This window comes from Usitatibacter rugosus, from assembly GCF_013003965.1.
GTDB classification, from domain to species: Bacteria; Pseudomonadota; Gammaproteobacteria; order Burkholderiales; family Usitatibacteraceae; genus Usitatibacter; species Usitatibacter rugosus.
In genome coordinates this window covers 1,733,222-1,789,608 of record NZ_CP053069.1, presented here as the reverse complement: position 1 = coordinate 1,789,608, position 56,387 = coordinate 1,733,222, and the positions used below count along the sequence as shown (strand labels likewise).

The window sequence follows — 56,387 nt, the reverse complement described above, 5'->3', positions numbered from 1 at the left end:
TCGGCGCGGCGTCGATGCAGCCCGCGGACGTCGACATGGGCGAGATGGTGGCCGAGGTCTTCGAGGTGCAGCGCGCTCCCTATGCCGGAGTGGAGGTCGACTTCCACGCCGGATCGCTGCCGCACGCCTGGGGCGACGCGGTGCTGCTGCGTCAGGTGTGGACGAACCTGTTGTCGAACGCGATCAAGTTTTCCTCGAAGGGTTCCGGCCCGGTCGTGGAGGTGGGCGCGCTCACGAGTGCCACCGAGCAGATCTACTTCGTGCGCGACAACGGCGTGGGCTTCGACTCGGCCGCGCAACCCAAGCTCTTCGGCGTGTTCCAGCGGCTGCACGGCGCGGACTTCCCCGGCAGCGGCATCGGGCTTGCGCTCGCGGCGCGCATCGTCGAGCGGCACGGAGGACGCGTCTGGGCGGATTCGAAGCCGGGCGAAGGGGCCACCTTCCACTTCACCCTGCCGCGCGTTTCCGCGGGCGCGAAGGCGTGAAGCGCTAGGAGCGCAGCGACGTGCGCCCCGAAGCGATATGCGCCACCGCGCCGGCGCGGTCGTGCACGTCGAGCTTCTGGAACAGCTGCTTGATGTGGTACGCCACGGTGTTGCCCGACACGCCGAGGCTGTCGGCGATGTCCTGGTTGCTCGCTCCGCGCGCGAGCAGCAGGGCGATCTCGCGCTGCTGCGGCGAGAGCGGCAGGCGCGCCATCGCGCGCACGAACCGCAGGATCATCGGCTCCTGGCGCTGGATGCGCACGCCGACCAGCGCGTGAGCCGAGCGGTCGTCGTCGAGCCAGTAGGCCCGCAGCACGTAGCGGCCCCATTTCGACTCGAGCACCAGCGTGGGCGCGCTGGTCTCGTCGCCGCGCTCGATGGCCGCGAGCCGTTCGCACGCGGTCTTCAGCGCCGCGCCCGCGCGATCGTTGACGGCGGAACCGAGCGTGGATGGGTTGATCTCCGAAGTGGTCGCGAGGAGCACGAGCCTGCGCGCCTTCTCGGTGGCGTGGCGGACGACGCCCTCGCGGTCCACGACCAGCATCGCCTCGTCCTCGGTGTCCTCGAAGGCGAAGGCCGTACCGGGCTCGGGCGCTCCGGCGCTGCTCGCCGCGATCCCGTGGGCGACGTAGCGCATCACGCTCGCGAGGTCCGCGCGCTCCCGTGGCGTGAACGCGGGGGCGTCGGCCGGCCGGTAGAGCGAGATCTGCCCCAGCGGCGTCGAACGTTCGCGCACGACCCCATAGAGGACATGGTGCGCGTCGAGCCGGCGCAGGATTTCCTGGTAGTACTCGCCCTTGCAGGTCTCCGCGTCGGGCGTGGTCGACACGACACCGTCGGGCGCCTGCGCACGCTCGGAGAAGGCACGGCGGAAGGACGCCTCGCGACCCTCGTAGTAGCGCTCGAAATAGAGCGACATCACCTCCGGGGGCAGGAGGCGCTCCGCGTAGAGGTTCGTCATTCCCCCGTGCTCGTCGACCCAGAAGAATCCGGCCGAATCGCTCGGCACGAGCTCGCGCAGTGCCGGCAGGAGCGAGGCCATCAGGAGCTCCCCCGGCAGGCCCAGGCAGCACAGTTGCCGGATGCGCGCGCGCACCGCGGTCTGCTTCACCGCTTCTCGTCTCGGTAGTCGAGGAGCTTGAAGGCGTGCGCCGGGCGCGCGAGCCCGAGCACGGGCACCTCGCCCAGGTCCTCGGAGAAGACGAGGGCCTCCACCTCCGCATGCACGCGCTGCGCCGCGAGGATGTCGCCCGGCCCGGCGAGGTCGCACAGGCGATTGGCGAGGTTGGTCACGGTCCCGATCGCGCCGTAGTCGATGCGGCCCTCGAAGCCGATCGCGCCCACGGTCGCGTAGCCCTGGGCGATGCCGATGCCCAGGCCCAGCACGTAGCCGCGCTTCTTCCACTGGGCCGAGAGCTTGAGCGCGTCGCCCTGCATCGCGAACGCCATCTCCACGGCGCGGCGCGCGGGCTCGTTGATCGGCAGCGGATCGTTGAAGAACACCATCATGCCGTCGCCGGTGAACCGCTCCAGCGTCGCCTGGTACTCGAGGATGCGCGAGCCCATCGCGCTGTGGAACTCGCGCAGGGCCCGCATCACCTCTTCCGGCTCCGCGGCCTCGGCGAACGTGCTGAAGCCGCGCAAGTCGAGGAACACGACGGTGATCTCGCGGCGGTGGCTTTGCAGCGGATCGTCGGCGCCTCCCGCGAGGATCAGCTCCGTGAGCTGCGGCGAGAAGAAGCGCTTCAGGCGCGACAGGCGCTCCACGTGCGCGACCTGCTCGGCCACGCGCGCCTCCAGGGTGCGGTTCCACGACGCGAGCTGCTCGGCCTGCCGCTGGACCGTCTCGTAGAGGCGGCGGATGCGCAGCAGCGACCTCACGCGCGCGAGGAGCTCCGGCGGATTCACGGGCTTGGAGAGGAAGTCGTCGGCGCCGGCCTCGAGCCCCTCGACCCGCTCGTCGCGGCTGTCGAGCGCGGTCACCATGACGACGGGCAGCAGCGCATGGCGCGCGTCGGCTCGGATGCGCCGGCAGACCTCGAAGCCGCTGATGCCGGGCAACATCACATCGAGCAACAGGACATCGGGCGACATCGAATGCAGGTGCTCGAGCGCGGATTCGCCGTCGACCGCCACCTCGACGTCGAAGCCGTGGTAGACGAGCAGGTCCTCGAGGATCTTCACGTTGCCCGGCGTGTCGTCGACGATCAGCACGCGGCCGGGATTCGCCTCGTCGTCGTTAACGGCCTCGATGCTATCCGCGATCATGGGGTCCGCTTTCAGGAAGCAAGCGCTGGAGCAACTCGGTGAGCTCCCGAATGTTAACGGGTTTCGGAACGTAGGCGTCGAATCCGGCCTCGAGGATGCGCGCGCGCTCCTCGTGCATCACCGATGCGGTGACGGCCAGGATCGGCAACCGGTCGGTCCCCTGCATCGAGCGCAGCGCCGCCAGCACTTCGAAGCCGCTGATGCCGGGCAGCTGGATGTCGAGCAGCGCCGCGTCCGGCAGGGATCGGCGCGCCACCTCGATCGCTTCCTCGCCGCTTCCCACGGACACGACCTCGAATCCGTAGTAGCCGAGGACGTCGACGAGCAGTCGGCGGCTCCGCTCGTCGTCCTCGACGAGCAGCAGCCGCCTACCCACGGTTGGCCGCCGCGCGCCGCGGCAGGCGCACCGTGAAGGTCGCGCCGCGCCCGGCGTCGCTGTCCACCGCGATGTCGCCGCCGTGCAGCTCCACCAGCCGGCGCGCGAGCGCGAGGCCCAGCCCCGAGCCTTCGTCCTTCTCGCCGCCCGCGCGCAGCTGGCGGAATTCCTCGAAGATCGCCGCCTGGTCGGCCTTCGCGATCCCCGGGCCCGTGTCGCTCACGCGCACCTCGAGCCAGTCCCCGCCGTTGGAAGCCTCGACGCGGACCGTTCCGCCCGCGGGGGTGAACTTCACCGCGTTGGACAGCAGGTTCAGCATGATCTGCTTGAACTTGCGCTCGTCCGCCCTCCACGGCCCCAGTGCGGGCGGCAGGCGGAACTCGAGGGTGAGGCGCTGGTTGTGCGCGCGCTCGCGAATCAGCGCCCGGCAATTCTCGAGCGCCGTGGCGACGTCGAACGTCCTCACCTCCAGCTCCATGCGACCCGCCTCGATCTTCGCGAGATCGAGGATGTCATTGATGAGCGAGAGCAGGTGCTGCCCCGACGCGTGGATGTCGCGCACGTATTCCATCTGCTTCGCGTTCAGGTTGCCGAACATCTCCTCGCGCAGCGCATCCGAGAAGCCGATCACGGCGTTCAGGGGCGTGCGCAGCTCGTGCGACATGTTGGCGAGGAACTCGCTCTTGTGGCGGTTGGCGAGCTCGACCTCCGCGGTCTTCGCCGCGACCTTCTGCTGGAGCCCGGACGTGTACTCCTGGAGCTGGTCGGCCATGAAGTTGAACTCGCGCGCGAGCGCCTCCACCTCGTCGCCGGTGCGCACGTCGATGCGCGCCGAGAGGTCGCCGTGCGCGATGCGCTCGGCTCCCTTGCGCACGGCCAGGATCGGGCTCGCGAGGCGCTGCGCGAGGATGGCGCTGGCCGCGATCGCCAGCAGCAGGCCCGCCAGCGTGAGCAGCGCCGTGCGAACGAGGCGGCTATAGAGAGGAGAGAGGACCTCCGATCGGGGCTGCTCCGCGACCAGGACCCACGGCGCAGTCGAGAGCGGTCCGGCCGACACCATCGCCTCGCGCCCGTCGAGGTCCAGCGATTCGAACATGGAGACGGCGGTTCCGGGCTCGCTGTCGAGCCGGTTCGAGATGAAGCGGAACGCCGGAGCGTCGCGCAGGCTCGTCTGGCGAAGCACGAGGCTCTGGCTGGGATGCGCGACCAGTCGGCTCGCGCTGTCGACCACGTACACGCGGCCGGCGTGCCCGATGCGGATGCGCGAGACGACGTCGCCGATGAACTTGAGATTGATCGCGACGAGCGTCACGCCCTGGCCATCGCGGTCGCGCGACGCGAACGTCGTGTACGGCTCGGATCCCTCCGCGAAGTAAACCTCCGAAACATAGGATCCCGTCCTTCGCGCCTCGCGCAGCTCCGTCGCCGACTCGCTGCGCTGTCGGCCGTCGATCACGTCGCGCTCCGTGCGCGAGGCCCGGATTCGCTCGACGCCGAGCGCGTCGACGTAGCGGATCTCCGCGATCGCCGGCACCAGCTTCATGAGGCGCTGGTACTCCTGGCGCCGGTCTTCCGCTCCGAGCAGTCCGCTGCTCCACGGCAGCGCGCTCACCTCGCGAACCTGGCGCTCGATACCGAGCATGTGCTGGTCGATCGTGTCGACGGCCGAGCGGACCTCCAGCGCCTGCGCGGCCGTCGAGGACTCCTGGATCTCCGTGTAGTCGAACGACACGCCGATCAGCTGGGATACGACGAGCGTGCCGCCCACCAGCAGCAGCAGGACCGCGGCGTACTTGCGGAAGAGTCCCCGCGAGGCCGCAGGCGGGTGTGAGGACTCGGGCTCAGTAGAAATGGGTGGCCCTCAGCAGGACGGATTTCGGGATGGCGATCCCCTGCGCGCGCGCGGTGCCCACGTTCACGCTGAGCTCGAAGACGCGCGGGCGCTCGACCGGGATCTCCCCGGGCGAGAATCCGTCGAGGACGAGCGCGATCATCTGCGCCCAGCTCTCGAAGGGATCCTCGAACACGCTCTGGTAGGAAACCAGCCCGCCCTGCTGGGCGAGCAGGCTGAGCGCGTAGAGGGCGGGCTTGCCCGTCGCCGAAAGCGACCGCGCGACCTGCGCCGGATGGTCGAAGGCGATCCGGATCGGCGGCACATACCAGGCATCCATCAGCCGCGCCTTCGGCGTTCGCAGGACCGCTTCGACTTCCGCGGGCGAATCGGCACGGAAGTACTCCATCCGGAAGCCGAACTGCGGCCCCGCGATGCGATCGAGCACCTCGACCGAGGGATGGCGATCCGAGGGTCCCCGGTCCCACCATTCGTCGACCAGCACGCCGAGCCGCGTCGCACGCGGCGCGACCTCGCGCAGCAGCTCGAGCTGCTTGCCCTCGTCGGCGCGGTAGAGCGTGAGGCCCGTCATCGTGCCGCCCGGCTTGCGGAAGGAAGCGGCGAGCCCGAGCGTGATCGGATCCTGGTGCATGCCGAACACGAGGGGCGTGGTGATTCCTTCCTCGCGCGCGAGCTGGGCGATCTCCGCGGTGGCCGCGACGATGGCCGCCGGATGCCGGGCCTGCGCGGCGCGCAGCGAACGGCGGATGCCGGGGAGGTCCGCGTAGTCGACGGCGACATGCTCGACGCGAACTTCGTGCCTCGCCGCCACGCCCTGCTTCAGCATCGCCGCGCGCAGCCGCGACAACGCGACCTGCACGCGTTCGTTGTCTTCGTTGAAGTAGAGCACCAGGCGCTCCGCCGCGCCCGCCGTGCACGCGCCCGCGAGCGCGAGTCCCGCCGCCAGCAGCGCGATGGCTCTCGTCGCGCCGGCACGCGGCAACATCATCGGTCGAAGCATCGCTCCTTGTCCCCCCCCAAGTGGGCGGGGAAGTTTTCCGCCCGCGCTCCTACGCTATCCCCGCTGCCCGCAACAATCCCGTCTGCTTCTACTGCCACCCAAATCAGGAGATACCCATGAATTCGCAAATGATGACCTATTTCTGCGTCGCGTATGGCCCCTCGTCCGTCACGCTGGACTCGCGTGGCGCTTCCACGGCGAGTACGTTTCGGCGCGCGAACCCGCTTGGCGCGGGCGCCGCCGCGGGCCCCGTTGCCGGCATCGTCATGATCCATCGCGACATCGACGCTCCGGTTGCGATCGGCATTTCCCAGCCGCTGGAGAAGTCCGACGCCGCCCGCCGCTCCGAGCTGCAGAAGGGCGATCCGGAAGGCCGCGTGCGCATCGGCCGCTTCCACGCCACCGCCGACCAGGCGATCCAAGAGATGAAGGACAAGTGGGCCGCGCTGCAGGCCGCGGGCATGGTGTATGCGGAGGTCTGCTGCGTGGAGGTTTCCGCCGCGCTCGGAGCGCCCGCGCGATGAGCGCGCGCGAGCTGCCGTTCCTCTGGGCTCCGCCTCCCGGGTCGTCCAGCGGCATCGCCTTCATCGACCCCACGGGCGAAGGCTTCACCGCGCCCGGCGGCGAGCGCCTGCGGCCGAATCCCCATCTCCAGGACGTGCAGTTGCTGGAGGGTGTGTTCGATGCCGCGGAATGCGAGCGCATCATCGAGCTCGGCCGCTCGCGCCCGCGCTGGGACGGGCGCTGCACTTCGGAAGATCCCTCCTACCGCGTCTGCGTCACGTCGTGGATGGAGCAGGAAGCGGGCAACCGCTGGATCTTCGATCGCGTCGCGCGCGCGGTGCATGAAGCCAACGGCATCCTCGCGTTCGACCTCTCCGGATTCGGTGAGCCGCTGCATTGCGTCGAGTACGGCGCCGGAGGTGGCTTCGAGTGGCATTCGGATCTCACCGCGGGCCGCGCGTCCAACCGCAAGCTGAGCGTCTCCATCCAGCTCTCCGATCCCGCGGACTATCGCGGCGGCGAGCTGGAGCTCTGCCCGCACGGCGTGATGAAAGGATTCCGGGCGCGAGGCAGCGTGCTCGTGTTTCCCGCCTACATCCCGCATCGGGTGCTGCGAATCGAGAGCGGCGTTCGCCATGCCATGGTCGCGTGGATCCACGGCCCGGCGTTCCGGTAAATCGTTCACGGTGCACGAGCCGAAGCCCCACCCGCCCGGGTGGGGCATTTTTCCGCGCGCAGTTCTAACCTTCGAACATCGGTTCTTCGGATGACACGCCCGCAATCGATGAACGCCCCGGCCTTCCTGCCTGCATCGTCCTTCAGCCTGAATTGCGTTGCCGCGGCGGATGACTGGGACGCCGTGCGGGCAGTCCGCTATGTGTCCCTGCTGGAGCGGGGCGACATCGCGGACGACTCACCTCCGCGCTTCGGCGACGCGCACGACGACAGGCCTTATGCGATGACGCTGCTGCTTCGCCGCAACGGCCGGCCCGCGGCGACCGCGCGCGTGATGGAAAGCACCCCGCCCAGGCACTCGCCGCTTCCGGCCGCGGGCGCGTTCGCCCACGAGATCGAAGCCGCGCTCGGCATCGATGCCTCGTTCGTCGAAATGGACATGACGCACGTCGGTCCCGGCTGCGGGGACGAAGCGCGCACCGCACGCTTCCACCTCTTCAAGGGCGTGCTCGCGCAGGCCTCGTTGCGGCGCTCGAAATGGGTGCTGACCGCCGTGTGCGAAGACCAGATCGGTTTCCACGGCCGTCTCTTCGGCATGCAGATCCTCTCCGGGCCCGAAGCCGTCGCCGGCCTGGCGTTGCCGCGCGTCCTGATGGGGCTCGATCTCCAGGAGCAACGGCCGATCCTCGAACGCCGCATCCCCGGATTGGCGACCCATCGCGCCGCGCTCGAGGCGTTCGTGGCCACGGGCCACTTGAGCCTCGACGATCCCATGGGCATGCCCCTCACCGCGCGCCACCTCCAGCCCGGCTAGGCCGACAGGTAGCGGTCGAGCTTCCCCTTGGCGAGCAGCTGCGAGAAGTAGTGCGCGTACCCCTCCGCGGACGGATGGATCAGGTCCTCGCTGAAGTAGCGCTGGGGCTCCCGGAGGAAGGGGTCTTCGTGGCGGTCATATATAAGGTCAACGAACTCGACCCCCGTCTGCTCGGCCAGGCGCGAGAGCATTGAGCGGATCCGAATCGCCCGGTAGGTGAGCAGCGGCTGGGCCGGCCACATGAAGAAGGGAGCCAGGCAGAAGTTGTTGCCCGGCATCAGGAACACCCGGGCGCCCAGGCCGTGGGCCGTCCCGATCACGCCGCGGAGCTGGGCCTCGATCGTGTCGATGCGATGCAGGCCGCAGACATCGTTGGCGCACACCTGGAGCAGGACCACGTCGGCCTTGCCGTCCGGATAGCGGGCGAGCTGGGCCGCCACGTCGCGCGCCCGGGCCCCCGCCTTTGAATAGTTGAAGACGCGGACGTGCGGGAAAGCGGCCGCCACCCGGCCGGCCACGGACTCCTCGGCACGCGCCCCCACCCCCACGGCGAGGCTGTCGCCCACCACCACCAGCGTCCGGCGGGCGTCCTCGGGCACGGACTGCGCGCAAACCGAGCGGGCGACCAGCGATTCGGAGAAGCGGATGCGCCGCAGGTACATCACCGCCTGGGAGGCGATGAACAGGAGCGGAAGGGTCAGCAGCAGGGCGAGCGCGATCAACATGCGCCCAGCTTCGCGCCCCCGGTCGGGCTGCCGCTATCGGCCAAAATGAGACGTCCTTGTAGGACAGGCCCGGTTTTCTTACAGCGGTAGGCGATTTGGGCGTCTAATCGCTACCAGCGTAAGCAAACACCCCTTTTCGATCACAAACCCAATTTTTCTCCAGTCAAATCTGTGCGTTACGCCACTCAATTTTCCAAAGTGCGTAGGCAGAATGGCACCTGTTCGAGAGCAAACGTGCAGGAAGAAACGGGGCTCCGATGAAACCTAACCCACTTTGACTAGGAGTGACACAAATGAAGACGAAACAGATCCAGGTAGCGCTCGCCGCGGTTTTCTGCGCGGCTTCCTTCTCCTCGATGGCCGCGACCACCAGCACCAACGTGGGCGTGACCACCACCGTGATCGCGAACTGCACGGTCACCTCGACGCCGATCGCGTTCGGCAACTACGACTCGCTCTCCGCCACGGCCTCGACGGCCACCGGCTCGGTCGCCCTCACCTGCTCGCAGGGCACGGCGCCCTCCGTCGCGCTGGGTAACGGTGCCAACTTCAGCACGACGCGTCGCATGACGGACGGCACGAGCTTCCTGCCGTACAGCATCTACCGTCCGACCTCGACCGCCGCCGCCGCCAGCTGCACGGGCGCGACGACCGACTACCCGAACACCACCCCGGGCCTCGCCCTGCCGGCCGCGCCGAGCACCGCCGCGCGCACGTTCAACCTCTGCGGCTCGATCGCCGCGGGCGTGAGCGTCCCGGTCGGCGCGTACACGGACACCGTGGTCGCGACCATCACGTTCTAACGAATCCCCAACCTCACGAACGCTCCAGGAGCCAACATGAAAAAGATCCTCATCGCCGCCGCCCTCATCGCCTCGTCCTCGGCCGCCATGGCCGCGACGACCACGGGCAACGTCGCCGTCACCGCCACCGTCGGCGCCAACTGCATCCTCACGACCGTGCCGATCACCTTCGGCGTGTACGACCCCCTGTCCGCGACGGCCAAGGCCGGCACGGGCCAGGTCCAGCTCGTCTGCACCGTCGGCGCCACGCCCGCGGTCGCCATCGACAACGGCCTGAACGTCTCCGGCGCCCAGCGCCGCATGATCAGCGGCGGCGTGAACTTCCTGAACTACGACGTGTTCCAGCCGACGTCGAACGCCGCCGGTGCCGCCTGCGCCTACGTGACCGCGTTCCCGGTCGCCGTGCCGGGCTTCGCCCTCACCGCCGCCCCGACGACCGCCTCGCGCAGCTACAACGTGTGCGGCCAGGTCCCGGCCGGCCAGAGCGCCCCGAACGGCAGCTACACGGACACCGTGACGGCGACGATCACGTTCTAACGACTGCGTTTCAACAACAGGCTAGTCCAGGTCACGGAAGGCCCCCTTCCGTGGCTTGTTTCCAGCGCCCGATTGCCCTCCCGGCCTTCGGGCGCTTTCTCTTGGTAGGCTCACGGTTCCGACGTTCCTCGCCGAGACTCCCCCATGCGATTCAAGCTGCTCCTGCCCCTCGCCGCACTGACCGGGCTGCTCACCGCCGCCGGATCGGCCCTTGCCGGGTCGTTCCAGGTGAGCCCCGTCCGGATTGAGCTTTCTCCGTCCGCGCCGACGGCTCCGGTCAACGTTCGCAACGAATCCACCACCGACAGCGTGGTGGTCCAGCTGCGCGCGGTGAACTGGAAGCAGGAGAACGGCGAGGACGCGTACACCCCGAGCACCGACCTCATCGCCACGCCGCCGATCTTCACGTTGCAGCCCGGCGGCAGCCAGACCGTGCGCGTGGGCCTGCGCCGAGCCGAGCCCAGCGACACGCAGCAGACCTTCCGCCTCTTCATCACCGAGGTGCCCGGGCCGCCGAAGCCGGGATTCCAGGGCCTGCAGGTGGCACTCAACATCGGCATCCCCGTGTTCATCGCGCCGAAGGTGAAGCAGACGCTGGCGCCGGTCTGGAAGGCGCAGGTCGCCGACGGCAAGGTGACGCTCGTGGCGACCAATCCCGCGAACTCGCACATCCAGCTGCTGGACATCGCCGTGCAGGACGAGCAGGACAAGGTCGCGATCGCCTCGTCGCAGCAACCGCGCTACATCCTGGCCCGGCAGACGATCACGTGGCAGCTGCCGCTCTCGCGCGCGCCCAAGGGGAAGCTTCGCGTCGTCGCGCACACCGACTCGGGCGACGTGGACGCCGAAGTTCCGGTGGAGGCCGCGCCCGGGAAGCAATGACGGTTCGCCAGTTCCTCGCGGCGCTGCTGCTCGCGGCCGCAGGGCTCGCCGATGCCTGGGCGCAGGACACGCTGGTCAATCCGTATCCGGCGTTCGTCGCGCTGCGCCTGAACGGAGAAGCGGTCTCCGACGGCGCGCTGATCCTGCGCGCGGGCGCGGAAGGCAAGCAGTTCTTCCTTGGGGCCGCCGAGGCCAGGCGCCTGCGCCTCGATCTCGCCGCGCGCGTATCGGCGGTTCACGTCGACAAGGATGACTTCTATCCGCTGGATGGCATCGAGGGTCTGCGTTACGCGTTCGACGAGCTGACCCAGTCGCTCGCGATCGATGCGGTGCCCGCGATCTTCAACGCGCAGCAGATCACGCTGCCGCCGCCCGCGCTGGTCGATGCCACGCGTCCCGGCACGGGCGCCTTCCTCACCTACGACCTCATCTCGCAGCAGACCGACGCCGCGGGCCAGGCGAAGAATCTCACCAGCGGCCAGGCGGAGCTGGGGATCTTCACGCCGTACGGGGTCTTCACGCAGTCCACGTTCGGCAACGCGAACGGGCCGGACCGCGGGCTGCTGCGGCTGGACACGCTGTTCACGATCGACCAGCCCTCGGCGCTTGCGAGCTGGCGCATCGGCGACACCATCACGCGCGCTCCGGCGTGGGCGCCGCTTACGCGCTTCGGCGGCATCCAGTACGGCACCAACTTCGCGACGCAGCCGACGCTCATCACCTATCCGCTCACGGCGATGACGGGCGCCACGCCGCTGCCCTCCACCGTCGACGTCTATGTGAACAACGTGCTCTCGAGCACGCTCAACGTGCCCGCGGGGCCGTTCACGCTGAACGACCTCCCCACCGTGAGCGGCCAGGGACAGCTTCGCCTCGTGGTGCGCGACCTCCTGGGGCGCGAGCAGGTCTACATGCAATCGCTCTACGGCAGCACGACGCTGCTCCGCCCCGGCCTCGACGACTGGACGATCCAGGCCGGGGCCTTGCGCGAGGACTACGGGATTGCGAGCAACGAGTACGGCGCGGGCTTCGCCTCCGGCGTGTGGCGGCGCGGCATCAACGACGACCTCACGATCGAGGGCGCGGCCGAGGGCGCGCGCCAGCACATGGCGGTGGGCGGCGGCGCGACGTGGGTGCTCGGCGCCATCGGGCAATTCTTCGCGGCGGGCGCGTGGTCGCAGGACAAGCCCGACGGCGAACGCGACCGGCGCGAAGGCCACCTGTGGGTGTACGGCTGGGAGCGGCGCTCGACGACCTTCAACTTCGGCGCCCAGGCGAAGCTCGCCTCGGAGAGCTTTCGCACGGTCGCCAACGGCGACATCCCGCCCTCAAGGCGCGAGATCTCGGCGTTCGCGAGCTACGGCCTCGGCGCATCGTCGATCGGCGCGGGCTATGCGCTCATCGAGCGAGTACGCGACGAACCGATCGAGTTCGCGCAGCTCACGCTCACGCACAGCTTCAAGGACTGGGGCTTCGTCACGCTCTCCGCGGTGAAGTCGCTCTCGGGCGTGAGGAACAACCAGGTCTTCCTGAGCTACGCGCTGCCGATCGACTTCGTGACGACGGCGAGCGTCACCAGCACGGTGACGGAGGCCGACCGCACGCGGCGCACCGAGAATCGCGTGGGCCTGCAGCGCAACCTTCCCACGGGCGACGGATACGGCTACCGCATCGACATCTCCGACCAGGAGCGCGCCATCGCCGACATCCGCTACCAGAACCGCGCCGGCCTCTACAGCCTCGAGGTGGCGCGCCAGGCCAACAGCACGTCGGCGCGCATCGGCGCCTCGGGCTCGCTGATCTACATGGCCGACGAGCTGATCGCGGGCCGCCGCGTGGAGGACGCCTTCGGCCTGGTGCAGATCCCCGGGTTCCCGAACGTGCGCGTGTACCTCGACAACCAGGAGATCGGGCGCACGAACGCGGGCGGCAACCTGTTCATCTCGAGGCTGCGTCCCTACCAGCAGAACCGGCTCTCCATCGAGCAGCTCGACATCCCCATGAGCGCGGAGGTGCTGACGCTCAAGCTCGACGCCACGCCCTACATCAAGAGCGGCGTGGTCGTGCGCTTCCCGGTGAAGCAGTCGCTGGGCGGCATCGCCCACTTCGTCGACGAGACGGGCAAGGACCTGCCCTCGGGCAGCATCGCGACGCTCGTGGACACGGGAGATCAGTTCCCGGTCGCCGAGCGCGGGCAGTCGTACCTCACCGGGCTGCAGGCGAGCAACCGGGTACGCGTAAGCTGGGGTGGGCGAAACTGCGCGGTCACCATCCCGTTCAAGCCCGGCGACGATCCACAACCCCTCCTGGGGACCTACACTTGCAGGCTGAGATGATGAGACTGAAGACCCTCGCCGGAACCCCGTTCGCCGCGCTCGCGCTCCTGGCGTTCGCGCCCTCCGCGCTGGCCGCGGCCGATTGCTCGATCTTCTCGTCGACGCTGAACTTCGGGAACTACGACGTCCTCGATGCCACGCCGACCGACTCGACGACCAATATCCTCATCATCTGCACCCGCGACCCGCCGCCGAATACCGAGACGGTGTCCTACACGCTGACGCTTTCGGTCGGCGGCGGCACCTACGCGAACCGCACGATGAACAACGGCGCCAATACCATCCGCTACAACCTCTACACGTCCCCGGCGATGACCCCGGCCACGATCTGGGGGAACGGAACCGGGGGCACCTCGGTCGTGGCGACCTCGCTCCAGCCGCTCAATGCGCAGAACACCGTCCGGCTCGCGTTCCACACCATCTACGGGCGGATTCCCGCGCGGCAGGACGTACGGGTGGGGACCTACACCGGGAGCGTCGTCCTCACGATGAATTACTAGCCGTTTTGTAGGATTTTTCGGCCTCGGAATCAGGTTTTTCCCGATGCCCCGGGGATGAGGTAGCGCCCAAGCTGGGCCTGTGAATTCCTCGCCCCGCCCGACACAATTGTTGTCAGTTGCGCTTCGCGCCGCCGATCACCATGGGCGCATGCGTTTCCTCCTGCCCCTGGTGATCCTCCTCGCGACAGCCGCGCTCCCGGCGCAGGCCGGCCAGCGGACGGCATCGATCGGCGTGAGCGCCACGGTGATCGCCTCCTGCCGGGTCGAGATCGCCTCGCAGGTCGAGTCGCAGGGCGCGGTTCTGGCGGCGGCCCGGCTCACCTGCCCCACCACTTCGAAGCCCGCCCTGCGTGCGGTGCACGAGCGCGGCGTGCCCGGGAGGCCCGTGATGACGAAGGCACAGATGCTCGCCTCGAACGAATCCCAGGAAGCGGGCGGCTCGGAAATTCGCTGGATCCGCTACGACGTGGAGTACTAGGGCGTTCGGCGCAGGGCCGGGAAGGCCACGAGGAATTCGTCGGCCACGCACTTCGGATAGTCGTCCCTCATCACCCACACCTTCTTCTGCTTCCCCTTGGGCACGAGGCAGCGCTTCTCGGGCGGTACGGGGTGGCGCAACGACAGCGTGATGTCCGTCGAGATCCAGTCGTTCGCGTACCAGTAGCCGTGGCCCTTCATGCCGCCCATCTCGTGGGCGCCCCGCACGTCGGAGATGTCGATGAACTGCAGGCCCTTCTCCCCGGCCAGGCGCTCGATCTCCTCCGTGGACAGGTCGTTGATGTCGGGCCGTCCGAGACGCGAGGCGCCGGCGATGAGCGTCGAGAACCCGAGCGCGCGGTCGTTGCGCGACGCGTAGATGATGAGCTGCTGGGAGAGATCGGACGCCGGCGGCACGTATTCGCTCGCGAAGGTCTTCAGGTCCACGTCCGAGGCCGCGAAGATGACGTTGCCGATGCGATAGCGTTTCTGCAGCTGGTCGCGATTTTCCCCGGGGTGGCGAGCCCGCAGCTTCGCGAGCGCGGCGGCCATCAGCGGCGAGCCGCAGCTGTACGCGAGGAGGTTGATCTTGGTGGCCTTCGTGTGGGCGAGCAGCGCGATCGTGCGCTCGATGTCCGGGATGTAGCGCTCGGCTCGCGGGCAGTCGGTCACGTAGTTCCAGAACATCATGCCGGTGGGCCACTGGAACGTGACCATCGCGCTGTGGCCGAGGAAGTGCGCGAACGAGCCCATCTGCACCGCGACCTCGTCGAACTCGACGCGGTAGCCGTGCAGGTACATCACGACTTCCTTGTTGTTGGAGCGGGCGATCTGCGCGTCGATGGCGGCGATGAAGCGGCGTTCGCCCTCGTCCGGCTCCGCGCCGCCCTTCAAGGTCGCGATCTCCTGCACGCTTTCCACCGCGCCGATGCGGATCTTGTCGACGCTGCTGGAGATGTCCGAGGCGATGAGGTCGTCCCACGTCCAGCCGGGTTCGCCGAGGCGCACGTTCGCCACGCCGAGGGTCGTGCCCTCGCCCGGCGAGTTCACGTAGTGGCCTTCCGTGCCCGGACGGGCCGCGGCGCGCGTGGTGGCGTAGAAGACGGGAAGGCGCGTGGAGCGCAGGGCCGGGGAATCCGCCTTGGTGAAGTCCAGGCGGGGATCCTTGAACATGGCCGGCGTGGGCATCACGTGCGGCGGAGTTGTCGCGCAGCCGGCGACGAGAAGGGACGCGAGGAGGGTAAGGAGTTTTCGCATGAAGGGAGCTTACACCGTGGCTACTCGCGCTTCACGCGCCTCGCGGCGCACTTGGGACCCCTTGAACCACGGAGGCACGGAGACACGGAGGGCCACGGAGAAAGGCTTGTAGGGACGCAATATCCAGCGATTGCGATCCATCGCCGGTCATGTCACTCGCGACCGAACAAGTATTCCTCCGTGGCCCTCCGTGTCTCCGTGCCTCCGTGGTTCAAGGGGCCCCAAGTGCGCAGCGAACGCCGGGCGACCGCCCGGCGACTACGCGAAGGTGACACCTCCATCCTCGAGCGGCAGCGCACGGATGCGCTTCCCGGTGAGGTTGAACACCGCATTGGCCACGCACGGCGCCACGAGCGGCACGCCCACTTCGCCCAGGCCGCCCGGCTTGTCGCGATTGCCGACGAAGGCCACTTGAATCGGCGGCACGTCGGTCATGCGCGGAAGCTGGAAGTCGTGGAAGTTGCTCTGCTCCACGCGGCCGTCCTTGAGCGTGATCTTGCTGCGCAGCGTCGAGATGAGGCCGGTCACGATGCCGCCTTCGAGCTGGGCCACCGCCTGGTCCGGGTGGACGATGAGGCCCGCGTCGGCGACGACGGTGATCTTCTCCAGCTTCACCTTGCCGCCCTGGTCGGAGACCTCCGCGATCATCGCGCAGTGCGTGTCGTAGCACTCCATCGACGCGACGCCGAAGGCCCGGCCCTTGGCGGGCGTGGCCGTGTAGCCCGAGAGCTCCGCGGCCTTCTGCAGCGCGGCCTTCTGCGCCGGCATGCCGTTCAGCATCGCGAGGCGGAAGGCGAGTGGATCCTGCTTCGCCGATTGCGCCAGTTCGTCCATGAAGCCCTCGGTGGCGAAGGCGTTCAGCGCGTTGCTGACCGAGCGCCAGTAGCCGACGCGGACACCCACCTCCTCGATTACCGAGCGCAGCTCCACGTTCGGGATGTCGTAGGTGAAGTTGACCAGGCCCTCCGTCATGAAGGGATCGTTGCCGTCCTTCACGACGGACGGGAACGCCCGCGCCGTGACCGAGGGCGAGATCATCTTGGAAGCGAAGGCGACGACCTTGCCGTCCTTCACCGCGGCCTTCATCACGTGCAGGCTGGGCGGACGGTAGAAGTCGTGGCTCATGTCCTCGGGGCGCGTCCACGTGAGCTTCACCGGCACGCCGGGCATCGCCTTCGCGATCAACACCGCCTGCGCGATGAAGTCGTTCTCGAGCTTGCGCCCGAAGCCGCCGCCGATGAACTGGGGATGAATGCGGATCTGCTCGGCCTTCATGCCCGAGACCGCCGCGGCCGTGCCTTCCGCGCCCTGCGGAAACTGCGTCGGCGCCCAGACATCGATGCCGTCCTTGGTCACGCGCGCGGTGCAGTTCTGCGGCTCGAGCGTGGCGTGCGACAGCATCTGGCAGGAGTACGTCGCCTCGATCGCGCCGCTGGCCAACGGGCCCGTCACGTCACCCTTCTTGCCGGCGACGAAACCAGGCCGGTCCTTGGCCTTCTCGAGCGTCGCCCATACGGAAGCGGTGCTCACCTTGGCGCTCGGGCCGTCGTCCCACGTGACTTTCAACGCGTCGGCGGCCTGGCGTGCGCTCCAGTAATGGTCGGCGATCACGGCCACGCCGTCGCCGATGTTCACGACCTTCTTCACGCCCTTCATCTTCTCGGCGGCGGCGCTGTCCACGGAGACGGCCTTGCCGCCGATCACGGGCGAGTGCTGCATCGCGGCATAGAGCATGCCGGGCTGCTTCACGTCGATGCCGAAGACCGTCTTGCCGCGCGCCTTGTCCGCGCCGTCGAGGCGGGGGACGTTGGTGCCGATCACGGTCATCTGCGACTTCGAATGCATGGCGACGCTACCCGGCACCGGCTGCTTGGCGGCCGCGGTGGCGAGCTTGCCGTACGAAATCTTCTTCGTGCCGTGCACGACCATGCCGTTCTCGGTCTTGACCTCGGTCACGGGCACCTTCCACTCCGTGGCCGCGGCGCCGACCAGCATCGTGCGCGCGCTGGCACCGGCCATGCGCACCGGTTCCCACGCATCGCGGATGCTCGTGCTGCCGCCGGTGATCTGGCCGCCCAGCAGCTTGTTGATGTAGAGCTTCGGGTTCGAGCCGGCCTGCACGATCGTGACCTTGCGCGGATCGACGCCCAGCTCGTCGGCCAGCATCATCGCGAGCGAGGTGTGCACGTCCTGGCCCATCTCGTTGCGGTGGCAGATGAAGGTGATCTTGTCGTCGGGCGTGATCTTGATCCACGCGTTCTCGAATCCGGCGGCAGTGGCGGCGGCTTCGGCGGTGGAACTCGCGCCGAGGTTGATGCCGATCATCAGCCCACCGCCGGCGACGGCAGAGACCTTCAGGAATTCACGACGGGTAACGGGGAGCGCGCTCATGCTTTTCCTCCCAGTGATTTCGAGGCGTCCTTGATGGCGGTGCGAACGCGGCCATACGTGCCGCAGCGACAGATGTTGCCGCTCATCGCCTCGTCGATCTGCGCGTCGGTGGGGTTCGGCGTCTTGGTGAGGAGCGCCGTGGCGGCCATCACCTGGCCGGACTGGCAGTAGCCGCACTGCGGAACCTGCACCTTGTCCCACGCGGCCTGCACGGCGGTCGCCACCTTGCCGCTGACGCCCTCGATGGTTGTTACCTTTTTCCCGGCCACTGCGGACATTGGCGTCACGCACGAGCGGGCGGGAACGCCGTCGACGTGCACGGTGCAAGCGCCGCACAGCGACGCGCCGCAGCCGAACTTGGTACCGGTCATTCCGAGATGGTCCCGAAGGACCCAGAGCATGGGCGTGTCCGGCGAAGCGTCCACCGAAACCGCTTTGCCGTTCAGATTTATTGTCGTGGGCATGTGGGTTACCTCCTCAGGTAGCGGATGGCTGCCTGCCCACACTGCGACTTGCGCAGGGCCGCTGTCAAATCTGTAGCGGTCGCTATGCTCTTGCGGATATAGCGCGCCTTCGGCGCCTTTGGGACCCCTTGAACCACGGAGGCACGGAGACACGGAGGGCCACGGAGAAATTGCAAGGCGGAAGGCTACGAAGGACGGATGTCAGCGAAATGCCCGGGTCGGCGTTGGAAGGTCATGGAGACCACACTTCGCGCCAAGCCCCTCGTACACAAGGAAATGACCGAGACGATCCTCGCGGGTGCGATCGAGGTGCACCGATTCCTCGGTCCCGGATTGCTGGAAAGCGCTTATCGGGCTTGCCTCGTTCGAGAGCTGGAGTTGCGGGGATTGGAGGTCCAGCAGGAGGTCGCCGTGCCCATCTGTTTCAAGGGCATACAACTCGAATGCTCGTATCGGGCGGATCTCGTCGTCGCGAATGCCGTTGTCCTCGAGCTCAAGGCCGTTGACCATCTCCTGCCCATCCACGAGGCCCAGCTCCTGACCCATCTAAAGCTACTCGACTATCGCGTCGGACTCCTGCTCAACTTCAACGCTGCGTACCTTCGCCAAGGCATCAAAAAACTCGTCAACTGACCCTGTTCCTCCGTGGCCCTCCGTGACTCCGTGCCTCCGTGGTTCAAGGGTTGCATTCAAGCCCGTGAGGGGTCCCACCCGCCCCCGAGGGCGACCATGAGGTCCACCGTGAAGGAAAGGAGCGCCTGCCGATTGCGGATCAACTGGATCTGCGAATCGTTCAACGTGCGCTGCGCATCAAGCACCTCCAGATACGCCGAGTACCCGCTCTCGTAGCGCTGCCGCGAGAGGGTGAGCGTCTGGCGAGCCTGCTCCACCAGGTGCTGCAGCTCGACTTCCGTCTCCTGCGCGAGCTGCACGTTGCTGAGCGCATCGGCCACGTCCCGGAACGCTTCCTGCACCGATTTGCGATACGACGCCTCGGCCTGGCGCGCCTGGGCCGTGGCTTGATCGGTGCGCGCGGCGTAGCGGCCGCCGTCGATGATCGGGCCGACGAGGCCCGCGCCCACGGACCAGAAGCGCGAGCCCGTGGTGAAGAGATCGGAGATCTGCGGGTTCGCGATGCCGAAGGCGGCGGTGAGGTCGAGCGTGGGAAATTGCGAGGCTCGGGCGACACCGATCAGCTCCGTGGCGGAGACCAGGCGCTGCTCCGCTTCGCGCACGTCGGGCCGGCGCTCGAGGAGCTGCGAGGGAAGGCCCGCGGGTGCTTGCGGCGGGATCGGCAGCGAGACCAGGCGTCCCGTGGGGACCTTCACGTCGAGGCGGCCCGTGAGCACGCCCAACTGGTGCTCGAGCGCGGCGCGCAGGCGCGCAACTTCCTTCAGCTGCGCCGACGCGGTGGAACGAAGTGAACCGGCCTGGTAGATGTCGAGCGCGGGAACGAGGCCTGCGTCGGCCCGCTTGGTGGCGAGGTCGAGCGATTCGGTGGCGGCGTCCAGGATCTCTTGCGAGGCACGTTGCTGTGCATCGAGCGCCCGCACGCCGAAGTAGGTTCGCGCGACCGTGGCCGCAAGCGTGATCTGCACCGTGTCGCGGCCGTAGCGGCTCGCGAGCAGGTTCGCCTGCGCCGCACGTTCTCCGCGGCGAAGCCGTCCCCACACGTCGATCTCGTACGACGCCGAGACGCCGACGGTGAAGGCGTTGCCCACGGGCGGCGTGTTGCCGAGCACGCGGCCGCGCGCGGCACCGAGTTGCCCGTTCACGAGCGGCACGAGGGCCGAATGCGCCTCGCGGAGCACCGCATCCGCTTCTTCCACGCGGGCCGTGGCGCCCTGGAGGTCGGCGTTGTTCGCGAAAGACTCGACGATGAGCTCGTTCAGCATCTCGTCGCCGTACACCTTCCACCAGTCCGCGGCGACCGCCGTCGGGCTCGCCGTTGCGGCTTGCGCCTCGAACTGCGTGGGCAGCGGCGTGCCGGGACGTTCGTAGTCGGGGCCAACCATGGCGCAGCCCGACACCGCGAGGGCCACCGCGATCACGAGGAAGCGCTTCATTCCGCGGCTCCCGGCTCGGCGCGCGCGGCCGCGGCGGCATCCGCCTCGGCCACCGCCTTGTGGTGGAAAGCCTCGCTCATGCTGCGGCGGCTCGCGAACCACGTGAAGAAGAGCGGCACGAAGATCGTGGCGACGAACGTGGCGATGAGCATGCCGCCCACGACGCCGGTGCCCATGGAGCGGCGGGCGGCGGAGCCCGCGCCCGAGGAGATGGCGAGCGGCATCACGCCGAAGACGAACGCGAGGGAGGTCATGACGATCGGCCGGAAGCGCAGGCGTGCGGCGTCCACGGCGGCGTCCTTGGCGCTCATGCCGCGCAGCAACCCCTGCTGCGCGAATTCCACGATCAGGATCGCGTTCTTCGCGGCCAGGCCGATCAGCACCACGAGGCCGATCTGGAAGTAGATGTCGTTCTCCATGCCGCGTGCCCACACGAGGGCGAGCGCACCGGTCACCGCGAACGGCACCGCGAGCACCACGGCCGTCGGGAGCCGCCAGCGTTCGTAGAGTGCTGCGAGGATCAGGAAGACCATCACGATGGCGAGGCCGAAGGCGAACGTGGACGCGCTGCCGGTTCGCTTCTCCTGGAAGGCCTGCCCGCTCCACGCGAGCGTGTAGCCGGGCGGAACCGCTTTCGACAGCACCTCTTCCACCGCCTGGATCGCCTGGCCCGAGCTGATGCCCGGCTTGCCGGACCCGAGGACCTTGGCGGCGAGGAAGCCGTTGAAGCGCTCCACCTGCTCGGGACCCGCGGTCTCGCGCACGCGAAGCAGCGCGCGCAGCGGGACCATCTCGCCCGTGGTGGTCGAGCGCACGTAGACGGCGCCCAGTTGCTCGGGGCTCGAGCGCTGCGACGGTTCCGCCTGGACCTGCACGCGCAATGTGCGGCCGCTCAGGTTGAAGTCGTTCACGTACAGCGTGCCGAACGTGGACTGCAGCGTCGAGAAGACTTCCTCGGGAGCCACGCCCATGGAGATGGCCTTCTCGCGGTCCACTTCCGCGAAGAGCTGCGGCGCGGTGGGGCGATAGAAAGTGGCCATGCCCTGCAGGCGCGGATCGGCGGCGAGCGCATCGACGACCGCGCGCGTGGCCGCGCCGAGGCGCTGGACGTCGTTGTCGGTGCGCGACTGGAGATAGAACTCGAAGCCGCCGGCGGTGCCGAGGCCGCGGATCGACGGCGGGTTGAACACGGTCGCCTGGCCGTCCGTGAAGCCCTGGCCTTTCTTCGTGAGCTCGATCGCGAGCTGCGGCGCGGTCTTGGTGCGGTCGTCCCAGTCCTTGAGCAGGATGAACATGGTGCCGGCGTTGGTCTTGTTGGAGCCGCCGATCAGGTCGCGCCCCGGTACGACGAAGGCGTGGTCCACGATCGGCTCGTCGGCGATGATCTTCTGCATCTTCTCGGCGGTGACCTTCGTGCGCTGGATCGAGGCGCCGTCGGGAAGCTGCAGCGTGCCGAGGAGGTAGCCCTGGTCCTCGGGCGGCAGGAAGCTCGAGGGAACGCGCCAGAAGAGCAGCGCCAGGACCGCGAGCATGCCGAGGAAGAAGAGCCCTGCGCCCAGGCGCCGGGCGAGTGCGAGGTTCACGCCCGAGAGGAAGCGCTGCGTAAGGGCGTGGAACGCCCGGTTGAAGGGCTTGAAGAGCCTGGGCTCCTCGTCGTGGACCTCGAGCAACAGCGCGCACAGCGCCGGCGTGAGGGTCAGCGCCGTGAAGCCGGAGATCACCACGGCGACCGCCACCGTGACCGCGAACTGCTTGTAGAGCTGGCCCGCGAGCCCGCCCAAGAATGCCACCGGGATGAACACCGCGCAGAGGACGAGCACGATCGCGATGACCGCGCCGGCCACCTCCTGCATCGCCTCAATGGACGCCTCGCGCGCGGAGAGCTTCTGCTCGCGCATCAGGCGCTCGACGTTCTCCAGCACGACGATCGCATCATCCACCACGATGCCGATGGCGAGCACCATCGCGAAGAGGGTGAGCGTGTTGATCGAGAAGCCGAGGATGTAGAGGCCGGCGAAGGTGCCGATGATCGAGACCGGCACGGCCAGCATCGGGATGATGGTCGCGCGCCACGTCTGCAGGAAGAGGAACACCACCCCGAGCACCAGGAGCGCCGCTTCGAAGATGGTGACCTTCACCTCATGGATCGAGCTTTTCACCACGAGCGTGGTGTCGAACGGGATCAGGTATTCGACGCCGGTCGGGAAGTTGCCCTTCATTTCCTCCAGGCGCTTGTTCACGCCGTTGGCGACCTCGAGCGCGTTGGCGCCCGTCTGGAGGAACACGGCCATGCCGATCGCGGTCTTGCCGTCGACGGTGGGGAACGTGTCGTAGTTGAGGGCGCCCAGCTCGACCGTGGCGACATCCTTCATGCGCAAGACGCCGTTGGGACCGTTGGCGCGCACGATGAGGTTTTCGAAGTCCTCCACCCGGGACAGGCGGCCGCGCGCGTTCACGGTGAAGGTGAGCGACTGGCCGGGGGGCGCGGGCTCGGCACCGACCTTGCCGGCCGCGAACTGCGTGTTCTGGCCACGGATCACGGTGGCCACGTCCGTGGGCGTGATGCCCAGGCGCGCCATCTTGTCCGGCTGCAGCCAGACGCGCATGGACGAGATCGAACCGAAGAGCGTGACGTCGCCGACGCCCGGGATCCTCTTGAGATCGTCCAGCATGTTGGTGTTGGCGTAGTCCGCGAGGTACGTGGACGAGCGCGACCCGTCAGTCGAGCGCAACGCGATCACCACGAGGATGTCGTTCGACTTCTTCTGCACCAGCACGCCGTTGCGGCGGACTTCCTCCGGCAGGCGCGGGAGTGCCACCTGCACGCGGTTGTTGAGCTGGAACACGGCCTTGTCGACGTCCGTGCCGACCTCGAAGGTGGCCGTGATCGTCATCGTGCTGTCGGAGCCCGAGTTCGAGTTGAAGTAGATCATCCCCTCCGCGCCGGAGAGCTGCTCCTCGATCGGGGCGGCGACGGTGGCGGCGATGGTCTCGGCGCTGGCGCCCGGGTACGTCGTGCTGATGGTGACGGTGGGCGGGGAGATGTCGGGGTACTGCGCGACCGGCAGCGCGAACGCGGCGATGGCGCCGGCGAGCGTGATCAGCACCGCGATCACCATCGCGAAGACCGGACGGTCGATGAAGAACCGCGAGAGGTTGCCCATGGCGCGCTAGCGCTTCGCGGTGGTCGTGGGGGCGGGGGCCGCAGCCGCGGGTGCCGGAGCCTCGCTCGCCACGGCGGTCGGCTGGACCGCGGTGCCGGGACGGACCTTCACGAGGTTGTCCACGATCACCTGGTCGCCCTCTTTCAGGCCGCCGGTGATCACCATGTCGGATCCGATCCAGCTGCTGGTCTGCACCGGGCGCGGGGTGGCCTTGCCTTCGATGACGACCATCACGATGCGCGATTGCTCGTTCTGCTGGACGGCCGCCTGGGGGACGCGCATGGCCGTTTGCTCACCGGCGAGGACGCGCACCTTCACGAACTGGCCCGGGAGCCAGCGAAGGTCCGGGTTCGGGAATTCCGCGCGCAGCTCGACGGCGCCTGTCTTGTTGTCGATGGTGCTCGCCGCGAAGTTGAGGCGGCCCTTGTCCGAGACGATGTTGCCGTCGCTCGCGATCAGCTGCACCGACGCCTGCTTGTGCGTGTTGCGGATGCGGTCGAAGTCCGGCTCCGCGAGGGAGAAGCGAACCCACACCGGATCGACTCGCGTCACCGTGGTGAGCAGGGCCGAGTCGGTATTGGCGGTGACGAGGCTTCCCTCGGAACGCAGCGACCGCCCGGTGACGCCGCCGATGGGGGCCACCACGCGGGTGTACGAGAGATTCAGCTCCGCTTCCTTGACGCGTGCTTCCGCGACGGCGATGGCCGCGGCGGACGTGCGCACGTTCGATTGCGCGGTGTCGGCCTCGCGTTGGCTCACGGCTCGCGTCTGGACCAGCGGGGCCAGGCGAGCGGATTCCTGCTCGGCGAGCTCCTTGCGGGCCTTCTCCTGCTGCAGCGTGGCGCGGGCCTGCTGGACTTCCAGCTCGTAGGGCGCCGGATCGATCTGGAACAGCGTGGCGCCGCCCGACGTGGCGGTGCCCTCCTCGTACAGGCGCTTCTCCAGGATGCCGGTGACGCGGGCGCGGATCTCCACCTCGCGCGAGCCTTCGGCGCGGCCCACGGCATCGATGGACAGGGGCACCTTCTCGAAGGCCATCTTCTTCACGGCGACGGGGACGGCGTTCGATGCGGGGGCAGGTGCGGCGTTGGCGCCGTCCTTGCCGCAGCCGGCGAGCCACGGGGCGATTCCCAGGAAAGCAGCGAGGACAACGGCACGAGGGAACGGGGCGGGGGTATCGCGCATCGGAATGCTTTCGGCGGAACGGCGGGGATTCGAGGTATTATACATACGTTCCGGAACGTATGTTACAGAATAGGACCATGCGCAAGACCAAAGCCGAAGCGGCACGCACCCGCCAGTCCCTCCTCGACGGGGCGCTGCGGTGCTTCGACAAGCAGGGCATCGCCGGCTCCACGCTCGACGACATCGCGCGAGCCGCGCGCGTGACCAAGGGAGCGCTCTACTGGCACTTCACGGGCAAGGGCGCGATCCTGCGCGCCGTCCGCGACGCGGTGACGCTGCCCATCCTGGACCGCGCCGACGTCACCCTCCTCCACGAGCGCTGCGAGGACCCGCTGGAGCGCATCGAGGCCTTCCTGGCCGCCATGCTGCATTCCCTGGAGAAGGACCGCGCCGTGCGCACCGCGCTCTCGGTGATGCAGTTCAAGTGCGAATTCGCCGGCGAGCTCGAGGCCGAGCTGGACGGCGCCCGCGTCAACACGCGCCGCCTCGTGGAAGGCTTCTTCCGGGCATACACCATGGCCCGCAGGAAGGGCCTGCTCGCCGCCGGCCTCACTCCGAGAGTCGCCGCGGCCGAGACGATGATGTTCATGTCGGGCCTCATGCGCATGTGGCTGCTCGATCCCACGTCCAAGGGCTTGCGCCGCGATGCGCGCGCGGCCATCCGGGCGCATGTCGCCTCCAAGCGCGCCCTCAACGGCGTGCGCGCCGCCGCGGCCTAGAGGCACTCGGGCGGCAGCCTGCGGCGCAGCGCCCGGTAGCCGTAGTCGCCCGGCAAGCGCGATTCATTGACGGTGAACTGGGTGATGATCGGCACCGCGAAGCTCGGGCGGTCGGGGGCGAGCTCGAGGGTATAGGTCCCCGGGGGCACGCGCCCCAGGTTCACGAGCATCGGGCAGGTATTCGGGACCGAGCAGATGACGCGGCTGCCGTCGTCGAAGAGCACGCGGATCACGCCATCCTCCCGGAACGTCACGCCCCCGGGCACGAGGCTCGCGCATCCCCAGGGCGTGCGGGCCTCGACGACGAGCTCATCCTGGTTCGTGGGAATGCGCGGCCACACGTAGAGCTGGGCGCCGGCGCCCGACGCAATGAGCATGCCCGCGAGCAGGGTGCCAGCGCGAACCGGGAACGATGGAGTCTTCCGATGCATGGTTCCATCGTAGACACGCGGGAAGGCGATCCGGTTTCACGAGCAGACACAGTTGTAAGCAATGGTGTCGATTCCAGCGTGCGATCCGCAAACCTCACCCACGCAAGTAGGGTTCGCACCCGATGCGGCGTGCTAAAAGTCGAGCATGGGAGCCCACGCGTCCATTTCCTCCCTGACCGCGGGGGAGCGGCAGCGGCGCCTTGCAATCCTGGCCACCGCGCTGACGGTCATCGTCTTCTTCGCGCTGCTGCCCTTCGCCAAGGTGCAGCTCGCGGTCGTGCCCGCGTTCATCCCCGGTTACCAGTCGGCCCTGGTCGTGAGCGACCTCATCACCTCGGTCCTGCTCTACAGCCAGGCGCTGTTCATGCGCTCGCGTGCCCTCATCGTGCTGGCCAGCGGCTACTCGTTCACCGCCGCGATCACGCTGGTCCACGCCCTCACCTATCCGGACGTCTTTTCACAGACCGGGTTGCTGGGCGCCGGCCCGCAGACGACGGCCTGGCTCTACATGTTCTGGCATGGCGGCTTCCCCGCCTTCGTCCTCCTCTACGTCCACCTCGAGCTGAAGGGCCGCGGGTCGGCGCGGGCGGCCGGATCCTTCCGGCCGGTGGTGGCTTCGAGCCTCGCGGTGACCGCGGCACTCGTGGCGGTGTGCGCGTTCGTCGCGACCGCCGCCCACGATTCACTCGTCCCGCTCATCTCCGGGCGTCGCTATACCCCCGCGATGCTGGGCGTCGTCACCCTCGTGTGGAGCCTCAGCTTCGCCGCGCTCGCGGCGCTGTGGCGCGCCCGGCCGCACTCCGTGCTCGATGTGTGGCTGATGGTCGTGATGGTCGCCTGGATCTTCGACATCGGCCTCTCGGCGGTGCTGAACGGCGGGCGCTACGACCTGGGCTTCTATGCGGGCCGGCTCTACGGGCTGGTCGCGGCCACCGTGGTGCTGGTCGCGCTGCTGGTGGAAGGCGCGAAGCTGCACGGCAAGCTGGTCCGCGCGCACGGCGTGGCGGTGGCGGCCGACGCGGCGAAGAGCACGTTCGTGGCCACGATGAGCCACGAGATCCGCACGCCCCTGAACGGCGTGCTGGGAATGCTGGAGCTGCTGGCCCTCACGCCCCTCGACAAGGAGCAGCGCACCACGGTGGGCGTGGTGCGCGAATCCGGACGAACGCTGCTGCGCATCATCGACGACATCCTGGACTTCTCGAAGATCGAGGCCGGCAAGCTCGAGCTGCGTCCCGAGCCCGCATCGGTGCGTGATTTGGTCGAACGCGTGTTCAACATCTTCTCGGGAAACGCGAGCAGCAAGGGGCTGATCCTCCGCCGCGCCGTCGACCCGCGCATTTCGCCGTCCGTGTGGGTGGATCCGGTGCGCCTGCAGCAAACGCTGAACAACCTGGTGAGCAACGCGATCAAGTTCACCCACAGCGGCTCGGTGGAGATCCGCGCCGACCTCGTCGAGCGCCGCGATGCCGAGGACATCGTGCGGTTCATGGTGATCGACACGGGCGAAGGCATTCCGGAGGCCGAGCTCGGGCGCCTGTTCAAGCCCTTCAGCCAGGTCTCCATCGAGGGCGCGCCTCGCGTGGGCGGCACCGGCCTCGGTCTCGTGATCTGCCGGCGCCTCACCCACCTCCTCAAGGGGACGATCGACCTGAAGAGCGAGGTCGGCGTCGGGACCGAAGTATCGGTTACGCTTCCCCTGCCGATTTCCGCCACCCCCGCCCCGGCGGCCTCGGAATCGGGCTTCATCGCGCCACCCGCCGCGCGGCCCGCGCCGACCCTCGAGCAGGCCGAGAAGGAAGGCACCCTGCTCCTCATCGTCGACGACCACCCGATCAACCGTGTCGTGCTGGTGAAGCAGGCCAACGCGCTCGGCTACGCCGCGGAAACCGCCGAGGACGGGCTGGAGGGGCTCGACCAGTGGAGCACCGGCCGCTTCGCCGCGGTCATCACGGATTGCCACATGCCCGAGCTCTCGGGCTACGAGTTCGCGCGCGCGATCCGCGATTGCGAGAAGCGCCACGGCCACCCGCGGACTCCCGTCATCGCATGCACGGCGAACGCGCTCGCAGGCGAAGCGGAGAAGTGCCTGGCCGTCGGCATGGACGACTATCTGTCGAAGCCGGTCGCGCTCGGGGAGCTCGCGAAGAAGCTCAAGGCCTGGGTTCCGCTGCCGCCGGCCGCCGCGGCGGAAGAGCCCGTCGCCAAGGCAAGCCCCGGGGTGGCATCCGCGGCCAACGCGCCGGACAGCGAAGCGCCCGCGATCGACCCGCTGCTCCTCGACGAGATCGCATCGGGAGACAGTGGCCTCGCCCGCGAGGTCCTGTCGCGCTTCGGCACCTACAACGCTCAGGACGTCGCGACCCTCCGGGAAGCGGTCGCGCAGGAGGATGCCCGGCAAGTCCGCCTCGTCCTCCATCGGATCAAGGGATCGAGCCGCACGGTGGGCGCCACGAGCCTCGCGCGACTCTGCGAGACTCTTGAGCGCGCGGATCCCGACCAATTCTGGAACGTCGTCCGGAATGCGATGCCGGAGTTCGACCGCGAGGTCCGGCGACTCGACCAACACATCGAACGAATGCAACAACACGCCTGATGACCGCCACCCCTTCCCCCCTTCCCATCGCGCCGCTCAACTTCCTCGTGGTCGAGGACCAGGGCTTCCAGCGCTGGGCGATCGCGCAGATGCTCAATACGCTGGGCGCCGTTCACGTCAAGTCCGCGAGCGACGGATTCGAAGCCCTCGAGGCCTTTCGCGACGCCGACCCGCCGATGGACGTCGTCATCACCGACCTCAACATGCCCGGCATGGACGGCTTGGAGTTCATCCGCCACATCGCCGAGGGATCGCGGGGCGTGTCGCTGATCGTCGTGAGCGCGCAGGAAGGACCGATCGTCGCGGCGGCCGCGCGCATGGCGGACGCCTACGGCCTCACCCTGCTCGCGGCGATCCCTAAGCCCGTGACCGTGCCGAAGCTGCAGGCCGCGCTCGAGTCCTATCGCACGCTCGAGCCCTATGCCGCGCGCCCGGCGGTCCACGTCTATACGCTGGACGAGATCGAGGCGGGCATCGAGCGGGCCCAGTTCGAGCCTTATTTCCAGCCCAAGATCCGCATCGCGACCGGCGAGGTGGAAGGCGCCGAGGCGCTCGCGCGCTGGATCCATCCGCGCGACGGCGTCGTGCCTCCTGCCGCTTTCATCGACATCCTCGAAACCAGCGGGCGCATCGATTCGCTCACCATGCGGCTGCTCGACCGGGCCGCGGACGAATGCCTGAAATGGCGGGCGCGCGGCATGCGCACGACGTTCGCGGTGAACATCTCGCTGGCACTCCTGAACGACGTGACGCTCGCCGAACGCCTCGCGGCGCTGGTGGCGCGCAAGGGCCTCGAGCCGCGGGACGTCGTGTTCGAGGTGACCGAGACCGCCGCGGCCACGCACGTGGGGCGCACGCTGGAAAACCTGTCGCGACTGCGCATGGTCGGGTTCGGCCTGTCGATCGACGACTTCGGCACGGGCTACTCGTCGATGGAGCAGCTCATGCGCGTGCCATTCACCGAGCTGAAGATCGACCAGACGTTCGTGCGCAATGCCGCGACTTTGCCGCGCAGCCGCACGGTGCTCGCGACGAGCATCGAGGTCGCGCACCGCCTGGGCATGGTCGCCGTGTCCGAAGGCGTCGAGACCAATGCCCAGCTCCAGGTGCTGAAGGACCTGGGCTGCGACTTCGCCCAGGGCTACCTGCTGGGCCGCCCGATGGCCTCGGGCGAGTTCCTCGCATGGATGGCGCGTGCGCATCCTGCACCTTGATGACGATCCGCTGCAGCTCGACATCGCGCGCATCTGGCTCGAGGGGGCCGGGCACGTCGTGACCAGCTGCGAGAGTGGCGCCGCCGCGATGCAGGCGTTCGAGGAAGGCGTCTTCGACGTCGTGGTCCTCGATTCGATGCTCCCGGACATCCCCGGAGAGGAGGTGCTGCGCTGGATGCGGCGCACCGGCAATCGCGTGCCCACCCTGTTCGCGACCGCGAGCGATACCGAAGAGGATCTCGCGAGGATCCGGGCCCTGGGCGCCGATGGCTTGCTGGTGAAACCGCTGCGCCGCGAGACCTTCCTCGCCCGCGTCGAGAGCGTCTCGCGCTTGTAAGGATTTCCGGCGCGCGGGGCGTTCGCAAGCACTCGGGATCGGCTTCCCGTAGAATCTCGTCCCTCGACGCGGTTCTTTCCGAGCGTCCCCGCCATGAAATACGACGAACAATCCATCAAGGTCCTGAAAGGCCTCGAGCCCGTGCGTGCGCGCCCGGGCATGTACACGCGCACCGACAGCCCCCTGCACATCGTGCAGGAGATGATCGACAACGCGGCCGACGAGGCGCTCGCGGGCTACGCGAAGCACATCATCGTCACGATGCATTCGGACGGATCGATCAGCGTCTCCGATGACGGCCGGGGCATCCCCGTGGGTCCTCATCCGGTCGAGAAGGCGCCCACCGTCGAGGTCGTCTATACGCGCCTCCACGCCGGCGGCAAGTTCGACAAGAAAGGCGGCGGCGCCTACGCCTTCTCCGGCGGCCTGCACGGCGTGGGCGTCTCGGTCACCAACGCGCTGTCCAAGCGCCTCGAGGTGCAGGTCACGCGCGAGGGCGCCGTCCATTCGATCGCGTTCGAAGGCGGAGAGACGGTCGAGAAGCTGAAGAAGGTCGGCAAGGCGGGTCCGAAGGAGAGCGGCACGGTGGTGCGCGCCTGGCCCGATCCGAAATATTTCGATACGGGCAAGGTCGCGCGCCGCGACCTGGAGCTCCTGCTCCGCGCCAAGGCCGTCCTGCTCCCGGGCCTCAAGGTCACGCTGCAGGAAGACAACGGCAAGAACAAGAACGAGTGGCTCTACACCGGCGGCCTCGCGACCTACATGCAGGAGCGCATCGAGGGCACCGACGGCTACGTGAGCCCGATCTTCCACGGCTCGTCGTACGCGTCGGAAGAAGACGCCACCTTCGCGCACGGCGAAGGCGCCGAGTGGGCGATCGCCTGGGCGGAAGGCGGCGGCGAGGGCGAGTCGTTCGTGAACCTCATCCCGACGGCGCTGGGCGGCACGCACGAGGCGGGCCTGCGCAACGCCATCTTCGAAGCGATCAAGGAATTCTGCGAGCACCACGAGCTGCTGACCCGCGGCGTGTCGCTCCAGTCCGAGGACGCGTGGAAGCCGCTGCGCTTCGTGCTCTCGGCGCGCATCCTCGACCCGCAGTTCCAGGGCCAGACGAAGGAGCGCCTGTCCTCGCGCGAGGCCGTGAAGCTGATCGCCACCCGCGTGAAGGATCCCCTCGACGCCTGGCTCAACGCCAACGTCGAGGATGCGAAGAAGATCGCGCAGCTCGCGATCAGCGCCGCCACCGCGCGCCAACGCGCGGGCAAGGCCGTCGAGAAGCGCAAGGGCTCGGGTGTGGCGGTGCTCCCCGGCAAGCTCACCGATTGCGAATCGCAAGACACCGACCGCAACGAGGTCTTCCTGGTCGAGGGCGATTCCGCCGGCGGCTCGGCCAAGCAGGGCCGCGACCGCAATTACCAGGCGATCCTGCCGCTGAAGGGCAAGGTCCTGAACACGTTCGAGGTCGCCGCGACCGAGCTCTACGCCAACACCGAGGTGCACGACATCGCGGTGGCGCTGGGCATCGATCCCCACGCACCCGACGCACCCGACTCGGTGCTCGCGAACCTGCGCTACGGCAAGTGCATCATCATGGCGGACGCCGACGTCGACGGATCGCACATCCAGACGCTGCTGCTCACGCTGTTCTACACGCACTTCCCCAAGCTCATCGACAGCGGCCACGTGTTCATCGCGCAGGCGCCGCTCTACGTGATCCGCATCGCGCCGCACGGCAAGGTGAAGAACGAGAAGCGCCTCTACGCGCTGGACGAGAGCGAGCGCGACCAGATCCTCGAAAAGCTCGAGGACGAAGGCGTGCGGGGCACCGCCATCCAGGTGGGGCGCTTCAAGGGCCTGGGCGAGATGAACGCCGACCAGTTGAAGGAAACGACGATGAATCCGGACACGCGCCGGCTGATCGAGATGCGCCTCGGCAGCGACGAGCGCGCGACCGTCTCGGGTGTGTTCAAGCTGCTGATGGGCAAGACCGAAGCCTCGGGCCGCCGTGCCTGGATGGAAGAGAAGGGCCACCTCATCGAGGCGGATATCTGATTCCCGAAATAGACGGGGCGAGAATAGAGGCGCTTTTTTTGGAAGGAAGGAGGGGAAGGAAAAGCGAAGGAAGGGAAGGAAAGCTCTGAAAGTGAAATGGTTGCGCCGCGTGAATTCGAGCTGCCGTCACTTCAAGTCACATTCAACGATTTCCTTCCCTCCCTTCGCTTTTCCTTCCCATCCTTCCCTTTCAAATCGGCGCCCGTCCTACAACGACGCACACTAGACTCACCACATGAGCAAGAAGAAATCCTCCGACGACCTTTCCGGCGACCTCTTCTCCGGAAGCACGGCCACGGCCGCTCCTCCGCCGGCACCGCCGAAGGGCGGCGGCAACTCCGCCCCACCCGTCGATCCCTCGCAGCCGTCCCTCGCCGAGTTCGCGTCGCGCGCCTATCTCGCTTATGCGATGAGCGTCGTGAAGGGCCGAGCGCTGCCGTCCGTCGAGGACGGGCAGAAGCCGGTCCAGCGCCGGATCATGTTCACCATGCGCGAGATGGGCAATCGCGCCGACGCTCCGCACAAGAAGAGCGCGCGAATCGTCGGCGACGTGCTCGGCCGTTACCACCCGCACGGCGACGTCGCCACCTACGACGCGATGGTGCGCATGGCGCAGGAGTTCACGCTGCGCTACCCGCTGATCGACGGCCAGGGCAACTTCGGCTCGCGCGACGGCGATTCGCCGGCGGCCTACCGCTACACCGAGGTGCGCCTCACGCCGTTCGCCGAGCATGTGCTGCTCTCGGAGCTCGATCGCGGCACCGTCGACTTCATCCCCAACTACAACGGCGAGTTCCAGGAACCGAAGCTGCTGCCGGCGCGCCTGCCGGTGATGCTGCTGAACGGCGCCTCGGGCATCGCGGTCGGCATGGCCACCGAGATCCCGCCGCACAACCTGAGGGAAGTGGCCGAGGCCTGCGCGTTGACGCTCGAGGCCGGCGAAGACGCGAAGCCGGTCATTCGCACGATCAAGGGGCCGGACTTCCCCGGCGGCGGGCAGATCATCTCGTCGCGCGAGGAGATCAAGAAAGGCTACGAGACCGGCCGCGGCGGCGTGCGCGTGCGCGCCCGCTGGACCGTGGAGAAGCTCGCGCGCGGCCAGTACCGCATCGCCGTGACCGAGCTGCCGCCCAACACCAACGCCGCCAAGGTGCTGGGCGAGATCGACGACCTCATCAACCCGAAGTCCAAGGCCGGCAAGAAGTCGCTCACGCCCGAACAGCAGAACCTGAAGGCCGCGACCCTCGCGTTGCTGGAGACGCAGCGCGACGACTCCGACGGCGAGCATCCGGTGCGCATCCTCTTCGAGCCGCGCACCAGCAAGGTGGAGCCGCAGGAGCTGATGGACTTCCTGCTCGCGCACACGTCGATGGAATCGAACGTGTCGATGAACCTGGTGACGATCGGCCGCGACGGCCGCCCGCGCCAGATGGGGCTCTCGGAGGTGATCTCCGAGTGGTGCTCGTTCCGCCTGGACGTGCTCGAGCGGCGCCTGAAGCATCGCTTCGACGAGGTCGCCGACCGCATCCATATCCTCGACGGCCGGATGATCGCCTTCCTGAACATCGACAAGGTGATCAAGGTCATCCGCAACTCCGACGAGCCGAAGCCCGACCTCATCAAGGCCTTCGACCTCTCCGAGCGCCAGGCCGAGGACATCCTCGAGATCCGCCTCCGCCAGCTGGCGCGGCTCGAGGGCATCAAGATCGAGCGCGAGCTCGCGGATCTCAAGAAGGAAGGCGCGGGCCTGAAGAAGCTGCTCGGCTCGCCCGCCGAGCGCCGCAAGCTGGCCGCCCAGGAAGTGCGCGAGGACGCGGAGAAGTTCGGCGACAAGCGCCGCACCGTGATCGAGGAAGCCGAGCGCATCACGGTCTCGATGGTCGAGACGGTGACCGACGAGCCGATCACGCTGCTCCTGTCGCGCAACGGCTTCCTGCGCTCGCGCGCCGGCCACGGCATCGACCGTGCCGCGCTCACGTGGAAGGAAGGCGACGGCCCGCTCGCGATCGTGGAGACACGCACCGTGACGCCGATCGTGGCGATGGGCGCCAACGGCCGCGCATACAACTTCAAGGCCCAGGAGCTGCCCGGCGGCAAGGGCGACGGCGTTCCGGTGAGCTCGCTCGCGGATACCCAGGGCACGGCCATCGTGGCGCTGCTCTCCTCCGGCCCCGAGACGGCCGTGCTGTTCGGCTCGTCCGCGGGCTATGCGCTGCGCGCGAAGCTGGAAGCGCTCATCACGCGGCAACGCGCCGGCAAGGCCTTCGTCTCCATCGGAGAGGGCGACGCATTGATCGCGGCCGAGGCATTCGATCCGAACGCGAAGGAAGTCGCGGCGCTCTCCGCCGAGGGCCGCCTGCTCGTGTTCCCGATGGATGAGGTGGGCGAGCTCCCCAACGGCGGACGCGGCGTGCAGGCGATCAAGCTGCACGACAACGAGAAGATGGTGGGCCTCGCGGCCGTGGGTGCCACGGGCCTCAAGATCTCCGCCATCGGCCGCGGCGACAAGAAGACCACGCTCGAGTTGACGGCGAGGCAGCTGGGCCACTATCGCCACAGCCGTGCGCGATCCGGCCGCGTGCTGGAACCGAAGGTGAAGCGCGCAGAAGGCTTCGAAAATTAAGAAGCTCGCCGCGACACCGCTGTCCATCCTCGATCTCGTGCCCTACGCGCAGGGCATGGGCATCCCGCAAGCGCTGCGCAACTCCCGCGAGCTCGCGCAGCGCGCCGAGGCCTGGGGCTACAAGCGCTACTGGATCGCCGAGCACCACAACCTCGATGGCGTGGCGAGCTCCGCGACCGTCGTGATGATGGGCCACATCGCCGACCACACGAAGACGATCCGCGTGGGGTCCGGCGGCATCATGCTCCCCAACCATGCGCCGCTGGTCGTGGCCGAGCAGGTCGGCACGCTGGAGTCGCTGCATCCGGGACGCATCGACCTCGGCCTCGGGCGGGCCCCCGGCACCGACCAGGTCACGATGCGGGCGCTGCGCCGTGGCGGCGGGCGTGGCGAGGAGTTCGATGTTCAAGTGGCCGAGCTTCTCTCCTACTTCGACGCCGCGCAGCCCGGCCAGGCGGTCAAGGCGATCCCCGGCGCGGGCATCGACGTGCCGATCTGGATCCTGGGCTCCAGCCTCTACAGCGCGCACTTCGCCGCGGCGATCGGGCGGCCGTATGCGTTCGCCTCGCACTTCGCGCCCGACGACCTGATGGAGGCGCTGCGTGTCTATCGCGAGGAGTTCAAGCCTTCGGCCGCGCTCGACAAGCCGCACGTGATGGTCGGTGTCCCCGCGATCGTGGCGGACACCGATGACCAGGCGAACTTCCTCAGCACGAGCCTGCTGCAGCGCTGGCTCGGCATGATCCGCAATCGCCGCGGTCCGACGCAGCCTCCCGTCGAGAGCATGGCTTCGCTGTGGAGCGCCGAGGAGCAGGCGATCGTCGCTTCGCGCCTGACGCTGCTTGTCGTCGGCGGACCACAGCGTGTCGGTGAAGGACTACAAGAGATCATCGACGCGACGCAAGCCGACGAGCTGATCGTCGTGTCCGAGTTCTTCCGCTTCGAGGATCGCTTGCGCTCCTATGAGCTTCTTTCGCAGTGCGGGGGAAACCGAACGTCCGCCTGACGGTCTGACCTGCTCGATCAACCGAGGAGGAACAACCCATGAATGTCCGTGACGTGATGACCCCGAACCCCCGGGTCGTCCAATTGGCCGACAGCATCCAGGCCGCAGCCGTCGTGATGCGCGACGAGGATACCGGCGTTGTTCCGGTTGTCGACGGTGGCCAGAAGCTGGTCGGTGTCGTCACCGACCGGGATCTTGCGATTCGCGCGATTGCCGACGGCAAGCACTACGGCGAGACAGTGCGCGAGTTCCTCTCCACCAACCTCATCACCGCCACGCCCGACATGAGCACGGCCGACGCGGCCAAGCTGATGGCGCACCACCAGGTGCGCAGGCTCCCCGTCGTGGAGTTCGACATGCTGGTGGGCATCGTGTCGCTGGGGGACCTCGCCGTGAAGGAAGGGTCCGACCGGCGCATCGGTGATACGCTTGAAAACATCTCGGAAGGCGTGAAAACCACCCACTAGATGCGAACCACCCTCCTCGCTGCTGCCGCGCTGGTCTTCTGCACCGGCGCCTTCGGCGAGGGGGCTCCCCGGATCCCCTGCGCCAGCGGGGACAAGGCCTGCGCCCTCAAGCGCCTTCGGGACCATCCGGCCAAGAAACTCGAGTTCTGGAAAGCCGCGCTCGCCAAGCCTGTGGGGGAGCGCATCGGCCCGGCACCGGCCGCGTTGGTCGAGCTGATCGCGTTCGACAACATCGCGAATTCATTCCCGAACAAGCCCCGCATCGGTTCGCCGCCGCCCGAGTTCGTCGCCGACGTGCGCGCCGCGTTCGACGAGATGCCGGAGGCGGTGAAGAAGCTGCTCGCCCAGCGCTACGCAGGCATCTATTTCGTGGACGACCTGGGCGGCTCCGGCTTCACGGACCAGTACATCGATTCAGCGGGCAAGGCGGCCGGCGGGTTCATCGTGCTGGATCCCACCGTCTTGATGCAGCACACGGCGAACAGCTGGGCCACGTGGCGCGACAGCACGCCGTTCAAGCCGAGCGCCAACGAGCGCCTCGAGGAAACCATCGAGACCAGGGCCAACGACAACCGCAAGAACGCGATCCAGTACATCCTGCTGCACGAGATCGGCCACGTGGTCGCGATCGGCGGGTCCTACCATCCCAACTGGAACCTCAAGCCCGACGAAATCCACTCGACGCGCGAGTTTCCGTTCTTCGAGTTGTCATGGACGCTGGGCGGCAAGCCGCGGCGCTACGAGACGATCTACGACAAGGCCTTCCCGCAGCGGAAGGACATCGTCTACTACTTCGGCGCGAAGATCCCCGCCGACCAGATGGTCGCCACCTACGAGGGCTTGGAGAAGACGAGCTTCGCGACGCTCTATTCCGCCACGCATCCCGGCGACGATTTCGCCGAGGCGTTCGCGAACTACGTGCACGTCGTGATGTTGAAGAGGCCGTTCGAGATCCGCCTCTACACGCAGGACAAGGTCGCGAAGACCTATACGGCGTGCTGGGAGCAACCCCGCTGCGCACCGAAGCGCGCGATCCTGGAGGCCCTGCTAAAGAATTAGTTGATGGTGCTGGGAGGCTGGCGGCGAAGCGCCATCTGGGCGCCGGCACCCAGGCGCTCGGCGAAGCGAACGTTCTGCTGCACCGCGTCCATATACAAATTATTGCCGCCGAAGTGCGTCTGGGCGTAGCGGTAGCAGCCGCCCAGATCCGTATCGAGGCGGCGCGACGCGGTCTGGTAGAAGGACGGCGTCTTGCGTACGAGGTCCTCGGCGGACGCGAACACCACGATTTCGCCCTTGCCCGTTTGCTTGCGCGTGATGCCGCCCGCGACGAATTCCGGGAAGAGCCGGTCGCGGCATTTCTCGAGATAGCAGCGGTCGGACATCTGCGCGATGATGTCGGCCGATCCGAGCAGGCTGCCGATCAGCTTGAAGATCGGCGAGGGAACGCGGATCGTCGCGACGGGACGCTCGTAGCCGGTGAAGTGCACGATGCTGCCCGCGACGTCGGCGAACTCTTCCATGCCGATGGTGGGCAGGTACCCCTTGAGGAAGCGCGCGCCGCGCGACACGTGCTTGCTGGTGTACTCCGCGCCGTGGCGATGACGCTTGTCCCCGCGCTTGCGGATGTAGCCGCAGTCGTGGAACAGCGCGCAGATCACACCGAGCTGGAAGAGGCGATCGTCGATGGAAGGTCCGTCGCCGCGCGAGTGCTCGTAGCCGTCGAGCAGGCGCGCCATGGCGAGCGTCACCTCGAGGACGTGCTGGAGATCGTGGTAGTCGGTGTCGCACGCGGCGTAGCCTTCGTACTCGCCGCGATAGAGGCTCACGATGTCATCGAAGGCCTGCATCAGCGGCGCCGGCTTCTCGCGCGAATACAGCCGGGCGTAGAGGCGGGCGACCTCGAGCTTCACGCACACGGGGTCGGTCGTGTTGATGCGATTCGTGACGTCGAATTCGCTGCGACGGAAGTTCATGGCGCCCAGCTGCCTCTCGCTAAACTACTGTTTTTCTGGGGGATTCCTACCCAACAGCGTGACCCATTCTGAACCGCATTGGGGACGTCATGCAACCGCAATATGCACGCCGCGAAAGACTAGCCAAAGGGGTGGCGTGGGAGTATGGTTTTCGAAGGATCTTCGGAGGATCAAAGCTATGGCGACGATGACAATGGAGAACAATACCGAAGAGATCAAACGCCGCATCAGCGAGCTGAACCTGGAGCACCGGGACCTGGACAGAGCGATCGAGGCCCTCGAGTTGAACCCCCTCCACGACGAGCTGCAGCTGAAGCGCCTGAAGAAGCGAAAGCTGATGTTGAAGGACCAGATCTTCATGTTGCAACGCCAGCTGGTCCCCGACATCCCCGCCTAGCAGTACCCTCCCAAGCCGTAACAATTCGTCGCAGCGTGGCGATCGGGCCCGTTTTTCCCCGATAATTGCAGATTGTTCCTGCCCTGCCGCCCTCGAAGAATGAATAAAGCAGTCACCACCGGAGCCCTGGTCGCCGTCATCGCCGTCGTTGGCGGCCTCGCCTATTGGGCCGGCACGCGCAGCGGGTCCGCTCCCGTCGCGGCCGCCCCCGCGAAATCACCCGCCGGATCGCCGCCTCCCGGCATCGCCGTCGAAGCTTCTCGCGTCGTCTCGCTGAGCCTGCCGCAAGCCCTCACCGCCGTGGGCAGCCTGCGCTCCGACGAGACCGTCATCGTCCGTCCGGAGATCGCGGGCCGCGTCGCGACGATCCACTTCCGCGAGGGCGAGCGCACCGCGAAGGGCGACGTGCTGGTGAAGCTCGACGATTCGGTGCAGCGAGCGGACTCCGACCGCGCCCGCGCCAACCTCACGCTCTCCAAGAGCAAGTTCGAGCGCGCCGAGGACCTTCGCACCAAGGGCTTCATCTCGAGCCAGGCGAAGGACGAAGCCGAAAACAACTTCCGCGTCGCGCAGTCGGATGCCGAGCTCACCGAGGCGAAGCTGCAGAAGATGACGATCAAGGCGCCCTTCTCCGGCACCGTCGGCTTGCGCATGGTGAGCGTGGGCGACTACGTGAAGGAAGGCCAGGACATCGTGAACCTCGAGGCGCTCGATCCGCTGAAGGTCGACTTCCGCGTGCCCGAGATCTTCCACACGCAGGTGAAGGACCGCCAGTCGCTGCAGATCACGCTCGACGCCCTGCCCGACAAGGCCTATGACGGCCAGGTCTTCGCGATCAACCCGCTGATCGACGCCAACGGCCGCTCCATCGTGATCCGCGCGCAAGTCCCCAACAAGGACGGGCGCCTGCGCCCGGGCATGTTCGCGCGCGTGCGGCTCTTCACGAGCGAATCGAAGCCCACGATCGTGGTGCCCGAGGAGTCGCTCTTCCCCATCGGCGACGAGAAGTTCGTCTACAAGGTCGTCGATTCGAAAGCCTTGCGCCAGAAGGTCACGATCGGCGCGCGCCGCGAGGGCCGCGTCGAGATCGTCGAAGGGCTCACGCCGGAGGACGTCGTGGTGACGGCCGGCGGAATGAAGCTGCGCGAAGGGGTCGCCGTGCGCGTCGCCAACACGCCCGCCCCGGCCACGCCCGTCGGCCGCAACGAAACGCCGCCGCCCAACAAGTCATGACGCTGCCCGAGATCTGCATCAAGCGCCCCGTCTTCGCGACGGTGCTCTCGATCGTCGTCCTGCTGATCGGCTTCATCTCGTACTCGCGCCTCTCGGTGCGCGAATACCCGCGCATCGACGAACCGGTCGTCACGGTCGAGACGCGCTACCTCGGAGCGAGCGCGGAGGTGGTCGAGTCGCAGATCACCAAGGTGCTGGAGGATTCGCTCGCCGGCATCGAGGGCGTGGACGTGATGACGTCGGTCTCGCGTTCCGAGACCTCGCAGATCACCGCGCGCTTCAAGCTCTCGCGCGATCCCGATTCGGCCGCCGCCGACGTGCGCGACAAGGTCGCCCGCGTGCGCGCGCGCCTGCCCGAGGCGATCGACGAACCGGTCATCGCAAAGGTCGAAGCCGATTCCTTCCCGATCATGTGGCTCGCGATCTCCACGCCCAGCAAGTCGGCGATCGAGGTCTCGGACTACGCCAACCGCTACATCAAGCCGCGCCTGTCTACGCTGCCCGGCGCGGCGGACGTGCGCATCTTCGGCGAGCGCAAGGTCTCGATGCGCATCTGGCTCGATCCCGCCAAGCTGGCCGCATATCGCCTCACGCCCGCGGACGTGGAAGATGCGCTCCGCCGCCAGAACGTCGAGATCCCCGCCGGCCGCATCGAAAGCGACAAGCGCGAGTTCTCCGTGCTCTCGCAGACCGACCTGCAGACCCCCGACCAATTCGACGCGATCGTGATCCGCGATGTCGCCGGGTATCCGGTGCGCATCCGCGACATCGGCCGCGCGCAGATCGCCCCCGTGGACGAGCGCGTGGTCGCCCGCTTCATGGGCAACTCGGCCGTGACCATGGGCGTCATCAAGCAGGCGGTGGCCAACCCGCTCGACCTCTCCAAGGCGGTGAGGAAGGAGATCGACGAGATCAACAAGAGCCTCGTCGACATGAAGATCGAGGTGGTCTACGACTCGTCGCTCTTCATCGAGCAGTCGATCCGGGCGGTCTTCCAGACCATCGTGGAGGCGGTCGTGCTGGTGGCGATCGTGATCTTCCTGTTTCTGCGGAATTTCCGCGCCACGCTGATCCCGCTGGTGACGATCCCCGTGTCGCTCGTCGGCGCTTTCACGTTCATGTACCTCTTCGGCTTCAGCGTGAACACGCTGACGCTCCTCGCGATGGTGCTCGCCATCGGCCTCGTGGTGGACGACGCGATCGTGGTGCTGGAGAACATCTACCGCCACCTCGAGGAAGGCATGTCGCGCCTCGACGCCGCGCTGCTGGGCGCCCGCGAGATCGCGTTCGCGGTGATCGCGATGACGATCACGCTCGCCGCCGTGTTCGCGCCGCTCGCGTTCCAGACGGGGCGCACCGGACGGCTCTTCATCGAGTTCGCGCTCGCGCTCGCCGGAGCCGTGCTGGTGTCGGGCTTCGTCGCCCTCACGCTCTCGCCGATGATGTGCTCGAAGCTCCTCAAGCACGAGACCAAGCACGGCCGCTTCTACAACATGACCGAGCGCTGGTTCCGTAACCTCATCGAGGGCTACAAGCGCCTGCTGGACCGCGCCCTGCACCATCGCGCCTACGTGCTCGGGGCGGCGCTCTTCGTGGGCTGCCTCAGCGTCGTTCTCGCCCTCACGCTCCGAAGCGAGCTGTCACCGATCGAGGATCGCGGCGCAGTGTTTGGATTCGTCTCCGCCCCGGAAGGCGCCACGGTGCGCTTCACGGCCGAGAACCTGAAGAAGGTCGAGGACATCTACCGTACCGTTCCCGAGACGATCAAGTTCAACGCGCTGGCGGGCTTCCCCACGGTGGCCGACGGCATCGCGATCGCGCGCCTGGCACCGTGGAACGAACGCAAACGCTCGCAGCAGGACATCACCACCGCGTTGATGCCCGAGTTCCAGAAGATCCCCGGCGTGCGCGCCTTCCCCACCAACACGCCCTCGCTCGGCCAGTCGCCGCGCAGCCGACCGGTGGAGTTCGTCGTGATGTCGCAGGCGCCCTTCGAGGTGCTGCAGAAGTACGTGGACGCGATCATCCTCGAAGCCTCGAAGACGCCCGGCCTGCAGAACCTGGATTCCGACCTTCGCCTGGACAAGCCCGAGCTCAAGGTGAGCGTGAACCGCGAGAAGATCAGCGACGTGGGAGCCTCGGTGGATGCCGTGGGTCGCACGCTCGAGACGATGCTGGGCGGCCGGCAGGTCACGCGCTTCAAGAAGGACGGCGAGCAGTACGACGTGATCGTGCAGGTCGCGGACGCCGACCGCCGTTCCCCCACCGGCATCTCGGACATCTACGTGCGCGGCAAGAACAACGAGATGATCCAGCTCTCCAACCTCGTCATCGTGCGCGAGGGCGTGGCGCCGAAGAACCTGAACCACTTCAACCGCATCCGCTCGGCTACGATCACCGCGACGCTGGCACCGGGTTACCCGCTGGGCGATGCCTTGAACGCCATGCAAGAGGCCGCGAAGAAATCGATGCCGGTCACCGTGAACACGGACCTGAACGGCGTCTCGCGCGAATTCCGCGATTCCTCGACGGAGATCTACTTTGTCTTCCTGCTGGCGCTCGCCTTCATCTTCCTCGTGCTGGCCGCGCAGTTCGAGAGCTTCATCGACCCGTTCATCATCATGCTCACGGTGCCGCTCGCGATGACGGGGGCCCTCCTGGCACTCTGGCTCGCCGGGGGCACGCTCAACATCTACAGCAAGATCGGGCTCGTGACTCTCGTGGGCCTCATCACCAAGCACGGCATCCTGATCGTGGAGTTCGCCAACCAGATCCAGTCCCAGGGCAAGAGCGTGATCGAGGCCGTCGAGGAAGCCGCCGTGCTGCGCCTGCGGCCCATCCTCATGACCACGGGCGCCATGGTGCTGGGCGCGGTGCCGCTCGCCTTCGCCACCGGCGCGGGCGCGGAATCTCGCCAGCAGATCGGCTGGGTGATCGTGGGCGGCATGCTGCTGGGCACCCTCCTCACCCTCTTCGTCGTGCCTACGGCCTACACGCTGCTTGCGCGCAAGCACAAGACATTCGACGAACGCCTGGCCGAGGACCGTGCGGGCAACACCTCCGCCCACGCGCCCGCCGACTGAAATCGGGGTCAGCTACTTTTTCTTCGACCTCTGTCGCCTGCACAAAGAAAAAGGGCCGCTTTCGCGGCCCTTCGTCCTCCATGGGGTTGGGGGACTCTTACCCTTTTCGGGCTTCGAATTTGCGGTAGTACTCCATGACCTTCGGCACGTAGGCCGTGGTCTCTGCATAGGGGGGAATGCGGTTTCCGTTGCGGATCACGGCGTTCTCGCCTGCGTTGTAGCCGGCAATCGCCAGTTCCTTGTTCCCGTTGAAGAGCGTCAGGAGGAACTTGAGGTACTTCACGCCGCCCTGGATGTTCTCGGCGGGGTCCATCGAATTGCTGACGCCGTAGCGCTTGGCGGTGCCCGGCATGAGCTGCATGATCCCCTGCGCCCCGGCCTTGGAAACGGCCTTCGGGTTGTAGGCGGATTCGGCCGTAATGACTGCGTGGACCAAGGAGTCCTCCACGCCGTGGGTACGGCTGGCGACGTCGACGATGGTCTTGTACCGGGCGATCTCCGCCTCGGAGGGCATGTAGGTGTTCGTGGCAGTCCACGTAGCCCGGGGGCCTTCCTTCCACGCCAGCTTGTAGCGCCGATCGAGGGCGGGGAGGTTGGTGTAGTGCTTTATCCCCTTATCGTCGGTGAACGTGTAGATATCCGCACGGGCGACCGCCGGGGCGAAAAGGGCGCTTGTCAGAATAGCGCCCGCCAGGATGTAGGAGATGTCCTTCATGTGTGGGGGCATTATAGCAACCCGCCGGGGGCTGGCAAGCTAGCCCCCTGTTTTAATTGTATTTTTGTAGGAATTGACCTACTGGGCCCGCGACGACATCCGGCGCATTTCCAGGGGCCCGATCGCCGAGCCCCAGACGACCTTGCCCGCGGCGTCGTAGCCCCGGTCCCAGATCCGCAGGGTGGCCGAGGACAGGGACAGGGAGGAGACCTCGTAGGCACCCTCCGGAACGTGTGCCCGGCAGGCCTTGCCGATCGTGCCCCCGGCAAAGACGATCGTGCTCTGGTCGGCGACCGTCATGCGGCAGTTCGGGATCTCGCGCAGGGATTTCGGATCGAGAAAGGCAAAGGCCGATTTCGGGTCCTGCCAGGCGCCGAAGTAGCGCGACCCATCTCCCGGCAGGGTGTATTCGGCCAGCAGGACGCCGTCTCCGGTATCGCCCACGCGGAAGAGGCGCTGCAGGTACGGGCCACCCTCCTGGCCCCGGATCGAATACTCCTGGTACAGCCAGGTCTCGCCAGCCCGCTCGGTCCAGACGGGGACCACTCGCAGGGTCACGCGCGACGAGTCTCCGCCGCCCGCGGTAGTGACCTGTGGAATCGATTCGAAGGTGCCCAGCAGGTAGCTCACGAAGAGCTCCCTCGAGCGCTGGTCACCGCGGGTCGGGAAGGGATCGGACGCCGTGGCAGTCGTGGCGGTCGTGCCCGGCGGAGTAGCCGTCGCACACGCGGCAAGGATCAGGGCCGCGGCAAAGCTCAAGGCTCGACTCATGCGTCGCTCCAAAGAAAAAGCCCGCTTGTCAGCGGGCTGAATTGGCGTCCCCACGGGGATTCGAACCCCGGTTATCGCCGTGAAAGGGCGGTGTCCTAGGCCTCTAGACGATGGGGACATGAAAACCGGAAGCTTTCGCTTCCGGTTCCTTGTCATTTTGTTGGTGGAGGTAAACGGGATCGAACCGATGACCTCTTGCATGCCATGCAAGCGCTCTCCCAGCTGAGCTATACCCCCAAACAAGCCGAAGATTATAGAGGAAACTCGCCTCCGAGTCGAATCACGCGACCGCCTTCTGGAGGCGGGCGATGACCACTTCCTTGTGCAGCGCGCCCGCGATCGCGTCGATGGCGGGGGTCTGCGTGACGCCGGTGAGGGCCGCGCGGAACGGCATCATCACCTGGGGCATCTTCACCTTGAGGGCGCCCACCGTCTCCTTCAGCGCGGCGCCGATCGCGGGCGCCGTCCACTCCGGAAGCGCGCTCAACCGGGTAAGGACCTCCTTCAACACGCCCTTCCCGGCCTCACCAAGATGCTCGGCCGCCGCCGCATCGGGGTGCGCAGGCTCGGCCATCGCCATCAGGAAGCGCTCCTGGTCGGTGACGAGCTGGAATTTCGCCCGCCCCGCGGCCGTCATCTTCACCGGATCCATCACCGACGCGACGAACTTGTAGACCTCGGGCTTCGCGCGCTCCAGATTCGCGGCGAGCTCCGCATCCGGCACGCGCTTCAGGTACTCGCCGTTCATCCACGTGAGCTTTTCCGGATCCCAGCGCGCGGGCGAGCGGCTCACGTGCGCGAAGTCGAACCACTCCACGAGCTGCTCGCGCGAGAAGACCTCGTCGTCGCCGTGCGACCAGCCGAGGCGCGCGAGGTAGTTCACCATCGCATCACCGAGGAAGCCATCGTCGCGGTACTGCATGACGTTCACGGCGCCGTGCCGCTTCGACAGGCGCTGGCCGTCGGAGCCCAGGATCATCGGCACGTGGCCGAACTTCGGGATGTCGGCACCCATCGCGCGGTAGACATTGATCTGGCGCGGCGTGTTGTTCACGTGGTCGTCGCCGCGGATCACGTGGGTCATCGCCATGTCGACGTCGTCGATCACCACGCCGAAGTTGTACGTCGGCACCCCGTCGGCGCGGATCAACACGAGATCATCCAGCTCGTCGTTGGAGATCGAGATGGGGCCCTTCACGACGTCGTCCCACGTGACGTCGCCAGAGATCGGGTTCTTCAGGCGCAGCACGCCGGGGCGGCCCGCGGGCGGCGTTTCCTTCGATTCTCTCCAGCGGCGGTCGTAGCGCGGCTTCTCGCCGCGTGCCGACTGAGCCTCGCGCATCGCGTCCAGCTCTTCCTTGGTCTCGTACGCGTAGTACGCCTTGCCGTCGCGCAGCAACTGCTCCGCGATCTCGCGATACCGCGACAGGCGCTGCATCTGGTAGAAGGGGCCCTCGTCGTAGTCGAGGCCGAGCCATTCCATCGCATCGAAGATCGCCTGAACGGACGCCTGCGTGGAGCGCTCGAGGTCCGTGTCCTCGATGCGCAGCAGGAAGACGCCGCCGTGGCGGCGCGCGTACGCCCAGTTGTAGAGCGCGGTCCGGGCGCCGCCGAGATGCAGGTAGCCGGTGGGACTGGGTGCGAAGCGGGTCCGGACCGTCATCCTTACCGGCGCACGCCGCCGAAGCGGCCGTTGAAGCGGCAGGTGCTCACGCCGGAATCGAGACGGGCGGTGAGGCCTTCGGGCGAGACCAACAGCTCGGTCGCGTTGAACGTCTGCTGGACGCCGGGCTGGTTGCTGCACTGGCCCGTGCCGGTGAGCGTGCCGTAGCGGCCGGTCTGCACGTACGAGCCCTGGTACGTGCACGTGTAATTGCTGCCGAATTCGAAGATCGTCGCTGCGCCGCTTTCGGTCTGCGTGACCGTGTAGCTGGCGTTGGACTCGAAAGGCCCGTTGCCCGAGCCGCATCCGGAGAACGCGCCGACCGTGGCGCCGACGTATTGGCCCGCGATGTTCTCCGTGCGAAAGGAAAGGCGCGAGAGCGTCTTGTTCACCACGACGCCGTTCACCGAGTAGGTGAGCGTCGCGGAGTTCACGCCCGTGCCGGTGAAGACCATCGTGCCGACCTGGGTAGCAACGGTGTTGGCCTGGTTGAAGGGACCCCCGAAGTACGAACCGGTTATCCGGAAGAGCTCGCCGCTGAAGATTCCGCCGCCCTGGTGGACCAGGTTCGACCCGACATACCAGATCGGCGCGGAATCCTGCCCCTGCACATAGAGCGTCGCGAAAATGATGCTGCCCTGCTGGACCACGCCCAGGCCCCAGCCCGATTCGTTCGTGGTGTTCCAGGCATCGCTGTAGTCACGGGTGACGGTGGTGGCGGAAGCCGAGGTAGCGGCGACGGCCAGGACCGCCGCGGCGAAGATACGCTTGATCATCGGTAGTCTCCTGAAAGTTGGCGCCTCGAACGGGGCGCTCTGCCAGCCGGAATTCTACCGCAGGCGCGCGTTGACCCGACCCTCCCACGCATGAGAAAATCACAATCCTTTCAAGGGTCGTTAGCTCAGCGGTAGAGCACTGCCTTCACACGGCAGGGGCCACTGGTTCGATCCCAGTACGACCCACCAAAATCCTTGTTCCCCAGCGTGTGGCGCCCGGCGTTTCCTAGCCGCGCTGGCGTTCGCGAAACGCGGCGACCTTCGCGCGGTTGCCGCAGGCCGAAGCGCTGCAGAACACGCGGCGATGGGCCTTGGTCCGGTCCAGGAACCACAGCGTGCATTCGGCCCCCGCGCATCGCTTGAGTAACGCAGGTTCCTCCTGCGCAACCAGTTTCGCGATCTCCAGCGCAACGAGTCCCAACAGGTCGCCAGGCTCGCCGATGGTCATGCGCTCGACGAGACGCGGGCCGTCCTTCGTGACGGACAGCTCCCGGAAGCTCGACGCGCGCCCAAGCAGCTCATTCAAGCGCCGCAGCTCGGCTTCGTAGCTGGCGCGCGGCGACTCGCGCCAGCGACCCAACCAATCCCCCGCCCATCGCCGCAGCTTGCGAGCCTCGGCCGCCGTTCCATCCAGCGCTGCAACGCCGAACCGGCGCCGCAGCCGTGCGGCCTCCTCGCCATCGAGGAGCTGTGCCTTGACCAGCCACGCGACGAACGAAGCGCCGTCACCGATGAGCTCGATCGCCTCCCCGCGCGGGGTCAGCGTGGTGTTGAGGAAGTCGGCGGCGACGTGGCTGCCGATGAAGAGGGGTTCCATGGCAAGCATGGTAACCATTCAACAACGGGTTGACAAGTTACCGCCAGGGCCATAACCTGTATTTTCCATTTTCATTGGTTACACGGAGAACAGCCATGCCGCGCTTCCTGCCCGCCGCAACCCTCGCCTCGATGCTTGTCGCCTTCAGTCCCACCCTTTCGGCCGCGCCTGCCGATGCACGGGCCGCCTCATCCGCCCTGCGTCCCGATTTCGCCGTCACTCGCCATCGCACGGCCAAGGTGGACGGCGTCGATATCTTTTATCGCGAGGCGGGCCCACCGGGTGCGCCGGTCGTCGTCCTGCTCCACGGATTCCCGACTTCATCGCGCATGTACCGGAACCTCATCCCTGCCCTTTCGGATCGCTATCACGTGATCGCGCCCGACTACCCGGGCTTTGGCCAGAGCGCCACGCCGGATCGGAAGGAGTTCGCGTACACCTTCGCGCGCTACGCCGACCTCGTTGACGGGCTCCTTCAGCAGCTCGGAGCGAAGCGCTACGCGCTGTATGTCCAGGACTACGGCGCGCCCGTGGGATATCGCCTCGCCCTGAAGCATCCGGAAGCCGTGACGGCGCTCGTCGTGCAAAACGGCAATGCGTACGAGGAAGGTCTGCGCGACTTCTGGAAACCGCTGAAGGCGTACTGGGCGGAGGGAACGCCGGAGCGGCGCGAGCCGTTGCGCGCGGGCCTCACGCTCGCGGCGACGCGGGGACAGTACGTGGATGGCGTTCGCGATCCCTCGCGTGTCGACCCGGACAACTGGGTGCACGACCAGGCGCTCCTGGATCGGCCCGGCGTCGACGAGATCATGCTCGACCTCTTCAAGGACTACGGGACGAACGTGGCGCTCTATCCGCGCTTCCAGGCCTTCTTCCGCGAGCGCCGGCCGCCGACGCTGATCGTGTGGGGCAAGAACGACGCCATCTTCCCGGCGGAAGGCGCCCGGCCCTACCTGCGCGACATTCCGGATGCCGAGCTCCACCTGCTCGACACGGGCCACTTCGCGCTGGAGGACCAGGGCGATCGCATCGCGGCGTTGATGCGCAGCTTCCTGGACCGCAAGCTGCCCCAGCGTTGACGCCCGTCTAGGCGCTCGCGTTCACCGACTTCGGATAGGTCGGTGCGCGGCGCCGGCGCGTTGCCTGCTCGTAGGCAAACGCGATCGCGATCAGCTTCGGCTCGCTCCACGCGCGGCCCACGAACGAGATTCCGCAAGGCAGGCCCTGGACGAAGCCCGCAGGCACCGTAATGTGCGGATAGCCCGCCACCGCTGCGGGCGACGTGAAGCCGCCACCGCTGTTGTCGCCCCGAATGAAGTCGGTGATCCACGCCGGGGCACCCGTGGGCGCCACGAGCGCATCGAGCTTGTTCTCGTCCATCACCTTGTCGATGCCCTCGGTGCGCGAGTAGCGATGGTTGTTCGCGAGCGCGTCGACGTATTCCTTCGAGTCGAGCCCGCCCTTCGCCGCGGACTTGATGAAGTGCTCCTGTCCGAAGTACTTCAGCTCGCGGTCGGCGTTCTTCACGTTGAAGTCGATCAAGTCCTGCAGCGACTTGAACGGCGAGCTCGGCGCGAAGTGCTTGAGGTACTGCGCCATGTCGTCCTTCATCTCGTAGTACAGGACCTCGAGCTCGGTCGCGCCGAACTTGCCGTTGTTGGGCATTTCCACGTCGACGAGCACGGCACCGTTGGCCTCCAGCTCCTTCAGCTGCGATTCGATGACGGTCGAGGCGAGATCGTTGCGGCCGCCGAACTGCGCGCGAACCACGCCAAGACGCGCGCCCTGCAAACCGCCACGGTCGAGGAAGCGGGTGAAGTCCACGGCATGCGATGCGCCGGCCGACGTGATGTCGTCCAGCGGATCGGGCCCGGCGAGCGCGGTGAGAAGCGCCGCGGCGTCCGCGACCGTGCGCGTCATCGGCCCAGCGGTGTCCTGCGAATGCGCGATCGGGACGATGCCCGTGCGGCTCACGAGCCCGAGCGTGGGCTTGATGCCGACCAACCCGTTCGCGTTGCACGGTGAAGTGATGGATCCATCCGTCTCGGTTCCGACGGCCACCGTGGCCAGGCTCGCAGCCATCGAAGCGCCGGATCCTGAGGAGGACCCGCTCGTGTTGCGGTCGAGCGCATAGGGATTGCGCGTGAGCCCGCCACGCCCGCTCCAGCCCGAGGTCGATCGCGTGGAGCGGAAATTGGCCCACTCCGAAAGGTTTGTCTTGCCGAGGATGACCGCGCCCGCATTGCGCAGCTTGTCGACGATGAACGCGTCGTGCGGCGGCTTCACGCCGACCAGAGCCAGCGAACCCGCCGTCGTCTGCATCTTGTCGCCGGTCGCGATGTTGTCCTTGATCAGCACCGGAATGCCGTGCATCGGACCTCGCGAGCCCTTCTCTCGCCGCTCCTTGTCGAGTGCAGCAGCGATGGCGAGCGCATCGGGATTCAGCTCGATCACGGAGTTGATGCGCGGGCCCGAGGTGTCGATCAGCTTGATGCGGGCGACATAGGCTCGCACCAGCGCCTGCGAAGTGATGTGGCCCGAGGCCATTGCCGACTGGAGTTCGGCGACGCTCTTCTCGGCGACGTCGAACGCCGCTCCCTTGCCGTCGGTGGCAGCCATGGTCAAGCCTCCTGGAATCGCGCCCGCACCGAGGACGCCTGCAAGCTGGATGAAATCGCGTCGCTTCATGGGCAATCGTTGGCAGGATTTCGTGCCCCGGTGGGCGTTGCGGGCACGACACAAAGGCCGGGAGTGATGTCCGCGGTACAGGCCTGGAGCGCGCCCAGGAGGATCGTCGAGGCGCCCCCGCCGGTGGTCGTCGAGATCGGTGCCACGTCCACGCGGTCGAAGGTCGCACCGGGATCCAGGGCGTAGTTCGCCTGCACGTGACCGCTGATGCACTGGTCCTTGATGATCGTCGCGAACAGCGACCCGCCCGAATAGAACGTAAAACGCACGCGTTCCGAATTGGACGCCGACAGCCGCGACAAGTCCGTGATCATGATGCCGAGCGAGCGAGGTTGGCCGGGTGGATCGAAGGTGATCCTCAGCGATTCATTGGCGGAGCTGGAGAGCGTGGTCGCCGACGATGTCGTGCCACCCGTGAGGATCGTCCCGATGCCTTCCCCCGTTGCCAGCACACCCGAGGAGAGATTACGCCCCGAAATGCCAGCCGTGATCGTGAAGGCGCCGAAGTCGATCGCGTTCGTTCCCAAGTTGTTCGACCCCGGGAGGCCGGGCAATGCATCGAGTACGGCCCGCGTGAACGATTGGGACGCCAACGTGCCCGGGGACGCGCCCCATTTGCGCGCGATCAGGCGTGTGTCGTTCACGAGATCGTTCTGGAGCTTGTACACAACGACGTCATCGAAATGCGTGGAGTCGGCAGGAGGCACGCCTGCTGCCGAATGCGAAGCGACGAAGTAAGGCGCGGTTCCCGTTGCGTTGGAGGACTCCTGCCCCCCTCCTGTTGGCACGGTCATGCGGCCGCCTTGTGGCAGGTACGCCCCAAATCCGGTCGCACCGTGGCTGATGAGCGCGAACGCGACACCGGTTCGGACCGTGCCTTGGTCGTTGACCGGGAAGCCCTTGCCAGCCGTGAAGTCCCCGGCCGTATTCGTGTGTCCGGTATTGCAGAGTCCGCCCGCAGCCAAGGCACCCATCGAAACGGCAATGTCCGCATTGCAATCGGTCGCGGTGAACCCGTTCACCTGCGTGTAGCCGGTGATACCCGAATACACGCGATAGGAAATCTTGCGGCCCCAGCCATCGAGCGCATCTTCCTGCGCGAGGCCGAGCGTCCTCCAGGGTACGACGCCGGCACTGTCGGTGCAGGCCGCGGCGGCACCCGTGGGCGCGGCATCACCGGTGTCGACCGTGCCCTGCGCGCTGCAAGGAAGGCGGCGGTTCTCGACGGCGAAGCGCACCAATGCCTCGGAGACCTTCTGCAGTTTCTTGCGGGTGTCGACCTCGCTGCCTGCCGTCGACTCGGTTCCCGAAATGCCCCGCACGATCAGGAATGCAACGCCCAGCAGTGCAAGCGCCACGAGGATCGCGGCACCGGAGACTCCCGATTGTCGCGCTCGGTGGGCCGGGCGGCTCGACATTCAGTGGGCCCGCGGGCCGAGCTGTGCTTTCGTCGCGACGGTGAGGATCGTGGGGCGCAGCACGAAGTCGTCGAAATGGCTCGTGCCCGCCGCATAGGCCGGGAAGTCGTCGACGTAGTAGAGCTGCAACGTGAGGTTCGCGGCGTTCTTGGCTTCTTCCGTGCCGGACGCTATGCCCGCCGCAGCCTGCACCACGCTTTGCGTGTCGAAGCCGCCCGCGCGATTTTCACCGTGGCTGATGACGACGTACGCGGCGCCCGTATTCGCCGCTAACGCGGGATCCATGATCTTCGTACCGGCGAGGTTACGGACCTCGATGCCGCGCGTGGCGGTCACGTTGCCGGGCGGCGTGCAGTTCGCGATGACGAATGGTGTCGTGCAGGCGGCATTGCAGTAACCCGTGGCGGCCGCGAGGGCCGCGGCCACGGACGTGCCCCCCGGATCGCAGCTCACCATGTTCATCGAACCCGCGCCGACGAACGCACCCGCCACCCGATAGGTGAGGCGCGTTCCCCATCCGTCCGTCACGTCCGCTTCGGCGAGGCCGATCGTCCGCCACGGCACGACGCCATTGGCCTGTCCGTTGGCACCGCCGAGATTGCACGTGAAGTTCGGCGAAGCGCCGGTCCGGACCTCGAGGCCCAGGTTTGCGTCTGTCGGAGACAACGATCCGTCTGCGGGGCACGGCAAGCGTTGGTTCTGCGAGACATACAACGCGAGGGCGGTTTCCACCCCGGTGATGCGCTGCCGCGTCGCCTCCCGCCGTTGCTGTCCGATGAGGCTCGACGAGATGCCGACCAGGAGGACGAGCAGGAAGCCCATGATCGCAATGACAATCGCGATCTCGATCAGCGTGAATCCACGCTGTCTGGGCAAAAAAAATCCCGGCTGTCTCATAGCCGGGATTCTACTGGAGGAAGGCCCCTAACTACTTGATTGCCTGAAGTTTGTCGTAAGTGGCCTTATCCCACGTCGCATCCGGGCCGTTGTGCAGCTTGGCCGTGGCTTCCCGGAACGGCCCGCGGTTCACCTTGGCGACCGTCTTCCCGCGCTTCTCGAACTCGGCCACGAGCTTCTTCTCGGAGTCGACGATCTCGGCGGTGGCCTTGGCGGCCGCCTCGCGCAGCACCTCCTCGAACACCTTCTTGTCGCCGTCGGAGAGCTTGCTCCAGGTGCCGCCCGCGACGATGGTGAGCAGCGCGTCGGTGATGTGGCCGGTCAGCACGATGAACTTCTGCACCTCGTAGAACTTCTTCGCATCGATCGTCGGCAGCGGGTTTTCCTGCGCGTCGACCGTGCCGTTCTGCAGCGCGAGGTAGACCTCGGCGAAGGCGATCGGCGTCGGGTTCGCGCCCACCGCGCGCGGGAACATCGTGTAGAGCGGCGCGTCGGGAACGCGGATCTTCAGGGCCTTCATGTCCTCGGGCTTGTTGATCGCCTTGTTCGAGGTCACGTGGCGCTCGCCGTAGTACGTGATCGCGACCACCTTGTTCTTCGCCTTGGCGAGATACCCATCCGCAAGCTCCGTGAAGAGCGGGGACGTGGAGAACGCCTTCCAGTGCGCGAAGTCGCGGAACATGTACGGCGCGCCGCCGATGGCGATCGGTCCGTACGCGCGGCCGGCGAAGAGCTGGCCCGTGTAGATGATGTCCACGGTGCCGAGCGTGAGGCCCTGGTTGATGTCCGTCTCCTTGCCGAGCGAGGACGCCGGGAACACCTCGACCTGGTAGCGGTTGTTGGTGCGCTTGGCGATCTCGCCGCCCGCCCACACCGCGGCCGTGTGGTACGGCTCGCTGGTCTCGTACACGTGCGCCCACTTGAGCTTCGTCTGCGCCATCGCCGCGCCCGATGCGAGCCCGACGATCGCTGCCGTCAGTACCCCCTTCACGAATTTGTTCATTTCTCTCTCCTCCGTTGTCTTATGCCTTCTCTGTGTCCCTCTGTGTTCCCTCTGTGTCCTCTGTGTTCAAGCTTTTGACCTACATCACCGCGCCAAGCTGCCACGGCACGAACTCATCCGCTCCAAAGCCATGCATCTCGCTCTTGCTGGGCTTCCCGGAAGCCGTCTCCAGCATCAGCGCAAAAATCCTTGCACCCGCCTCCTGCACCGACAGGGACCCGTCGAGGATCTCCCCGCAGTTGATGTCCATGTCGTCTTCCATCCTCTGGAACATCGGCGTGTTGGTCGCGAGCTTGAGCGACGGCGAAGGCTTGCATCCGTAGACCGACCCGCGCCCCGTCGTGAAGCAGATGAGGTTCGCGCCGCCCGCCACCTGCCCGGTCGCGGACACGGGGTCGTAGCCGGGCGTGTCCATGAAGACGAACCCCTTCGCGGTCACCGGCTTCGCGTACTCGTAGACATCCATCAGGCCCGTCGTGCCGCCCTTCGCCACGGCGCCGAGCGACTTCTCGAGGATCGTCGTGAGCCCGCCCGCCTTGTTGCCCGGCGAAGGGTTGTTGTTCATTTCGCCCTTCTCGCGGGCCGTGTACTCCTCCCACCAGTGGATGCGGTCGACGATCTTCTGTCCCACCGCCTTGCTCACCGCGCGACGCGTCAGCAGGTGTTCGGCACCGTAGATCTCGGGCGTCTCGGAGAGGATCGCGGTACCGCCGTTCCTCACGAGGAGGTCAACGGCAGCACCGAGAGCAGGATTGGCCGTGATGCCCGAGTAGCCATCGGAACCGCCGCACTGCAGGCCCACCGTGATGTGGCTCGCCGGCACCGTCGTGCGCGACACCTGGTTGGCGCGCGGCAGCATCTCCTTCACCCGGCGCACGCCCTCGGCCACGGCCTTCGCGGTACCGCCGGAATCCTGGATTGTCATCGTCGAGAGCAGCGGTCCCGCCTCGAGCCCCTGCGTGAAGACGAGCGCGTCCATCTGGTTCGCTTCGCAGCCGAGGCCGATGATCAATACACCCGCAAAGTTTGCATGCCGCGCATAGCCCGCGAGCGTGCGGCGGAGGATGTCGATGCCCTCGCCCGTCGAGCCCATGCCGCAGCCCGTGGTGTGCACCAGGGGCACGACGCCATCGACGTTCGGAAACTCCTTGAGCGCATCGCCGCGGAACTGCTCGGCCACGTACTTCGCGACGGTGGCGCTGCAGTTCACCGTGGAGAGGATGCCGATGTAGTTGCGCGTGGCTACGCGCCCGTCGGCCCGCACGATCCCCTGGAACGTGGCCGGCGGATTCGCGAACTGCGTCGGCTGGTACACCTCGCCAAACGCGTAGTCGCGGGCGAAGTCGCGCACCTCGAGGTTGTGCACATGCACGTGGGCGCCGGCCGCGATCGGCCGCGTGGCGAAGCCGATCACCTGGTTGTAGCGATGCACCGGCGCGTCCTTGGCGATCGCCTTCGTGGCGACCTTGTGGCCGGCGGGGATGCGCTCGGCGACGATCACGCCTTCCTTCAGCAGGTTGGTGCCGGCCTCGAGCTCGCGGCAGGCGATGACGACGTCGTCGGCGGGATTGAGTCGGAGATAGAGCGGCGTTTCACGAAGCATGATGGATCCCTCACTTCATGGCGTTGGGCAGCCACAGGCTGATCTGGGGAACGTAGGTCACCAGCGCGAGGCTGATCAGCAGCGGCACCAGCCACGGCAATATCGCCATGGTAGTGCGTTCCACAGAGAGTTTGGCCACCCTCGCCAACACGAAGAGCACGAGGCCCATGGGTGGATGGAGCAACCCGATCATGAGGTTCAGCACCATCACCAGGCCGAAGTGGACGGGATCGATGCCGAGCTGGCGCACGATCGGCAGCAGGATCGGCACCAGGATCGTGATCGCCGCCGTGGGCTCGAGGAAGCAGCCCACGAAGAGCATGAGCAGGTTGGCGAGCAGCAGGAAGCCCCACGGCGTCGAGGTGACCGAGAGCACCCACGTGGCGATGAGCTCGGTGGTGCGCGTCGCTGTGAGCATCCAGCCGAAGATGGACGCGGCCGCCACGATGAAGAGGACGGCGGCCGTAGTCTCGATCGTGTCCATCGAGACCTTCACCAGCATCTTCAGCTTCATCGTGCGATACCAGACCACGCCGAGGAAGAGCGCCCACACGCAGGCGGCGATGGCGCCTTCGGTCGCGGTGAAGATGCCCGTCGTCATGCCGCCGATCAACAGCACCGGCGTCATGATCGGGAGCACGGCCTGGAACTTGAACTTCCAGTCGGCGGCGAAGAGCACGATCAACCCGGCGAGCACCGTCCACTGGGCGTCGGCGCCCATCTCGACCACGGCCCAGATCGCAGCCGGCCAGCCGAGCGCGATCGTGAGCTCGCCGAACGCGCGCAGCACGCGGGGCCACTGGAAGGGAATGTCCGCGCCCCATTTGTTCTTGTGCGCGTAGTAGGCGACCGTGATCATCATCAGGATCGCCATCACCAGGCCCGGCAGGATGCCCGCGAGGAAGAGCGCGCCCACCGACACGTTGGCGAACAGCGCGTAGATCACAAACGGCAGCGACGGCGGGATGATCGGGCCCAGCGTCGCCGAGGCGGCTGTTACGCCGACGGAGAACTCCTTCGAGTACCCGTGCTCGGTCATCGCCTTGATCTCGATCGTGCCCAGGCCCGCGGCATCCGCGATCGCCGTGCCCGACATCCCCGCGAAGATCACCGAGCCCACGACGTTCACGTGCCCGAGGCC

The 56,387-nt window shown here is 67.2% G+C and carries 49 protein-coding genes and 3 tRNA genes (2 of these 52 running past the window's edge); 25 read left to right on the top strand and 27 right to left on the bottom strand.

All coding sequences use genetic code 11. The features are described from left to right. Window positions 1-485: the final stretch of a sensor histidine kinase, YfiR-like protein-associated gene (locus tag DSM104443_RS08815; RefSeq protein WP_171091365.1), read on the top strand. It extends 1,417 nt beyond the left edge of the window; the window shows 485 of its 1,902 coding nt (coding positions 1,418-1,902); the start codon falls outside the window, past its left edge; it ends in the stop codon at window positions 483-485. A gap of 4 nt (window positions 486-489) precedes the next feature. Here DSM104443_RS08815 and DSM104443_RS08810 read toward each other — a convergent pair whose 3' ends face one another. The 5 genes from DSM104443_RS08810 to DSM104443_RS08790 all read right to left on the bottom strand — a co-directional run bounded on the left by DSM104443_RS08810 (window position 490) and on the right by DSM104443_RS08790 (window position 5,981). After that, a complete protein-coding gene (locus DSM104443_RS08810; RefSeq protein WP_171091362.1) occupies window positions 490-1,596 on the bottom strand; it encodes a helix-turn-helix transcriptional regulator in 1,107 nt (368 codons plus the stop codon). Next, the gene (locus DSM104443_RS08805; protein WP_171091360.1) at window positions 1,593-2,753 is read right to left on the bottom strand and encodes an adenylate/guanylate cyclase domain-containing protein; all 1,161 of its coding nucleotides are present in this window, start codon (window positions 2,751-2,753) and stop codon (window positions 1,593-1,595) included. The genes DSM104443_RS08810 and DSM104443_RS08805 overlap by 4 nt, the downstream gene beginning before the upstream one ends. After that, window positions 2,740-3,129 carry a response regulator gene (locus tag DSM104443_RS08800; protein WP_171091358.1) on the bottom strand — a complete coding sequence of 130 codons (390 nt, stop codon included), beginning with the start codon at window positions 3,127-3,129 and terminating at the stop codon, window positions 2,740-2,742. The genes DSM104443_RS08805 and DSM104443_RS08800 overlap by 14 nt, the downstream gene beginning before the upstream one ends. Then, on the bottom strand, window positions 3,122-4,897 hold the full coding sequence (locus tag DSM104443_RS08795; protein WP_171091355.1) for a sensor histidine kinase: 1,776 nt from the start codon (window positions 4,895-4,897) through the stop codon (window positions 3,122-3,124). Before DSM104443_RS08795 ends, DSM104443_RS08800 begins: the two co-directional genes overlap by 8 nt. Before the next feature lie 73 nt (window positions 4,898-4,970). Next, window positions 4,971-5,981, bottom strand: coding sequence for an ABC transporter substrate-binding protein (locus DSM104443_RS08790; RefSeq protein WP_171091353.1), 1,011 nt, complete (start codon window positions 5,979-5,981; stop codon window positions 4,971-4,973). A gap of 116 nt (window positions 5,982-6,097) precedes the next feature. Between DSM104443_RS08790 and DSM104443_RS08785 the strand changes: the two genes are divergently transcribed. From DSM104443_RS08785 to DSM104443_RS08775, 3 genes are all read left to right on the top strand, one after another. Next, window positions 6,098-6,505, top strand: coding sequence for a hypothetical protein (locus DSM104443_RS08785; RefSeq protein ID WP_171091351.1), 408 nt, complete (start codon window positions 6,098-6,100; stop codon window positions 6,503-6,505). Further along, on the top strand, window positions 6,502-7,161 hold the full coding sequence (locus DSM104443_RS08780; protein ID WP_171091349.1) for a 2OG-Fe(II) oxygenase: 660 nt from the start codon (window positions 6,502-6,504) through the stop codon (window positions 7,159-7,161). Before DSM104443_RS08785 ends, DSM104443_RS08780 begins: the two co-directional genes overlap by 4 nt. A 90-nt stretch (window positions 7,162-7,251) precedes the next feature. Next, window positions 7,252-7,974, top strand: a complete 723-nt coding sequence (locus DSM104443_RS08775; protein ID WP_171091347.1) for an N-acyl amino acid synthase FeeM domain-containing protein — start codon at window positions 7,252-7,254, stop codon at window positions 7,972-7,974. Here the strand turns inward: DSM104443_RS08775 and DSM104443_RS08770 are convergent. After that, window positions 7,971-8,699 carry an SGNH/GDSL hydrolase family protein gene (locus tag DSM104443_RS08770; protein WP_171091345.1) on the bottom strand — a complete coding sequence of 243 codons (729 nt, stop codon included), beginning with the start codon at window positions 8,697-8,699 and terminating at the stop codon, window positions 7,971-7,973. The genes DSM104443_RS08775 and DSM104443_RS08770 overlap by 4 nt on opposite strands. Before the next feature lie 293 nt (window positions 8,700-8,992). On the opposite strand from DSM104443_RS08770, the gene DSM104443_RS08765 reads away from it, so the two are divergent. The 6 genes from DSM104443_RS08765 (at window position 8,993) to DSM104443_RS08740 (ending at window position 14,235) form a co-directional block, all read left to right on the top strand. Continuing rightward, complete coding sequence (locus tag DSM104443_RS08765; protein ID WP_171091344.1) at window positions 8,993-9,502, top strand: Csu type fimbrial protein; 510 nt, start codon at window positions 8,993-8,995, stop codon at window positions 9,500-9,502. A 36-nt stretch (window positions 9,503-9,538) separates the two neighbouring features. Continuing rightward, window positions 9,539-10,039 carry a Csu type fimbrial protein gene (locus DSM104443_RS08760; protein ID WP_171091342.1) on the top strand — a complete coding sequence of 167 codons (501 nt, stop codon included), beginning with the start codon at window positions 9,539-9,541 and terminating at the stop codon, window positions 10,037-10,039. 144 nt (window positions 10,040-10,183) lie between these two features. Continuing rightward, window positions 10,184-10,921, top strand: coding sequence for a fimbrial biogenesis chaperone (locus DSM104443_RS08755; RefSeq protein WP_171091340.1), 738 nt, complete (start codon window positions 10,184-10,186; stop codon window positions 10,919-10,921). After that, complete coding sequence (locus DSM104443_RS08750) at window positions 10,918-13,257, top strand: fimbria/pilus outer membrane usher protein (protein ID WP_171091338.1); 2,340 nt, start codon at window positions 10,918-10,920, stop codon at window positions 13,255-13,257. The genes DSM104443_RS08755 and DSM104443_RS08750 overlap by 4 nt, the downstream gene beginning before the upstream one ends. Beyond that, entirely contained in the window at window positions 13,257-13,757 is a 501-nt protein-coding gene (locus DSM104443_RS08745) for a Csu type fimbrial protein (protein WP_171091336.1), read from the top strand. The genes DSM104443_RS08750 and DSM104443_RS08745 overlap by 1 nt, the downstream gene beginning before the upstream one ends. Window positions 13,758-13,905: 148 nt before the next feature. Next, window positions 13,906-14,235, top strand: coding sequence for a Csu type fimbrial protein (locus tag DSM104443_RS08740; protein ID WP_171091335.1), 330 nt, complete (start codon window positions 13,906-13,908; stop codon window positions 14,233-14,235). Here DSM104443_RS08740 and DSM104443_RS08735 read toward each other — a convergent pair. From DSM104443_RS08735 to DSM104443_RS08725, 3 genes are all read right to left on the bottom strand, one after another. Further along, a complete protein-coding gene (locus DSM104443_RS08735; RefSeq protein WP_171091334.1) occupies window positions 14,232-15,491 on the bottom strand; it encodes an alpha/beta hydrolase in 1,260 nt (419 codons plus the stop codon). The two genes, DSM104443_RS08740 and DSM104443_RS08735, sit on opposite strands and share 4 nt — an antisense overlap. Window positions 15,492-15,749: 258 nt before the next feature. Then, the gene (locus tag DSM104443_RS08730; RefSeq protein ID WP_171091333.1) at window positions 15,750-17,882 is read right to left on the bottom strand and encodes a xanthine dehydrogenase family protein molybdopterin-binding subunit; all 2,133 of its coding nucleotides are present in this window, start codon (window positions 17,880-17,882) and stop codon (window positions 15,750-15,752) included. Then, complete coding sequence (locus DSM104443_RS08725) at window positions 17,879-18,346, bottom strand: (2Fe-2S)-binding protein (RefSeq protein WP_171091332.1); 468 nt, start codon at window positions 18,344-18,346, stop codon at window positions 17,879-17,881. Before DSM104443_RS08725 ends, DSM104443_RS08730 begins: the two co-directional genes overlap by 4 nt. Window positions 18,347-18,622: 276 nt before the next feature. Between DSM104443_RS08725 and DSM104443_RS08720 the strand changes: the two genes are divergently transcribed. After that, the gene (locus tag DSM104443_RS08720) at window positions 18,623-18,979 is read left to right on the top strand and encodes a GxxExxY protein (protein WP_212757054.1); all 357 of its coding nucleotides are present in this window, start codon (window positions 18,623-18,625) and stop codon (window positions 18,977-18,979) included. A 56-nt stretch (window positions 18,980-19,035) separates the two neighbouring features. On the opposite strand, the gene DSM104443_RS08715 is transcribed toward DSM104443_RS08720, so the two are convergent. From DSM104443_RS08715 to DSM104443_RS08705, 3 genes are read right to left on the bottom strand one after another with little or no spacing between them, the layout of a single operon-like run. After that, on the bottom strand, window positions 19,036-20,412 hold the full coding sequence (locus DSM104443_RS08715) for an efflux transporter outer membrane subunit (RefSeq protein ID WP_171091330.1): 1,377 nt from the start codon (window positions 20,410-20,412) through the stop codon (window positions 19,036-19,038). After that, window positions 20,409-23,576 (bottom strand): efflux RND transporter permease subunit, encoded by a 3,168-nt coding sequence (locus DSM104443_RS08710; protein WP_171091328.1) that lies wholly within the window; start codon window positions 23,574-23,576, stop codon window positions 20,409-20,411. Before DSM104443_RS08710 ends, DSM104443_RS08715 begins: the two co-directional genes overlap by 4 nt. A gap of 6 nt (window positions 23,577-23,582) precedes the next feature. Beyond that, complete coding sequence (locus DSM104443_RS08705; protein WP_171091325.1) at window positions 23,583-24,761, bottom strand: efflux RND transporter periplasmic adaptor subunit; 1,179 nt, start codon at window positions 24,759-24,761, stop codon at window positions 23,583-23,585. Window positions 24,762-24,838: 77 nt separating this feature from the next. Here DSM104443_RS08705 and DSM104443_RS08700 point away from each other — a divergent pair, with 77 nt between their 5' ends. Continuing rightward, entirely contained in the window at window positions 24,839-25,480 is a 642-nt protein-coding gene (locus DSM104443_RS08700) for a TetR family transcriptional regulator (protein WP_171091323.1), read from the top strand. Here DSM104443_RS08700 and DSM104443_RS08695 read toward each other — a convergent pair. After that, window positions 25,477-25,911, bottom strand: coding sequence for a hypothetical protein (locus DSM104443_RS08695; protein WP_171091322.1), 435 nt, complete (start codon window positions 25,909-25,911; stop codon window positions 25,477-25,479). The genes DSM104443_RS08700 and DSM104443_RS08695 overlap by 4 nt on opposite strands. 145 nt (window positions 25,912-26,056) lie before the next feature. Here DSM104443_RS08695 and DSM104443_RS08690 point away from each other — a divergent pair, with 145 nt between their 5' ends. From DSM104443_RS08690 to DSM104443_RS08655, 8 genes are all read left to right on the top strand, one after another. Continuing rightward, complete coding sequence (locus DSM104443_RS08690; protein WP_171091320.1) at window positions 26,057-28,507, top strand: MASE4 domain-containing protein; 2,451 nt, start codon at window positions 26,057-26,059, stop codon at window positions 28,505-28,507. Beyond that, complete coding sequence (locus DSM104443_RS08685) at window positions 28,507-29,721, top strand: EAL domain-containing response regulator (RefSeq protein WP_171091318.1); 1,215 nt, start codon at window positions 28,507-28,509, stop codon at window positions 29,719-29,721. Before DSM104443_RS08690 ends, DSM104443_RS08685 begins: the two co-directional genes overlap by 1 nt. Then, window positions 29,702-30,058: a response regulator transcription factor gene (locus DSM104443_RS08680; RefSeq protein ID WP_171091316.1), complete on the top strand. Its 357-nt coding sequence runs from the start codon at window positions 29,702-29,704 to the stop codon at window positions 30,056-30,058. The genes DSM104443_RS08685 and DSM104443_RS08680 overlap by 20 nt, the downstream gene beginning before the upstream one ends. A 93-nt stretch (window positions 30,059-30,151) precedes the next feature. Then, on the top strand, window positions 30,152-32,110 hold the full coding sequence (parE, locus tag DSM104443_RS08675; RefSeq protein ID WP_171091314.1) for a DNA topoisomerase IV subunit B: 1,959 nt from the start codon (window positions 30,152-30,154) through the stop codon (window positions 32,108-32,110). A gap of 235 nt (window positions 32,111-32,345) precedes the next feature. Further along, entirely contained in the window at window positions 32,346-34,733 is a 2,388-nt protein-coding gene (parC, locus tag DSM104443_RS08670) for a DNA topoisomerase IV subunit A (protein ID WP_171091312.1), read from the top strand. 37 nt (window positions 34,734-34,770) lie between these two features. Continuing rightward, window positions 34,771-35,739 (top strand): LLM class flavin-dependent oxidoreductase, encoded by a 969-nt coding sequence (locus tag DSM104443_RS08665; protein WP_246232712.1) that lies wholly within the window; start codon window positions 34,771-34,773, stop codon window positions 35,737-35,739. Window positions 35,740-35,777: 38 nt separating this feature from the next. Continuing rightward, the gene (locus DSM104443_RS08660) at window positions 35,778-36,206 is read left to right on the top strand and encodes a CBS domain-containing protein (RefSeq protein ID WP_171091310.1); all 429 of its coding nucleotides are present in this window, start codon (window positions 35,778-35,780) and stop codon (window positions 36,204-36,206) included. Continuing rightward, the gene (locus tag DSM104443_RS08655) at window positions 36,207-37,265 is read left to right on the top strand and encodes a hypothetical protein (protein WP_171091309.1); all 1,059 of its coding nucleotides are present in this window, start codon (window positions 36,207-36,209) and stop codon (window positions 37,263-37,265) included. Here the strand turns inward: DSM104443_RS08655 and DSM104443_RS08650 are convergent. Beyond that, window positions 37,262-38,182: an HD domain-containing protein gene (locus tag DSM104443_RS08650; protein WP_171091307.1), complete on the bottom strand. Its 921-nt coding sequence runs from the start codon at window positions 38,180-38,182 to the stop codon at window positions 37,262-37,264. The two genes, DSM104443_RS08655 and DSM104443_RS08650, sit on opposite strands and share 4 nt — an antisense overlap. Before the next feature lie 178 nt (window positions 38,183-38,360). Here DSM104443_RS08650 and DSM104443_RS08645 point away from each other — a divergent pair, with 178 nt between their 5' ends. From DSM104443_RS08645 to DSM104443_RS08635, 3 genes are all read left to right on the top strand, one after another. After that, on the top strand, window positions 38,361-38,579 hold the full coding sequence (locus DSM104443_RS08645) for a YdcH family protein (protein ID WP_246232706.1): 219 nt from the start codon (window positions 38,361-38,363) through the stop codon (window positions 38,577-38,579). 99 nt (window positions 38,580-38,678) lie between these two features. Then, complete coding sequence (locus tag DSM104443_RS08640) at window positions 38,679-39,812, top strand: efflux RND transporter periplasmic adaptor subunit (protein WP_171091305.1); 1,134 nt, start codon at window positions 38,679-38,681, stop codon at window positions 39,810-39,812. Further along, window positions 39,809-42,895: an efflux RND transporter permease subunit gene (locus DSM104443_RS08635; RefSeq protein ID WP_171091303.1), complete on the top strand. Its 3,087-nt coding sequence runs from the start codon at window positions 39,809-39,811 to the stop codon at window positions 42,893-42,895. The genes DSM104443_RS08640 and DSM104443_RS08635 overlap by 4 nt, the downstream gene beginning before the upstream one ends. Before the next feature lie 97 nt (window positions 42,896-42,992). Here the strand turns inward: DSM104443_RS08635 and DSM104443_RS08630 are convergent, their stop codons facing one another. From DSM104443_RS08630 to DSM104443_RS08605, 6 genes are all read right to left on the bottom strand, one after another. Further along, window positions 42,993-43,610 (bottom strand): lytic transglycosylase domain-containing protein, encoded by a 618-nt coding sequence (locus DSM104443_RS08630; protein WP_171091301.1) that lies wholly within the window; start codon window positions 43,608-43,610, stop codon window positions 42,993-42,995. A 78-nt stretch (window positions 43,611-43,688) separates the two neighbouring features. Beyond that, complete coding sequence (locus DSM104443_RS08625; protein WP_171091299.1) at window positions 43,689-44,381, bottom strand: chromophore lyase CpcT/CpeT; 693 nt, start codon at window positions 44,379-44,381, stop codon at window positions 43,689-43,691. A 42-nt stretch (window positions 44,382-44,423) separates the two neighbouring features. After that, window positions 44,424-44,499 (bottom strand) — tRNA-Glu (locus DSM104443_RS08620). 43 nt (window positions 44,500-44,542) lie between these two features. Continuing rightward, window positions 44,543-44,618: transfer RNA gene (locus DSM104443_RS08615), tRNA-Ala, on the bottom strand. A gap of 43 nt (window positions 44,619-44,661) precedes the next feature. Then, window positions 44,662-46,044 carry a glutamate--tRNA ligase gene (gene gltX, locus DSM104443_RS08610; RefSeq protein WP_171091297.1) on the bottom strand — a complete coding sequence of 461 codons (1,383 nt, stop codon included), beginning with the start codon at window positions 46,042-46,044 and terminating at the stop codon, window positions 44,662-44,664. A 2-nt stretch (window positions 46,045-46,046) separates the two neighbouring features. Next, the gene (locus tag DSM104443_RS08605) at window positions 46,047-46,820 is read right to left on the bottom strand and encodes a hypothetical protein (protein ID WP_171091295.1); all 774 of its coding nucleotides are present in this window, start codon (window positions 46,818-46,820) and stop codon (window positions 46,047-46,049) included. Between the two features lie 114 nt (window positions 46,821-46,934). On the opposite strand from DSM104443_RS08605, the gene DSM104443_RS08600 reads away from it, so the two are divergent. Further along, window positions 46,935-47,009 (top strand) — tRNA-Val (locus DSM104443_RS08600). A 37-nt stretch (window positions 47,010-47,046) separates the two neighbouring features. Here DSM104443_RS08600 and DSM104443_RS08595 read toward each other — a convergent pair. After that, the gene (locus DSM104443_RS08595; protein WP_171091293.1) at window positions 47,047-47,637 is read right to left on the bottom strand and encodes a CGNR zinc finger domain-containing protein; all 591 of its coding nucleotides are present in this window, start codon (window positions 47,635-47,637) and stop codon (window positions 47,047-47,049) included. 95 nt (window positions 47,638-47,732) lie between these two features. On the opposite strand from DSM104443_RS08595, the gene DSM104443_RS08590 reads away from it, so the two are divergent. Next, entirely contained in the window at window positions 47,733-48,716 is a 984-nt protein-coding gene (locus DSM104443_RS08590) for an alpha/beta fold hydrolase (RefSeq protein WP_171091291.1), read from the top strand. Window positions 48,717-48,723: 7 nt separating this feature from the next. Here DSM104443_RS08590 and DSM104443_RS08585 read toward each other — a convergent pair whose 3' ends face one another. The 6 genes from DSM104443_RS08585 to DSM104443_RS08560 form a co-directional block, all read right to left on the bottom strand. Beyond that, window positions 48,724-50,256 (bottom strand): amidase, encoded by a 1,533-nt coding sequence (locus tag DSM104443_RS08585; RefSeq protein ID WP_212757052.1) that lies wholly within the window; start codon window positions 50,254-50,256, stop codon window positions 48,724-48,726. A 65-nt stretch (window positions 50,257-50,321) separates the two neighbouring features. Beyond that, the gene (locus DSM104443_RS08580) at window positions 50,322-51,683 is read right to left on the bottom strand and encodes a hypothetical protein (protein WP_171091287.1); all 1,362 of its coding nucleotides are present in this window, start codon (window positions 51,681-51,683) and stop codon (window positions 50,322-50,324) included. A 60-nt stretch (window positions 51,684-51,743) separates the two neighbouring features. Next, the gene (locus DSM104443_RS08575; protein WP_171091285.1) at window positions 51,744-52,619 is read right to left on the bottom strand and encodes a type II secretion system protein; all 876 of its coding nucleotides are present in this window, start codon (window positions 52,617-52,619) and stop codon (window positions 51,744-51,746) included. 52 nt (window positions 52,620-52,671) lie between these two features. Further along, window positions 52,672-53,643 (bottom strand): sialic acid TRAP transporter substrate-binding protein SiaP, encoded by a 972-nt coding sequence (locus DSM104443_RS08570; protein WP_171091283.1) that lies wholly within the window; start codon window positions 53,641-53,643, stop codon window positions 52,672-52,674. 79 nt (window positions 53,644-53,722) lie between these two features. After that, window positions 53,723-55,246, bottom strand: a complete 1,524-nt coding sequence (locus DSM104443_RS08565; RefSeq protein WP_171091281.1) for a UxaA family hydrolase — start codon at window positions 55,244-55,246, stop codon at window positions 53,723-53,725. Window positions 55,247-55,256: 10 nt separating this feature from the next. Continuing rightward, a protein-coding gene (locus DSM104443_RS08560) for a TRAP transporter large permease (RefSeq protein WP_212757050.1) crosses the window boundary here: on the bottom strand, window positions 55,257-56,387 show its 3' portion. It continues 273 nt past the right edge of the window; 1,131 of the gene's 1,404 nt are visible here — the last part of the coding sequence; its start codon lies beyond the right edge, outside the window; it ends in the stop codon at window positions 55,257-55,259.

Excerpts from the sequence above, each read along its gene's own strand:
- DSM104443_RS08805 (WP_171091360.1), bottom strand. The coding sequence starts at position 2,753 with ATGATCGCGGATAGCATCGAGGCCGTTAACGACGACGAGGCGAATCCC.
- DSM104443_RS08790 (WP_171091353.1), bottom strand. The coding sequence starts at position 5,981 with ATGCTTCGACCGATGATGTTGCCGCGTGCCGGCGCGACGAGAGCCATC.
- DSM104443_RS08785 (WP_171091351.1), top strand. The coding sequence starts at position 6,098 with ATGAATTCGCAAATGATGACCTATTTCTGCGTCGCGTATGGCCCCTCG.
- DSM104443_RS08780 (WP_171091349.1), top strand. The coding sequence starts at position 6,502 with ATGAGCGCGCGCGAGCTGCCGTTCCTCTGGGCTCCGCCTCCCGGGTCG.
- DSM104443_RS08775 (WP_171091347.1), top strand. The coding sequence starts at position 7,252 with ATGACACGCCCGCAATCGATGAACGCCCCGGCCTTCCTGCCTGCATCG.
- DSM104443_RS08770 (WP_171091345.1), bottom strand. The coding sequence starts at position 8,699 with ATGTTGATCGCGCTCGCCCTGCTGCTGACCCTTCCGCTCCTGTTCATC.
- DSM104443_RS08765 (WP_171091344.1), top strand. The coding sequence starts at position 8,993 with ATGAAGACGAAACAGATCCAGGTAGCGCTCGCCGCGGTTTTCTGCGCG.
- DSM104443_RS08760 (WP_171091342.1), top strand. The coding sequence starts at position 9,539 with ATGAAAAAGATCCTCATCGCCGCCGCCCTCATCGCCTCGTCCTCGGCC.
- DSM104443_RS08755 (WP_171091340.1), top strand. The coding sequence starts at position 10,184 with ATGCGATTCAAGCTGCTCCTGCCCCTCGCCGCACTGACCGGGCTGCTC.
- DSM104443_RS08750 (WP_171091338.1), top strand. The coding sequence starts at position 10,918 with ATGACGGTTCGCCAGTTCCTCGCGGCGCTGCTGCTCGCGGCCGCAGGG.
- DSM104443_RS08745 (WP_171091336.1), top strand. The coding sequence starts at position 13,257 with ATGAGACTGAAGACCCTCGCCGGAACCCCGTTCGCCGCGCTCGCGCTC.
- DSM104443_RS08740 (WP_171091335.1), top strand. The coding sequence starts at position 13,906 with ATGCGTTTCCTCCTGCCCCTGGTGATCCTCCTCGCGACAGCCGCGCTC.
- DSM104443_RS08735 (WP_171091334.1), bottom strand. The coding sequence starts at position 15,491 with ATGCGAAAACTCCTTACCCTCCTCGCGTCCCTTCTCGTCGCCGGCTGC.
- DSM104443_RS08730 (WP_171091333.1), bottom strand. The coding sequence starts at position 17,882 with ATGAGCGCGCTCCCCGTTACCCGTCGTGAATTCCTGAAGGTCTCTGCC.
- DSM104443_RS08725 (WP_171091332.1), bottom strand. The coding sequence starts at position 18,346 with ATGCCCACGACAATAAATCTGAACGGCAAAGCGGTTTCGGTGGACGCT.
- DSM104443_RS08720 (WP_212757054.1), top strand. The coding sequence starts at position 18,623 with ATGACCGAGACGATCCTCGCGGGTGCGATCGAGGTGCACCGATTCCTC.
- DSM104443_RS08715 (WP_171091330.1), bottom strand. The coding sequence starts at position 20,412 with ATGAAGCGCTTCCTCGTGATCGCGGTGGCCCTCGCGGTGTCGGGCTGC.
- DSM104443_RS08710 (WP_171091328.1), bottom strand. The coding sequence starts at position 23,576 with ATGGGCAACCTCTCGCGGTTCTTCATCGACCGTCCGGTCTTCGCGATG.
- DSM104443_RS08705 (WP_171091325.1), bottom strand. The coding sequence starts at position 24,761 with ATGCGCGATACCCCCGCCCCGTTCCCTCGTGCCGTTGTCCTCGCTGCT.
- DSM104443_RS08700 (WP_171091323.1), top strand. The coding sequence starts at position 24,839 with ATGCGCAAGACCAAAGCCGAAGCGGCACGCACCCGCCAGTCCCTCCTC.
- DSM104443_RS08695 (WP_171091322.1), bottom strand. The coding sequence starts at position 25,911 with ATGCATCGGAAGACTCCATCGTTCCCGGTTCGCGCTGGCACCCTGCTC.
- DSM104443_RS08690 (WP_171091320.1), top strand. The coding sequence starts at position 26,057 with ATGGGAGCCCACGCGTCCATTTCCTCCCTGACCGCGGGGGAGCGGCAG.
- DSM104443_RS08685 (WP_171091318.1), top strand. The coding sequence starts at position 28,507 with ATGACCGCCACCCCTTCCCCCCTTCCCATCGCGCCGCTCAACTTCCTC.
- parE (WP_171091314.1), top strand. The coding sequence starts at position 30,152 with ATGAAATACGACGAACAATCCATCAAGGTCCTGAAAGGCCTCGAGCCC.
- parC (WP_171091312.1), top strand. The coding sequence starts at position 32,346 with ATGAGCAAGAAGAAATCCTCCGACGACCTTTCCGGCGACCTCTTCTCC.
- DSM104443_RS08660 (WP_171091310.1), top strand. The coding sequence starts at position 35,778 with ATGAATGTCCGTGACGTGATGACCCCGAACCCCCGGGTCGTCCAATTG.
- DSM104443_RS08655 (WP_171091309.1), top strand. The coding sequence starts at position 36,207 with ATGCGAACCACCCTCCTCGCTGCTGCCGCGCTGGTCTTCTGCACCGGC.
- DSM104443_RS08650 (WP_171091307.1), bottom strand. The coding sequence starts at position 38,182 with ATGAACTTCCGTCGCAGCGAATTCGACGTCACGAATCGCATCAACACG.
- DSM104443_RS08645 (WP_246232706.1), top strand. The coding sequence starts at position 38,361 with ATGGCGACGATGACAATGGAGAACAATACCGAAGAGATCAAACGCCGC.
- DSM104443_RS08640 (WP_171091305.1), top strand. The coding sequence starts at position 38,679 with ATGAATAAAGCAGTCACCACCGGAGCCCTGGTCGCCGTCATCGCCGTC.
- DSM104443_RS08635 (WP_171091303.1), top strand. The coding sequence starts at position 39,809 with ATGACGCTGCCCGAGATCTGCATCAAGCGCCCCGTCTTCGCGACGGTG.
- DSM104443_RS08630 (WP_171091301.1), bottom strand. The coding sequence starts at position 43,610 with ATGAAGGACATCTCCTACATCCTGGCGGGCGCTATTCTGACAAGCGCC.
- DSM104443_RS08625 (WP_171091299.1), bottom strand. The coding sequence starts at position 44,381 with ATGAGTCGAGCCTTGAGCTTTGCCGCGGCCCTGATCCTTGCCGCGTGT.
- gltX (WP_171091297.1), bottom strand. The coding sequence starts at position 46,044 with ATGACGGTCCGGACCCGCTTCGCACCCAGTCCCACCGGCTACCTGCAT.
- DSM104443_RS08605 (WP_171091295.1), bottom strand. The coding sequence starts at position 46,820 with ATGATCAAGCGTATCTTCGCCGCGGCGGTCCTGGCCGTCGCCGCTACC.
- DSM104443_RS08595 (WP_171091293.1), bottom strand. The coding sequence starts at position 47,637 with ATGGAACCCCTCTTCATCGGCAGCCACGTCGCCGCCGACTTCCTCAAC.
- DSM104443_RS08590 (WP_171091291.1), top strand. The coding sequence starts at position 47,733 with ATGCCGCGCTTCCTGCCCGCCGCAACCCTCGCCTCGATGCTTGTCGCC.
- DSM104443_RS08585 (WP_212757052.1), bottom strand. The coding sequence starts at position 50,256 with ATGGCTGCCACCGACGGCAAGGGAGCGGCGTTCGACGTCGCCGAGAAG.
- DSM104443_RS08570 (WP_171091283.1), bottom strand. The coding sequence starts at position 53,643 with ATGAACAAATTCGTGAAGGGGGTACTGACGGCAGCGATCGTCGGGCTC.
- DSM104443_RS08565 (WP_171091281.1), bottom strand. The coding sequence starts at position 55,246 with ATGCTTCGTGAAACGCCGCTCTATCTCCGACTCAATCCCGCCGACGAC.